The sequence below is a fragment of the Streptosporangium sp. NPDC049248 genome (assembly GCF_040678965.1).
Classification (GTDB): domain Bacteria; phylum Actinomycetota; class Actinomycetes; order Streptosporangiales; family Streptosporangiaceae; genus Streptosporangium; species Streptosporangium fukuiense.
Genome location: NZ_JBFAQY010000026.1, coordinates 60187 through 117703 on the forward strand (window position 1 = coordinate 60187; position 57517 = coordinate 117703).

51 protein-coding genes (1 of these 51 cut by a window edge) are annotated in these 57517 nt (G+C 70.8%); 27 read left to right on the plus strand and 24 right to left on the minus strand.

The window, feature by feature from the left end:
* The 7 genes from AB0K21_RS34170 to AB0K21_RS34200 form a co-directional block, all read right to left on the minus strand.
* Nucleotides 1–477, minus strand: the 5' portion of a protein-coding gene (locus tag AB0K21_RS34170) for a Gfo/Idh/MocA family oxidoreductase (protein ID WP_343971534.1). It extends 447 nt beyond the left edge of the window; 477 of the gene's 924 nt are visible here — the first part of the coding sequence; its start codon is at nt 475–477; the stop codon falls past the left edge of the window.
* Nucleotides 474–1622, minus strand: a complete 1149-nt coding sequence (locus AB0K21_RS34175) for an Ldh family oxidoreductase (RefSeq protein ID WP_364155800.1) — start codon at nt 1620–1622, stop codon at nt 474–476. The genes AB0K21_RS34170 and AB0K21_RS34175 overlap by 4 nt, the downstream gene beginning before the upstream one ends.
* On the minus strand, nt 1619–2932 hold the full coding sequence (locus AB0K21_RS34180; RefSeq protein ID WP_364155802.1) for a M20/M25/M40 family metallo-hydrolase: 1314 nt from the start codon (nt 2930–2932) through the stop codon (nt 1619–1621). Before AB0K21_RS34180 ends, AB0K21_RS34175 begins: the two co-directional genes overlap by 4 nt.
* Nucleotides 2929–3864: a TIM barrel protein gene (locus AB0K21_RS34185; protein WP_343971543.1), complete on the minus strand. Its 936-nt coding sequence runs from the start codon at nt 3862–3864 to the stop codon at nt 2929–2931. Before AB0K21_RS34185 ends, AB0K21_RS34180 begins: the two co-directional genes overlap by 4 nt.
* Nucleotides 3845–4855, minus strand: a complete 1011-nt coding sequence (locus AB0K21_RS34190; protein ID WP_343971546.1) for an oxidoreductase — start codon at nt 4853–4855, stop codon at nt 3845–3847. Before AB0K21_RS34190 ends, AB0K21_RS34185 begins: the two co-directional genes overlap by 20 nt.
* 634 nt (nt 4856–5489) lie before the next feature.
* Complete coding sequence (locus tag AB0K21_RS34195) at nt 5490–7781, minus strand: polysaccharide lyase 8 family protein (protein WP_364155805.1); 2292 nt, start codon at nt 7779–7781, stop codon at nt 5490–5492.
* A 408-nt stretch (nt 7782–8189) separates the two neighbouring features.
* Nucleotides 8190–8468 (minus strand): hypothetical protein, encoded by a 279-nt coding sequence (locus AB0K21_RS34200; protein WP_343971552.1) that lies wholly within the window; start codon nt 8466–8468, stop codon nt 8190–8192.
* Nucleotides 8469–8755: 287 nt separating this feature from the next.
* Between AB0K21_RS34200 and AB0K21_RS34205 the strand changes: the two genes are divergently transcribed.
* The 9 genes from AB0K21_RS34205 (at nt 8756) to AB0K21_RS34245 (ending at nt 19041) form a co-directional block, all read left to right on the plus strand.
* Nucleotides 8756–9001: a DUF6400 family protein gene (locus AB0K21_RS34205; protein WP_343971555.1), complete on the plus strand. Its 246-nt coding sequence runs from the start codon at nt 8756–8758 to the stop codon at nt 8999–9001.
* Nucleotides 8991–9221 carry a hypothetical protein gene (locus AB0K21_RS34210; RefSeq protein ID WP_343971558.1) on the plus strand — a complete coding sequence of 77 codons (231 nt, stop codon included), beginning with the start codon at nt 8991–8993 and terminating at the stop codon, nt 9219–9221. The genes AB0K21_RS34205 and AB0K21_RS34210 overlap by 11 nt, the downstream gene beginning before the upstream one ends.
* A gap of 1172 nt (nt 9222–10393) precedes the next feature.
* Nucleotides 10394–11167, plus strand: coding sequence for a hypothetical protein (locus AB0K21_RS34215; RefSeq protein WP_343971561.1), 774 nt, complete (start codon nt 10394–10396; stop codon nt 11165–11167).
* Nucleotides 11168–11197: 30 nt separating this feature from the next.
* Nucleotides 11198–13180 carry a hypothetical protein gene (locus tag AB0K21_RS34220; RefSeq protein WP_364155808.1) on the plus strand — a complete coding sequence of 661 codons (1983 nt, stop codon included), beginning with the start codon at nt 11198–11200 and terminating at the stop codon, nt 13178–13180.
* Entirely contained in the window at nt 13177–15027 is a 1851-nt protein-coding gene (locus AB0K21_RS34225) for a hypothetical protein (RefSeq protein WP_364155810.1), read from the plus strand. Before AB0K21_RS34220 ends, AB0K21_RS34225 begins: the two co-directional genes overlap by 4 nt.
* Nucleotides 15028–15077: 50 nt before the next feature.
* The gene (locus tag AB0K21_RS34230) at nt 15078–16070 is read left to right on the plus strand and encodes a MinD/ParA family protein (protein ID WP_343971570.1); all 993 of its coding nucleotides are present in this window, start codon (nt 15078–15080) and stop codon (nt 16068–16070) included.
* A complete protein-coding gene (locus tag AB0K21_RS34235) occupies nt 16070–16831 on the plus strand; it encodes a hypothetical protein (RefSeq protein WP_343971573.1) in 762 nt (253 codons plus the stop codon). Before AB0K21_RS34230 ends, AB0K21_RS34235 begins: the two co-directional genes overlap by 1 nt.
* A 138-nt stretch (nt 16832–16969) precedes the next feature.
* Nucleotides 16970–18256 carry a hypothetical protein gene (locus AB0K21_RS34240; RefSeq protein ID WP_364155813.1) on the plus strand — a complete coding sequence of 429 codons (1287 nt, stop codon included), beginning with the start codon at nt 16970–16972 and terminating at the stop codon, nt 18254–18256.
* A gap of 2 nt (nt 18257–18258) precedes the next feature.
* The gene (locus tag AB0K21_RS34245) at nt 18259–19041 is read left to right on the plus strand and encodes a glycoside hydrolase family 16 protein (RefSeq protein ID WP_364155815.1); all 783 of its coding nucleotides are present in this window, start codon (nt 18259–18261) and stop codon (nt 19039–19041) included.
* Nucleotides 19042–19156: 115 nt separating this feature from the next.
* Here the strand turns inward: AB0K21_RS34245 and AB0K21_RS34250 are convergent, their stop codons facing one another.
* Entirely contained in the window at nt 19157–20908 is a 1752-nt protein-coding gene (locus AB0K21_RS34250) for an ABC transporter ATP-binding protein (RefSeq protein ID WP_343971582.1), read from the minus strand.
* Between the two features lie 111 nt (nt 20909–21019).
* Entirely contained in the window at nt 21020–21532 is a 513-nt protein-coding gene (locus tag AB0K21_RS34255; protein WP_343971584.1) for a GNAT family N-acetyltransferase, read from the minus strand.
* A gap of 148 nt (nt 21533–21680) precedes the next feature.
* Between AB0K21_RS34255 and AB0K21_RS34260 the strand changes: the two genes are divergently transcribed.
* Together AB0K21_RS34260 and AB0K21_RS34265 are read left to right on the plus strand one after the other, a co-directional pair.
* Entirely contained in the window at nt 21681–23105 is a 1425-nt protein-coding gene (locus tag AB0K21_RS34260; RefSeq protein ID WP_364155817.1) for an LCP family protein, read from the plus strand.
* A 77-nt stretch (nt 23106–23182) separates the two neighbouring features.
* Nucleotides 23183–24178, plus strand: coding sequence for a helix-turn-helix domain-containing protein (locus AB0K21_RS34265; RefSeq protein WP_343971590.1), 996 nt, complete (start codon nt 23183–23185; stop codon nt 24176–24178).
* Here the strand turns inward: AB0K21_RS34265 and AB0K21_RS34270 are convergent.
* From AB0K21_RS34270 to AB0K21_RS34280, 3 genes are all read right to left on the minus strand, one after another.
* Nucleotides 24164–25525, minus strand: a complete 1362-nt coding sequence (locus AB0K21_RS34270; RefSeq protein WP_364155820.1) for an extracellular solute-binding protein — start codon at nt 25523–25525, stop codon at nt 24164–24166. The two genes, AB0K21_RS34265 and AB0K21_RS34270, sit on opposite strands and share 15 nt — an antisense overlap.
* Before the next feature lie 185 nt (nt 25526–25710).
* Nucleotides 25711–26091 carry a metalloregulator ArsR/SmtB family transcription factor gene (locus AB0K21_RS34275; RefSeq protein WP_343971596.1) on the minus strand — a complete coding sequence of 127 codons (381 nt, stop codon included), beginning with the start codon at nt 26089–26091 and terminating at the stop codon, nt 25711–25713.
* 89 nt (nt 26092–26180) lie between these two features.
* Nucleotides 26181–27596, minus strand: a complete 1416-nt coding sequence (locus tag AB0K21_RS34280; protein ID WP_343971599.1) for an MFS transporter — start codon at nt 27594–27596, stop codon at nt 26181–26183.
* Between the two features lie 180 nt (nt 27597–27776).
* On the opposite strand from AB0K21_RS34280, the gene AB0K21_RS34285 reads away from it, so the two are divergent.
* Genes AB0K21_RS34285 through AB0K21_RS34305 form a run of 5 tightly spaced genes read left to right on the plus strand, consistent with a single transcriptional unit; the run spans nt 27777 to nt 33060 of the window.
* Complete coding sequence (locus AB0K21_RS34285) at nt 27777–28736, plus strand: ketoacyl-ACP synthase III (protein WP_343971602.1); 960 nt, start codon at nt 27777–27779, stop codon at nt 28734–28736.
* On the plus strand, nt 28736–29467 hold the full coding sequence (locus tag AB0K21_RS34290; RefSeq protein ID WP_343971605.1) for a glycosyltransferase: 732 nt from the start codon (nt 28736–28738) through the stop codon (nt 29465–29467). Before AB0K21_RS34285 ends, AB0K21_RS34290 begins: the two co-directional genes overlap by 1 nt.
* A complete protein-coding gene (locus tag AB0K21_RS34295; protein ID WP_343971608.1) occupies nt 29464–30585 on the plus strand; it encodes a cytochrome P450 in 1122 nt (373 codons plus the stop codon). Before AB0K21_RS34290 ends, AB0K21_RS34295 begins: the two co-directional genes overlap by 4 nt.
* A complete protein-coding gene (locus AB0K21_RS34300; RefSeq protein WP_364155823.1) occupies nt 30582–32087 on the plus strand; it encodes a class I adenylate-forming enzyme family protein in 1506 nt (501 codons plus the stop codon). The genes AB0K21_RS34295 and AB0K21_RS34300 overlap by 4 nt, the downstream gene beginning before the upstream one ends.
* Nucleotides 32080–33060 carry an NAD(P)-dependent oxidoreductase gene (locus tag AB0K21_RS34305; protein ID WP_343971614.1) on the plus strand — a complete coding sequence of 327 codons (981 nt, stop codon included), beginning with the start codon at nt 32080–32082 and terminating at the stop codon, nt 33058–33060. The genes AB0K21_RS34300 and AB0K21_RS34305 overlap by 8 nt, the downstream gene beginning before the upstream one ends.
* Here AB0K21_RS34305 and AB0K21_RS34310 read toward each other — a convergent pair.
* Nucleotides 33015–33920 carry a hypothetical protein gene (locus tag AB0K21_RS34310; protein ID WP_343971617.1) on the minus strand — a complete coding sequence of 302 codons (906 nt, stop codon included), beginning with the start codon at nt 33918–33920 and terminating at the stop codon, nt 33015–33017. The genes AB0K21_RS34305 and AB0K21_RS34310 overlap by 46 nt on opposite strands.
* A 227-nt stretch (nt 33921–34147) precedes the next feature.
* Here AB0K21_RS34310 and AB0K21_RS34315 point away from each other — a divergent pair, with 227 nt between their 5' ends.
* Both AB0K21_RS34315 and AB0K21_RS34320 read left to right on the plus strand, forming a co-directional pair.
* Nucleotides 34148–35530, plus strand: coding sequence for an LCP family protein (locus AB0K21_RS34315; protein ID WP_343971620.1), 1383 nt, complete (start codon nt 34148–34150; stop codon nt 35528–35530).
* A 118-nt stretch (nt 35531–35648) separates the two neighbouring features.
* Nucleotides 35649–36212 carry a hypothetical protein gene (locus tag AB0K21_RS34320; protein WP_343971623.1) on the plus strand — a complete coding sequence of 188 codons (564 nt, stop codon included), beginning with the start codon at nt 35649–35651 and terminating at the stop codon, nt 36210–36212.
* Between the two features lie 114 nt (nt 36213–36326).
* Here the strand turns inward: AB0K21_RS34320 and AB0K21_RS34325 are convergent, their stop codons facing one another.
* Nucleotides 36327–37904 carry a hypothetical protein gene (locus AB0K21_RS34325; RefSeq protein ID WP_343971626.1) on the minus strand — a complete coding sequence of 526 codons (1578 nt, stop codon included), beginning with the start codon at nt 37902–37904 and terminating at the stop codon, nt 36327–36329.
* A 778-nt stretch (nt 37905–38682) separates the two neighbouring features.
* On the opposite strand from AB0K21_RS34325, the gene AB0K21_RS34330 reads away from it, so the two are divergent.
* Nucleotides 38683–39648 (plus strand): ATP-binding protein, encoded by a 966-nt coding sequence (locus tag AB0K21_RS34330; protein ID WP_343971629.1) that lies wholly within the window; start codon nt 38683–38685, stop codon nt 39646–39648.
* A gap of 63 nt (nt 39649–39711) precedes the next feature.
* Nucleotides 39712–40098, plus strand: a complete 387-nt coding sequence (locus AB0K21_RS34335) for an SCO5389 family protein (protein ID WP_343971632.1) — start codon at nt 39712–39714, stop codon at nt 40096–40098.
* A gap of 8 nt (nt 40099–40106) precedes the next feature.
* Here the strand turns inward: AB0K21_RS34335 and AB0K21_RS34340 are convergent, their stop codons facing one another.
* From AB0K21_RS34340 to AB0K21_RS34350, 3 genes are read right to left on the minus strand one after another with little or no spacing between them, the layout of a single operon-like run.
* A complete protein-coding gene (locus tag AB0K21_RS34340; protein WP_364155828.1) occupies nt 40107–41141 on the minus strand; it encodes an LLM class flavin-dependent oxidoreductase in 1035 nt (344 codons plus the stop codon).
* A gap of 26 nt (nt 41142–41167) precedes the next feature.
* Nucleotides 41168–41836 (minus strand): ribonuclease HII, encoded by a 669-nt coding sequence (locus AB0K21_RS34345; protein WP_343971638.1) that lies wholly within the window; start codon nt 41834–41836, stop codon nt 41168–41170.
* 54 nt (nt 41837–41890) lie between these two features.
* On the minus strand, nt 41891–42826 hold the full coding sequence (locus AB0K21_RS34350; RefSeq protein WP_364155830.1) for a LysR family transcriptional regulator: 936 nt from the start codon (nt 42824–42826) through the stop codon (nt 41891–41893).
* A 98-nt stretch (nt 42827–42924) separates the two neighbouring features.
* Here AB0K21_RS34350 and AB0K21_RS34355 point away from each other — a divergent pair, with 98 nt between their 5' ends.
* Both AB0K21_RS34355 and AB0K21_RS34360 read left to right on the plus strand, forming a co-directional pair.
* A complete protein-coding gene (locus AB0K21_RS34355) occupies nt 42925–44205 on the plus strand; it encodes a pyridoxal phosphate-dependent aminotransferase (RefSeq protein ID WP_343971644.1) in 1281 nt (426 codons plus the stop codon).
* 173 nt (nt 44206–44378) lie between these two features.
* Nucleotides 44379–45023: a GNAT family protein gene (locus tag AB0K21_RS34360; RefSeq protein ID WP_343971647.1), complete on the plus strand. Its 645-nt coding sequence runs from the start codon at nt 44379–44381 to the stop codon at nt 45021–45023.
* A 180-nt stretch (nt 45024–45203) separates the two neighbouring features.
* On the opposite strand, the gene AB0K21_RS34365 is transcribed toward AB0K21_RS34360, so the two are convergent.
* The gene (locus AB0K21_RS34365) at nt 45204–45689 is read right to left on the minus strand and encodes a hypothetical protein (RefSeq protein WP_343971650.1); all 486 of its coding nucleotides are present in this window, start codon (nt 45687–45689) and stop codon (nt 45204–45206) included.
* Nucleotides 45690–45992: 303 nt separating this feature from the next.
* Between AB0K21_RS34365 and AB0K21_RS34370 the strand changes: the two genes are divergently transcribed.
* The gene (locus AB0K21_RS34370) at nt 45993–49097 is read left to right on the plus strand and encodes a BTAD domain-containing putative transcriptional regulator (RefSeq protein WP_364155833.1); all 3105 of its coding nucleotides are present in this window, start codon (nt 45993–45995) and stop codon (nt 49095–49097) included.
* Nucleotides 49098–49409: 312 nt separating this feature from the next.
* On the opposite strand, the gene AB0K21_RS34375 is transcribed toward AB0K21_RS34370, so the two are convergent.
* Nucleotides 49410–50861, minus strand: a complete 1452-nt coding sequence (locus AB0K21_RS34375; RefSeq protein ID WP_343971656.1) for a methyltransferase — start codon at nt 50859–50861, stop codon at nt 49410–49412.
* Between the two features lie 269 nt (nt 50862–51130).
* Between AB0K21_RS34375 and AB0K21_RS34380 the strand changes: the two genes are divergently transcribed.
* On the plus strand, nt 51131–51313 hold the full coding sequence (locus AB0K21_RS34380) for a hypothetical protein (RefSeq protein ID WP_343971659.1): 183 nt from the start codon (nt 51131–51133) through the stop codon (nt 51311–51313).
* A 34-nt stretch (nt 51314–51347) separates the two neighbouring features.
* Here AB0K21_RS34380 and AB0K21_RS34385 read toward each other — a convergent pair whose 3' ends face one another.
* Complete coding sequence (locus tag AB0K21_RS34385; protein WP_343971662.1) at nt 51348–51944, minus strand: TetR/AcrR family transcriptional regulator; 597 nt, start codon at nt 51942–51944, stop codon at nt 51348–51350.
* 146 nt (nt 51945–52090) lie between these two features.
* Nucleotides 52091–52576, minus strand: a complete 486-nt coding sequence (locus tag AB0K21_RS34390; protein ID WP_343971665.1) for a GNAT family N-acetyltransferase — start codon at nt 52574–52576, stop codon at nt 52091–52093.
* Between the two features lie 142 nt (nt 52577–52718).
* On the opposite strand from AB0K21_RS34390, the gene AB0K21_RS34395 reads away from it, so the two are divergent.
* Nucleotides 52719–53243, plus strand: a complete 525-nt coding sequence (locus AB0K21_RS34395) for a helix-turn-helix domain-containing protein (protein WP_343971668.1) — start codon at nt 52719–52721, stop codon at nt 53241–53243.
* Here AB0K21_RS34395 and AB0K21_RS34400 read toward each other — a convergent pair.
* The gene (locus AB0K21_RS34400; protein WP_343971670.1) at nt 53191–53844 is read right to left on the minus strand and encodes a VC0807 family protein; all 654 of its coding nucleotides are present in this window, start codon (nt 53842–53844) and stop codon (nt 53191–53193) included. The two genes, AB0K21_RS34395 and AB0K21_RS34400, sit on opposite strands and share 53 nt — an antisense overlap.
* Before the next feature lie 206 nt (nt 53845–54050).
* On the opposite strand from AB0K21_RS34400, the gene AB0K21_RS34405 reads away from it, so the two are divergent.
* Nucleotides 54051–54908, plus strand: coding sequence for an SURF1 family protein (locus AB0K21_RS34405; protein WP_364155837.1), 858 nt, complete (start codon nt 54051–54053; stop codon nt 54906–54908).
* A gap of 105 nt (nt 54909–55013) precedes the next feature.
* Here the strand turns inward: AB0K21_RS34405 and AB0K21_RS34410 are convergent, their stop codons facing one another.
* The gene (locus tag AB0K21_RS34410) at nt 55014–55670 is read right to left on the minus strand and encodes a hypothetical protein (protein ID WP_364155839.1); all 657 of its coding nucleotides are present in this window, start codon (nt 55668–55670) and stop codon (nt 55014–55016) included.
* Nucleotides 55671–55860: 190 nt separating this feature from the next.
* Between AB0K21_RS34410 and AB0K21_RS34415 the strand changes: the two genes are divergently transcribed.
* Nucleotides 55861–57057: an amidohydrolase family protein gene (locus AB0K21_RS34415; RefSeq protein ID WP_343971677.1), complete on the plus strand. Its 1197-nt coding sequence runs from the start codon at nt 55861–55863 to the stop codon at nt 57055–57057.
* On the opposite strand, the gene AB0K21_RS34420 is transcribed toward AB0K21_RS34415, so the two are convergent.
* A complete protein-coding gene (locus tag AB0K21_RS34420) occupies nt 57038–57376 on the minus strand; it encodes a YkvA family protein (RefSeq protein WP_343971680.1) in 339 nt (112 codons plus the stop codon). The genes AB0K21_RS34415 and AB0K21_RS34420 overlap by 20 nt on opposite strands.
* Between the last annotated feature and the right edge of the window lie 141 nt (nt 57377–57517).

The following is a 57517-nucleotide window of genomic DNA, read 5'->3' on the forward strand; positions in this document are numbered from 1 at the left end:
GTCCGCCCCCGCGTGCTCCTCGATGCGTTCCAGGTAGCGCACCGTCAGCTTCTCGACCCGTGCCCCGGTGAGCCCGGCTCGCAACCGGCCGACCGCGTGGTTGTACCTGCGGTGGAAGGCGGTGAACAACGGAACGTCCCCACGCGCGGCCAGCCGCGCCAGCGAGACGCCCTGCTCCGTGTCCAACGCGAGCGGCTTCTCCACACACACGGCCACTCCACGCTCCAGCGCGTCCGCGCACACGCGCGCGTGCGCGTCGTTCGGCACGGTGACCACCACCGCGTCCGGACGTACCTCGTCCAGCAGCCGCAGATGGTCGGTGTAGACGGGCACCGAGCCGGTCCGCGCGGCCAGCACCGCCGGATCGCGGTCGCACACCGCGCTCAGCCGCAGCGTCGCAGAGCCGCGCAGCGCCGCGAGGTAGAAACGGGAGATCACACCGAGGCCGACGACCCCGATCCGCAACGGAACCGTCATCGCTCCGCCAGGACGTCCGGTACGGCAAGGCCGGCATCTGCCGCGACCTCCGCCAGTTCGGCGTACACCGTCGCGTCCAGCGGGACCCCCGTACTCATATGTTCCTCGGCACGCCGGTGTTCGTGCCAACCGGGGTAGCGCACCGGCTTCGCCCGGTCGACGGGCGGGCAGGCCAGCAACGTGCCGAACAGGACGTTCGCGTCGGCCTCGGCCCCCTCGCGCAACGCACCCGGCGCGACGGCCGCCACGAAGAAGCCGATGTCGTCGTCGCGCCCGCCCGGCCCGCCGTCGCCCACGAGTGCGTCGGGATGCGCGCCCAGCCCGGCACCTGGCACCAGCGCGGCCAGCACCTCCACCGCGATGCCCAGCCCGAACCCCTTGTACTGCCCGGCCTCGCCCCCCAGCCACATCAGGTGTGCCCGCCCGGCGTCGAAGGCGGCGGGGTCGGTGACGGAGACGCCCTCGTCGTCGCGGAGCAATCCTTCGGGGACGGGTCGCCCGGCGCGGGCGGCCTGACGGATACGGCCGGTGGGGGCCGCGGTGGTGCTCATGTCGAGCACGAACGGGGGATGGTCGCCCGCCGGGGCGGCGACGCTGAGCGGGTTGGTACCCAGCATCGTCACCGCACCGCCGGGTGGCCTGGCGATGCGCTGGCCACCACAGTTGCTGGCGACCAGTCCGATCATGCCGCGGGTGACCGCGCGCAGCGCGTGGTGCCCGGCGCAGCCCAGATGGGTGGCCCCGCGCACGGCCGCCACACCGATCCCGTACTCGGCGGCGCGTTCGGCCGCCGCGTCCATCGCGACCCCGGCCACCCACAGGCCGAGCGCCCGGTCGGCGTCGATGAGCACGGCCGCGCCGCGGTCGGCGACCGTACGGGGTTCGGCATGGGGGTCGACCCGCCCCTCGTCGAACAACGGCAGATAGAGCCGGGTCAGGTTGACCAGGCCGTGCGAGTTCAGGCCGGTGAGGTCGCCGTAGCAGAGCGCCCGCGCGGCCTCGTGCGCCCGCTCGGGTGCCAGACCTCGGGCGGCGAACACCGCCGAGGTGAAGCCGAGCAGGTCGGCGTGGCGCACCCGTACGGTCCTCGGCGCCGGCGACGCGGGCTCGGGGTGCGGCCGCGCGGCCGGCAGGGTCTGGTTCATGGTCGTCCGTTCGTGTCGTCGGTGAAGGCCAGCAGTAGTCGGGCCACCGCGGCGGCGAACTCCGCGAGCTCGTCGGCCCGCGCGAACTCACCATCGGCGTGGGCGTTGTTGACGGCGAGGTCACCGGGTCCCAGCACCACGGTGCAGGCCCCGGCTACCCCCGACATCCAGATGGCGTCGCAGGTGAAGGCGGGCTCGTCGGGCGGCCACGGCGCGATCCCGGCCGCGTCGCGCAGGAGCGCGTGCATTCGGTGGTCGCGATCGTCCAGGACGGGCAGGCCGCGTTTGAGCCACTCCAGCCGGGTGACGACGTGCGCCTCGGCGGCGGTTCTGGCGAACAGTGCCGTGCCGGCGAAGGCCGTGACGAACGCGTCGAGGCCGTCGGCCAGGGCGGCCCGCAGGTCCCGCTCCAGCCGCTGCCCGGCGGCCGCCGAGGCGTAGGCGAGGTTGAGCAGTAGCGACCCGCCGCCGTAGACCTTGTTGTGCAGGGTGCCCGTGTGCAGGCCCGCCACGCACACCGCGCCCTCGGCGGCGTGCCGGTCGAGCGCCCGGCCCAGGTACTGGGCGAGAAAGCCCAGCAGGACACTGGCGTTGTGCCCGTGGGCGGGGTGGTCGTCGACGGCGTCCAGCCCGTCGACGACCACCCGTGCGGTCATCGCCGCCGTACCGCGCGGCAGGAACCTCAGCCGGGTGGGCTCGCAGAAGACGTTCAGCCGCCCGGTGTGGCCGCGCTCCACCAACGGCCTGGTGCCGAAGACGCCCATGGCACCGCCCTCCTCCCCCGCCACGGCCTGGATCAGAATCCCGATGTCACGGCCGATGGCGGGGCGCAGCGCCCGCGCGACGCGCACCCCGGCGAGCAGCGCCACCGCGGGCCCCTTGGCGTCGATCGCGCCGCGACCGTAGAAGCACTCACCGTCGAAGCGGACGGGCTGCCATCCGGCGACGGTGTCCAGGTGCACGTTGAACATCACGGTGCGGGCGACCGGCAGGGCGGGCCCCAGCAGCAGCACCAGGCTGGGCTGGTGTTCGAGGAAAGCGGGGGTGTCCAGCGCCGCGCGCACGGGTGCCGGGACATCGGGGCGGTCGAGTTCGGCCCTCTCGGCGGGCGCGTGGCGTACGGCGCGAAAACCGATCGCGGCGGCGGCGCGGAGATAGTCGGCCTGCGCCTCGCGCAGCCTGGGCGCCGGCGCCTCCGGGCCGGTCTCCAGCGGACCGGCGGTGGGCAGCCGCAGCAGCCGCAGCAGCAGGTCGCGGTCGGCTGGGGTGAGCGGGATCGGGGGCACGGCGCGGGCGGGCGGAGCGGTCATCGGAGCTCTCCGGCCGTTGCCGCCACCTGGGCCACAAGCCGTTCCAGCGCACGCCCGTACGCCACGAATGCGGCGTGGTCGCCACGGCCGGGGTCACCGGGCACCGCGTCGGCGCTCGCCGCGGCGAGGTGCGGGCGCAGGTGCAGGTGCGGCTCGATGGAGAGCGCCCCGGTGTAGCCATGGGCGAGCAGCAGGCGAAGGCATTTCGCGACCTGGGCCTCACCGGTGCCCGGCGGGACGAAGCCGACCCTGCCCTCCGGACCGGTCACCGCGTCCTTGACGTGCACGTGCACCACGTGCTGGACGACGGCGGCCAGCATCGGTGCTGACGGGTATCCATACGCGACGCCGTTGCCGACGTCGAACAGCAGCCGCAGCGCCGGGCTGCCGACGCCGGTCACCAGGTCCAGCATTCGTTCGGCGCGATCGCCCGCCCAGCCCGCGCAGTTCTCGTGCGCCAGCAGCAGCCCGGCGTCCTCGGCGCGCCGCGCCAGCTCACGCAGCCGCCGACGGGCGCGACGGCCCCATTCGGCCTCGGGCAGACCACCCGAGGGGTAGGACATGACACGCACCAGGCGGGTTCCCAGAACGGCGCAGCGTCGGGCAAGGACATCCAGTTCGGCCAGGTCGAGGGCGAAGTCGCCGGTCACCGGTCGGGACCAGTCACCGATCTTGGAGGCGACGCAGACCACGGTGACACCGGCCGCCCGGATGCGCTCCGCCGAGTGGGCGAAAGTGGCCTCGTCCAGCCTCGCGATGGGGAGGCCGCCGATGGTGCGCAGCTCCAGGTGCCTCCAGCCCAAATCGTCCAGAGCGGCGAGCTGGCCGGGCAGGTCGGGGGCCGCCTCGTCGCCGATCCCCGCCGGCACGACTCCGCTCGGCGGTCGTCCGCCGGCTGGAACGGGCGTGTGCTCAGCGGACGCCGTGGACACGCCGGACCTCCTTGTGCTGGGCGGTGTCCGGCTCGTGCGCGGCGCACAGATCCTTGGCCTCGTTGAGCAGCCGGACGGCGTCGATCTGCACCGGCAGCGTCCCCGGCACGGAGGGAAACCGGGCGTAGCGCGTGTAGGCGCTGCGGACGAAGGCGGACAGGGCGTCGTCGGCGAACACCGAGCAGATCTGATCTCGGCCCTCGATCACCACCCGGAGCTGGGCGGTGTGGTCCGCGTCGCTGCACGGATAGTGACCGATGAGGGTCGCCCCCTCGAAGTCCAGAGTGATACGGCGCTCGCGCACGGGCGAGGTCAGGTCCGAGTCGATCTCGGTGTGCACGCCGGAATGGTGATCCAACCGGAGCCTGGCGCGGCCCAGGCGGGGCAACCTGAGTTGGTCGGTCACCATGTCCGTCCAGGAGGCACCGGCGATCCGGGCACCGCCGGCCAGGGTGAGCACCACGGCGAGCGCGTGCGGCATCTCGACGTCGAAGGCGGTGGGGTGGCCGGGGACCGCCGCGCTGCGGGTGAACCGGGGCTTGTTCTGCACCACACGGATGCCGCGCAGCCTGCCGAACTCCCCCGAGTCCACCGCCGCGCGCAGGCGGCGGGTCAGCGAGCTGTGCAGCCAGTGGGTGGCGACGGTGATGTCCAGACCCCAGCGTCGCCTCGTGCGCGCGATGGCCGCCAGGCCCATCAGGTCCAGGGCCAGCGGCTTCTCGATGATGATCTTGCGGTAGCCGAGCTCGGCCAGCCGCTCCAGCACCCCCGAGCGAATATGCGGCGGGGTGCACAGATGGACCACGGTGCGGTGGGGGGGAGTGTGCCCGGCCGCCTCCTCCAGGGTGCCGACCGCGACCACGCCGGCGACATCGGGGGGAGGCCGGAACGGGTCGTGGACGACGACCCGCCCGGGGGCGAGCAGGTCCGGGATCGCGGCGCGCACCCGGGACAGCGCCGGTAGATGCAGCCCTTCTCCAGCCCTGCCCATGCCAAGAATGAAAGTATGTAACATGCCGCATCAGCGCCTTTCCGGGGTGCCTGTCACATATCTCCGAAATATGCTTGCTCGGCCATCCAGATTCATGTCAGGCGTTCGGCGGAGTCCTCGGGCGAACGGTTTCGACGCCACCGAGAAAACCTCATCAACCCGTACCGCATCAGGCTTCGGACCACCGCCTTGCGAAGGCCGGCGATAAAAGAGTCAGGAGGATCGGCGGGAGTCGTCGGCGACTTCGTCGATTCCCTTCGAAACCGACGGCGAGAGAGAACGACTCCACTCCCCGGCGGTCCCATCCGGTCCCGCCCTGGTGAGAACGGCGGTCGCCGAGACCGGAACGGCACTGAACAGCTTCATTCACCCCTCATGGATTGCCTCAGAGCACATCCCGAAAGATCCTGGCGCCCCAGCGGAGTCCCTACGGCACCACCGACACCGGCCATCATCAGGTAATGGAAAGTGATGTGTCAATCACTCTTAGTAACAAAAACTTGTTTCGGCGATCCGGAAGGCGTCAAGCCGCGGGGCGGGCCGGTACCCGGCCCGCGCGGCCATCCGGTATCCCGACAAGGCGTCCGGTCCGCCGGCGGCAGAACGACTGCGTCATATGGCTCCGCGGGCTCGCTCAGGTACGCCCCGTGCCACCTGACCGGCCGAGTCGCACGGTGACCGTCTTCGAGCCGCCGCCCCGGTCCGCCAGCCGGCCGAAGGCGAGGGTGAGGCTCGCGCCGGTCGTGGCGCTCGTCAGGAGCGGGTGTTCGCCGAGCACCTCGGCCACCGGCCGGTCCCAGGTCACGATCAGTTCGTCCAGGTCGCGCCGGGGATCCGACACGGTCAGCGTGGCCGTACCGTCACCGCGCTCTCTGACCAGGACCGCGCATGGAGCGGAGGCGGTCAGGGCGCCGACGGCTCCGTCGTTCCAGAAGTTGACCGCGGTGATTCCGAGAGACGGGACCCGGACGCCCTGCTGCCTGGCGGTGTTGGCGAGCACCCGCGCCCAGCCGGGGTCGGCGGCCCGGGCCCGGCTCTCCGCCCGGCTCGCACCCGGCAGGAGAAGGTAGACGTAACCGGCCGAGTCCGGGTCGACGCCGTGGTCCAGCCAGAGCGTCACGTAGCTCCGGGTCACCTGGCCCGCGGTGCGTTCCTCGCGCAGCGTGCGCAGCCGGGTGGGACAGGGCAGGACGTAGCCACCGTGCCCGGCCAGATGCGCCCAGCCCTCCCGGTCGTCCACGGTGAGGGGCGCGCCGGTCCTGCGGTTGTCCACGACGGTCTCGACCGCCACGCCGTCCTCGCTGGTGATCCCGGCCCCCAGGCAGAGCACCGCGTCGTCGAGGAAGAACCACGACTTGAAAGCCTCCATCGTGCTCTCGAACCCGTTCAGGTGCTGGCCGACCGTCGCGTAGGTGCCGTCGGTGGCACCGCCCACCCAACGGGCAGGCGGGCAGGTGTCGCCCCAGGCATTACCGGCGCCGTCGGCCAGCCGCCTGGTGGAGACGGTCGTGCCCGGCAGGCGGTAGGGGTCGACGGTGGACCAGAACGAGTCCGAGTACTGGTCACCGTGCCCCTCGCCCCACCAGTAGAGCATCCCCGATCCGGTGTGCCAGCCGCGCCGGTTCTCGCCGTTGCCGTGCTCGTAGTGGCCGATCCGGTACGAGGCCATGCTGAGCCCCGCGCACCAGGTCGGCCTGCGGTGGACGGCGCGGGCACTCATCGCCGGCAGCCGGTGCCCGGGGGGTTCCTCGGCCGCCGGGATCGCGTCGTCGTCCAGGACCGCGGCGAGGCGGGCGTGGAACCCCAGGTCGCTCCGCTCTGCCGCGTCGAGCATGGGTCTGGAGGTGTCGCGCAGCGCCCATCCCTTGACCATGCCCTGCCAGCGGACCCGCTCGGCGGCGGAGGCCGCCTCCCCCAGCAGCAGGATCGCCGCGGCGATGTCGCGTCCCCTGCGGTGGTCGCCGTACGGTTCCCTGCCGATCCCCCGGCCGCTGACCAGGTCCATGCAGAAGCCGTCGTGGACGAACGGCGCGAACGACCTCTCGACACCGTCGAAGACGACCTGCCTGTTCGGATCGGTGATCTCCCATGGCGAGCCGCGCAGCACCGCGAACAGTGTGGCGAGCCCGGACAGCAGCACCACCCCGTACCCGCCCTGGTAGGGGACGGACGTGTGCTGGACGAACGAGCCGTCCCGATAGAGCCCGTCGCCCTCGAAGACGTAGCGGAAGACCGGGGAGAGAGCGGAGGCGGCCAGCGCGACCTTTCCGGAGTCGGAGCCGAGGATGGCGCGGAGCAGCATCACCGTGCACAGGTCCACCCGGTTGGCCCCGGTGCTGGTGCCCTCGTAGTCGTCCAGCCGGCACTCGGGGAGAAAGTGGTCCACCGCCTCCTGAAGCGCCCCGCTTCGTGGGTCTGTCAGGTGCGGACCGATCAGCACGGCCGCGTCGAGGAGCTTTCTGGGAACGCCGATCTGCCAGTTCCACCAGTTGCCCGCCGGGTCGGCGCCCGCGGCGTACACCCGCCGCCGGTAGTGGTCGATGCCTTCCGCGACGGCGACGGCCAGGTTCGCGTCGCCGGTCAGCCCGGTGCCCGGCAGCGCGTACCCGCGGGCCATGGTCCGCAGCCGCGCCGGAGTGTCGGTGAAGGAGGGGAACGCCAGCCCCGGCCAGAGCGAGGCGCCGGTGGGCACCATGGTGTCGCGGTACCCGGCGGCCGTCTTCCCCAGCCTCGCCAGCCGGGTTCGGTACGGCTCGGCCGCAGGGTCGAATCCCGACCCCGCCGACGCCTCCCGCCAGCGGCGGCGTAGCGGGGCGAAGTGGTCGTTCACCGGGTTCACCGTACGCCCGGTGTGCGCCGGGATCATCGCTCCGGCCACGGCGACCCCGCCGAGCTGGAGAAATAATCTCCTGGAATGTCCAGTCACATATGGATTGTCAGCCGGAAATCACCCCTGCCCTGGATGCCACGCCGCGCTGTCACCGCCTGCTCAGGTACTCTCCGATCACCGAACGAGAGACCAAGGACGCCCGGGTCCCGCCGGGTGGCCCTGCGGCGAGCGCCGCCTCGGACGGCTCACCGGGGCTCTTTCCCCGGTGCGGGACCGCGGGCACCGCTTTGGCCAGGTCGATGACCAGACCCCGCGCGCAACCGGATCCCCCGCCCGTCGCACCCGGGCATCGCGACTCCTCCCCGGGCTTCCCCGCCGGGCGCGGGACACCGGTGCCGCCCGGTGAAGCGCCGCGGGCCGCGCGGGGTCCGATTCCACCGGGCCGCCCGACCGTGATCGGGTACGACTCCCGGTGGCGCCCGGGGAGACATGATCCGACGGGGGTCAGAGGTCCACGTCGTGGGAGGCGATCACGTGGACCCCCTCGGGATGCCGGCCCGCGGGGGTGACCAGGACCCGCCTGCCCTGCTCCCGGTAACCGTGCTCGGTCAGCCACATCAGGGCGTACGGCCCGAGGTCGCTGAAATTGACCGGGCAGTCGGGCGAAAAGAGGTCCTGGCCCGACGGGAGACCGCCGGTGTCGCCTTCGACGATCGACAGGGTGTACGTGGTCATGGCAGCCCCCGAGCCGTAGTTGTTCTCGGCTGCTCCATACCCGGTCATCCGGATTCCGCCCTCGGCCCCCGGTCTCCTCGCCCCGGCCGCCCCCGGCCGCCGGGCATCAGGCGGCGCTCGCGGCCCGGCCGCCACGCGTCATTCGAAATATCATTAAAGGCGATATAAAGAACATATAGGTATATACTGGACAAGTATCTCTCCGGGAGGAGTCCCTCCCGCGGCACATGTGGCCGATCGCGAAGAGCGGCCCACCCAGGCCATGCCCCCGATGCCGGCCCCTCTTCCCCGACGGCTCCTCCGACACGTTCACCAGCAGACCCGGAAGCCATGTCATGAGTCAGGACAGCACCAGACCGTATGTCGACTTCGAGATCGACCTCACCCTTGAGGAGACTCGCCGCCGCGCCGCCGTCATGGCGGCGCTGGAGCCGGACTGGGACCCTCCGGGGGTGATGCGGGCCGAGGAGGAGGCGTACGACCTCCTCTACTCCGGCCTCGACAGCCGACAGCAGGAGATCTACGACATGCTCGTGGCCGCCGGTGTGCTTCCCCCGAGGGAGCCCGGCCATGCCGCTTGACCCGCACGCCGACTTCGGGCGCAGGGCGTGGCTGCCCTGCCCCGGCTGCCAGGACCACCTCGACTGCGACGACTGCCTCGGCGGCCGCAACTGCGGGGAGCACTGGCGCTACCTCATCGGCAACACCGGAAGCCTGCTGCACCTGCAGTGCCCGGCATGCACCCACCTGTGGAACCACGAGACGGGCTTCGGCTCGGGCGGCCGGACCACCCCCGGCTGACCTGGCCATTGAAGTAGACGACGCCCCCTGCCCGGACGGGGCGTTTCGCGTCGGCACCGGGCCCGTCCACCCGCGCTCGCCCCGGGCCGATCGCGTGCCCGGCGGGCCGTTCGGGGCGCCCATCCCGAGACGGAAGACCGTCGTCCCCGGCGGGCACGGAAAAGACGGAGCTCCAATTCCTGGAACGGGGTCCGAGGCCGAACAGTCGAACCCGGGAAACGCATTCATATCAAGTTGTTATGGAGATTGTACCAATCCGGAGTGTGAAAGGTTTTCGCGATCACTTGCCCCCCGCGGGACGTCGGACCGGAGACCGGAAAGCCCAACGGAAGGTGAACGACAGGTTTGCCCAGGGAAAAGGGCAGTTCACCAAGGGGCACGGAAGGTCACCCGAAACCCAGAGATGAGGGCACATCTCTAGAGAACTACTGGTACGGTCCATCGACAGGATGCCAGCAGGTGAGGGCGGTCCACGTTTCGGACAGCCCATATATCGACTTAAGTGTTATTTATAATCAAATAGCCATAAGTAGCAATTACTAAGCCCTTTACCTTCCCAATAGATCACGGTCAGTCTAATATTTGGACCTATGTCATGGCGTGCATCAGATTTCCCAGATGGACAGGCTGGGTCCTCTGGCCGTGGCAGTGCTTCCTCCAGGCATGATTCCGAACAGGGATCCGACTGGCATCCCGAACGCCTCCCGTCATTCGATTGGCGGAAGGTCATTCTGTTCACCGCGGTTTTAGCGATCATCGCCGCCTCCGCGTTCTGGCTCGCGACCCGAGAGCCCTCCGGTCCGTCCCTCGCGGCGAACCCCACTCCCGACTCCTCGGACGCCGGCTGGGAGAAGGCCGTTTCCTCGCCCTCGCCCTCACCGACGCCGTCCTCCTCATCTCCCACCCCCGGCTCGACCCCGAAACCCGCGAAGAGCGGCAGGTCCTCTCCTCGCCCCGAGGCGACCCGTACGGAGAAACCCCCCGCGGAGAAACCCCCTGCGGAGAAGTCCCGTACGGAGAAACCCCGGACCGAGACGGAAATCCCCCCGCCCGGCACCGACTCGCCGGCCGCGTCCCGTCCGCCCCAGCTCACCGTCAAGGAGGCGTACGGCATCCACGGTCGCTACCAGCGAGGGCTGTCGGCCGCCCAGAGCAGGAAGGACCAGGCCGCCATGGCGAAGCTGGAGCACGGGCTCGCGCTGGAGATGACGCGGGCCGGCTTCAAGACCGCCGAGATGGAGAAGAAGTCGCTGGCCTCGGGGATATGGCCCAACCCGCAGATGTGGATCCCGCGCCATGTGAACGGCACCGCCGACTGGTTCGTGGCGGTCTCGTACGAACCCGGTGTCGCCCGGGTCGTCGACGTGATGAGTTCGGCACCCGGTGGCTGGCGGCTCGTCGCCTCGGCCGCCGACACGCGTGCCACCCCGGCGCGGTTCCCCAAGATAGCGACCGACGCGGAAGGCTACGCGACGAGCCTGCCGGAGAACGCCACCGGACTGAGCGCGACCCCTCGCCAGATCGCCCGCGCACACCTGGCGAGCCTGGAGAACGCCGAGGTCGACGCACAGTTCGACGAGGGGCCGTGGACCAGCGAGGCCGCACTGTTCTGGCAGCAGGAGCGGGCGCAGCTGAGACAGGCCGACTGGAAGCTCACGCTGTCGTACCGGCTTGAGGGACCGGTACGCGCGCTCAGGACCAGTGACGGGGGCGCCCTGGTCTGGTACGGAGCCCGATCCACCGAGGTCCGCGAAGCGGAGCGGGAGGGCGCGACGGTCAGGCTGAAGGGCTCGGCCGCCGTCCGCACCCGCGGTAAGGCCTTCGCCCACTCGGTGAGCGCCACATACGGACGCATGTATGTGACATATGTCCCCCCCGCCGGCTCGAACGAGCCCGCTCGCGTGCTGGGCGAGTGGAGCGACGTCCTGGAAAGCCACGGCGACTGACGTTTCACCGGAAGAAAAGGAACATTCATAATGACACCCTCACGTAAGCCATCGCGCGCGACGGTGCTCACTGCGAGTGTCGCGATCGGCGTCTTCAGCGCCGGCGCCGGGCTGGGGACCGTCATCGCCGTCCGCTCCGACCCCGGTGGGGGGCAGGTGATGCGACTGGCCGCGGGCACGTATCTCCTCGATGACCAGGCCGACGCCTGGTCATCGAGTGCGTCTTCCGGCGGTGACCGACCGGTCCCGCTCTCCGGTGCCGACGCGGGCAGCACCATCGCGGGCGCTGCCCGCCGCGGCGACTCCGCGGACCCGCGGGTCTGCCTGACCACCACCACCGACGGGCACGCGGTCGAGGCATCGGGGGAAGGCTGCGTCGCCCTCCCGGTCCTGGCCCTGGCCGCCGCCGCGGCCCCGCTCGCACAGCGGCCCGGCAACCCCAAGAGCACGCCGACCCCGCCACCGCCCAAGACGACCACGGAGACGAAACCCTCGACTCCCAAGAAGAGCGCCCCGGCCCCCAAGGCCACCTCGGCGCCGGTGCAGCCCGCCCCCAACCCGGGGCCGGTGCAACCCCCGGCTCCACCACCGGTGGCGAACCCCCAGCCCGTCAAGCCCCCGGCCCCTCCGGCGCCGACGCCGACGGAGAGGATCAGCGGGAACATCTCGCAGAGCGAGAACGAGAGCGGCAGCGTCATCGAGCGCCCCGCGGAGAAGAAGATCGAGGTGGTCTCGCCGCCCAAGCCGACCCCTGAGGCAGGCAGGACGAAGTCCTCGGGACCCGCGCCGTCATCGCAGCCCCAGCCCCCCGGCGGCAACCGCACCTCCCAGCCACAGCCCACCGGCGACAACAAGTCACAACCCCAGCCCCCCAGCGGCAACCGCACCTCCCAGCCACAGCCCACCGGCGACAACAAGTCACAACCCCAGCCCCCCGGCGGCAACCGCACCTCCCAACCGCGGCCCACCGGCGACAACAAGTCACAACCCCAACCTCCCGGCGGCAACCGCACCTCCCAGCCCGGGGAGACGGCACCGCACGCCCGGCCGACGGGCACCCTGCGGCCGGCGATCCGGTCGGGCACGGGCCAGCCGATCGTGCCCTCCGGCGATGTCAGGCCCCCCACGGCACCCGTCGTCGTGCCACCCGCGACCAGACCGACGGACGACGCGGGTGCGCCTTCGCTGAGGACACAGCCCTCGATACCGCCGAGAGCGGCGACACCGACAGCACCCGGTGGCAGCCTGAAACCTGTCCAGCCGCAGCCGCAGCCGTCCGCCGGTCCCGGCGAGAACGCGTCGCAGGGTCCCGACGGAACCGTGCTCATGCCGGCCACGCCGCAACTCCCCGGCGGCCAGAACGGCGTCTCGCTGCCGGTCTTCGAGGACCCCGAGCTCCTGCGGCGAGCCTACGAGGCCCTCGGACTGGACAGGGGCATGCGCTACACGGACGAGAACGGCGTGTGGGATCTCAACATCGCCCCGCCGGGCACGCCGCCGTGCCGCAACTACACCACCGAGGAACTGCAGGCGCTGAGCACGTCCCAGGGCCCGAGCCCGACCCAGAGCGGCCAGACGATCCCCCGCGACTCGTGCCTGTGGCCCGCGTTCATCCGCTGGCTCTACGCGGAGCCCGCACCCGGTGAGGTCAGCAACTGGACCAAGTTCACCGGCCTGCCCCAGCGGAACCTGGAACTCGTGGTGACCGACCCCGCTCCCGTGCCGCTTCCCCAGCCGGTGCCCGGCCAGAGCCTTCCCGACCCAGGCCAGGTCCAGCCCGATCCCGGCCAGGTCCAGCCCGACCCAGGCCAGTCCCTTCCCGAGCAGGCCGACCAGGGCCGGCAGGTTCCCGCACAGCCCGATCCCGGCCGGTTGAGCCCGGCTCAGCCGGGAACGGGAGACGGCGCCCCCTCGCAGTGGGGTCGCGGCGAGAACGACCGGGACCGGACCTCCTCTTTCCAGCCCGACCAAGGCCCGGCCGAGCCGGACCCGGTCGAATACGACGGCCAATGAGCACACCCACCGGAACCGGGCGTTTCGCGCCCGGCCCCGGCCAGGGGGCGGCCTGGGTGCGCGAGCACGGCGCGCACCTGATGGACTACGCCGCCTCCCACCTCGAATCCGGCCGGGCACGCGCGGCGGTCGTCGCCGCGCTGGCGGCCGGCCGGACCGAGGCCGCCCCCGAAGGCGTCACGGTCCGGGGACGGTTGCTGGCCGCGGTACGACGTGACTGCCGCACCTCCACCGTCCACCGGGAGCGGTACGTGCCGGGTTCGGGACCCGGCATGCCCGACGCCCTGCTGATCGAACGGGTGTGGACGATCGTCGACCCTCTGGGCACGGAGACGCTCAGGTTGATGTACCGCCACGCGCTCGGCATGGAGGATCTCCCCCACGTGCTGGGGATGCCCGCCGACGAGATCGGCAGGCTCGCCACCCGTACCCAGGATCTGATCGAGACCCTGGTGAGCGGGCTGGACGCGCTCGCCAACGGGCGGCGTACCTGTCCGGAACTCGCCCCGCTGGTGGAGACGGTCTTTCCCGGCGTCTTCCCCACCGGCAGGCCCGGTGGGCAGGCGTCCTCCGCCATCGATCCCGACGACGCCCGGGCGGCCCTGCTCTCCCACATGATCAGGTGTTCCGTGTGTACGCGGCCGATCAACATCCGCTACACGGTCCCACAGATGATCTCTCACCCGCCGGTCGCGCCGCTCTCCGCCGAGGAACGACAGCGGCTCACGGACTCGCTGCCTCCGGAGCCGGTCCCACCCGCACCTCCCGCCAAGAGCCGGCCCTCCGTCCTCCCCGCTCCTCCGGCCGGGAGCGGCGTCCCCGCCGCTCCGGTACCGCCGGCCGTGGCACTGCCGGCGCCCAGGGTCGGCACGCCTCCCTATCCGCCGGTGGCCTCGAAGCCACCGGCGAAACCACCCGCCACGACGTCAACGGGCACAGGGTCGGCGAATGCGGCCCCGCCGGTCGCCCCACCGGCGGGCGGACCGGTGGCGGGCACCTCCGATCCCTCCGGCCTGCCCCCGCTGCCCGCCCTGCCGCCCCGCAGGACCCGGCCCGTCCGCCCACCGTCCGCACCCCCCGTACCCGGGCACGACACCCCGCTGTACGACGCCCTGCTCACCCAGGCATGGGCGCGCGAGGTCCTCGCCCAGAGCGAGGAGATCACTGGCACCATCCCCAGACAGGCGCCGCCCGCCGCTCAACCCGTCGCCAGAGCCGAGCCCGTCGTCATCGCGGGGCAGGCGTCCGTCGAGATGCGCGACGACGCCCAGGTTCCCGCACTGCGTTTCCACACCGAGCCCGACGACCGCCCCGGCGAGGAGCGGATCGAGATGGGGATCCGCGTGCTGGAGGCGCTCAGCTGGGCCGGTACCCGGATCAGGAACATGACGATCAAGATCGTCATCATCGTCGTGGCGGGCACGGCCGGCACCCTGACCGGAATGAACCTTCTCGGCCCCGCGATCGAGTCGAAGGAGCCGGCGAGGTCGCTGCAGGCGTCCACCAGCCAGAGCACCCAGACTCCCCCCACCGCGGGCGCGCCGGCGCGACGAGACGGACTCGCCTCCCGCCTGCGGGTCCCGCCCGTGGTGACGCTGGACGAGTTCGGCCAGGGAAGCATGCTCCTCACCCTCTCGGGAGAGCCGTTGAAGTGGCGGATATCGGCTCCCGGCCTGGCCGTGAGCCCTTCCGACGGCACGTTGCGGGAAGGGGTCACGCAGGTGATCAACCTGCGGGCCCACCGGATCCGCAACTGGTGTGGTGCCCCCGCCTCCGTCACCGCCCCGCTGACCGTTCACGGCCTCGACGACTCGATCACTACGACGGTGCGCTGGCGGACCTGCTGACAGCCCCGTATCCCTTCCCCACGATCGCTCTCTGCGAAAGGACCTTGGCAATGACGGATATCTCCCCCCACATCCAGGCATCGCCGCCCGCTCCAGCCGAGCAGTTCCACGAAACGGTCCCGCTCACCGCGGAACACCTGCTCACCAACCGCCGTCCTGAGCCCGCCGGAGGATGGCGCCGCCTCGTCTGGCAACTCTCCGGCAGGCGCTTCATCCCCGCGGAGTCGGCGGCGGAGTTGGAACGACGCACGCTGATGGCGTATGCACAGACCCCCGTCGCGAGCGGGCACCACCGGATCGCGGTCATGAGTCTCAAGGGCGGGGTGGGCAAGACCACGACGACCGTCGCCCTCGGCAACACCCTGGCCTCCCTGCGCGGCGACCGGGTGATCGCGATCGACGCCAACCCCGACCGCGGGACCCTGGGCCTCAAGGTCAAGTCCGAGACGGCCGCGACCATCCGCACCATGCTGGCCGAGGCCCCGCACATCCTGCGCTACGCCGACGCGCGCGCCTTCACCTCGCAGTCCCCCGCCCGGCTTGAGGTCCTCGCCTCCGACACCGATCCGGCCGTGAGCGAGGCCTTCAACGCCGAGGACTACCGCACCGTCGCCGGCCTCATCGAGCGTTACTACTCCATCTGCATCACCGACTGCGGTACCGGCCTGCTGCACGGGGCCATGGGCGCGACGCTGGAGCTGGCCGACCAGATCGTGCTGGTCAGCCTGGTCGCGGTGGACGGGGCGAGCTCCGCCGCCGCGACGCTGGACTGGCTGACCGCCCACGGCCACGCCGACCTGGTCAGGAACGCCATCGTCGTGCTGAACGCCGTGGAGGCCAAGTCCGACGTGGACCTGGAACTGCTGGAGCGCCACTTCACCTCCCGCTGCCGCGCGGTGATCCGCATCCCCTACGACCCGCACCTCAAGGAGGGTGCCGAGGTTGACCTGGTCCGCCTGCGGCCCACGACCCGAGGCGCCTACCTGCGCCTGGCCGCGGCGGCCGGGCAGACGTTCAACCAGCGCACCGATCGGAGCCACTAGTGCGCCCTGTCGCCGACGATCCCGCGCTGAACTGGGATCTGGGCCCGCCGCCGAGCGCCCGGCGCCGGATGGTCATCGTGGTCGTCTCGATCGTGGGGGCGATCCTGCTGGCGGTCGCGGCATGGCAGCTCCTACGCCCCGAGGCCGAGACCGTGAACGCCTCCGCGACCATCGGGAACGCCGGGGAGACCGTCGTGCTCGCCCCACCCTCCGGTTACGAGGGCGCGGCCGGCTACCCCGTCGGATTCCCCCACAACGAGGTGGGCGCGATCTCGGCCGCCGCCGCCGCGCTGGAGGCTGCGTGGACCCTGGACGCCGCACAGGCCGAGCAGGCGGCGCTGCTGTACGCGGCGCCCGAGCAGCACGACGCGGCACGGGCCGGCGCCCGCGAGGCCGTCGCCGGATGGCGCGAGATCCTCGGCCTTCCCAAGGACGGGGCGCTACCCGACGGCGCCGCCATGCGGACACGGACGGTCGGCGTCCAGTGGAAACCTCGCGGCCAGGATCAGATGCAGGTCTCGGTCCTGGTCCAGGTGACCGCCACCAGGGGCGTCGGGGACACCGAACCGACCTTCTCCAACTCGTACGCCATCAGCCTGCTCATGCACTGGCAGCCCGGCATGCGCGGCACGGACCAGGGCGACTGGGTCAACATCCCCGACCCACTGGCGACCTCCGTACCGCCGGTCGCACTGCCGGGCACCCCCGAATTCACCACCGCCGGCTGGAAGCCCATCTCCGGCCCGAAATCCACCCCATAGACCCAGGAAGAGCCATAAATGCCCCCACGTAGCTCGTCCCGGCGAGGCACCTTACTCTCCGGCCTCCTGTTAGCCGCGGTATCCGCGACGACAAGCGCGATCATCGCCCAGCCGTGGGCCGCCGCGGCGGATCCCGGCGTGAGCACCACCTCAGCCCCGATGCAGGAGGCGCTCCCCAGACAGGAGGCCGCCTCAGAGGTCGTGATCCCCTCCGCCCCGAGGGAGAGCTCCCCGCCCACCCAGACCAGGGAACCCCGGGTCACCCAGGAGAAGCCGACGGAAGAGCCCAGACGCTCCACCACCGAACCCCAGGAACCCAGACGCTCCACCGCCGAGCCCCAGGAACCCAGGCGCTCCACCGCCGAGCCCCAGGAACCCAGGCGCTCCACCGTCGAGACCGAGGAGTCCGCGCCGGCGACCCGCAACCGCCCCGGTACGCGGAACGCCGCGCCCGCCCCGCAGGAGGACGTCCCCACCGAGGAGTCCACGATGAGCCGCCAGTCCTCGGCGGCTCGGCAACCCACGCGGACCGGGACCACCGTAACGACGGAGCCGGCGCCCCCCAGGACGCGTCCGACCGAGGAACCACCCGCGAACACCACCAAGCGCACCACCGCGCCGACGACGACCCCGAAGCCCACCAACCCCCCCGGGAGCACCAAGCCGTCGGCCACCGCGCCGAACCCGCCGTCCGCGACGCCGGCCCCCTCCGGCACGGCCGGGACCCCCGCGCCGAAGCCGAGCGGGACGGCCACCAACCCGGCCGCGACCCCGCCGGCCAGCACCCCCAGTCCCACGAAGCCGACGCTCCCGAAGCCGACACTCCCCAAGCCGACGCTCCCGAAGCCGACACTCCCCAAGCCGACGCTCCCGAAGCCGACGCTCCCGAAGCCGACGCTCCCGAAGCCGACGCTCCCGAAGCCGACGTCGAACCCGCCGAAGCCCTCGGCGAGCCAGCCCGCCACCCCCATCCCCACCACCCCCGCCACGCCACCGCGCACCGGCACACCGAGTCAGCCGCCGCACACGCCACAGCCCGCCCCCACGCAGACCGGCCTCTACGAGCCCACCCTGCTGAGCGAGTGGGTCCGCGACAACCAGCCCCAGACGGAGACCTCCCCGCAGACCGCCGTGCCGCCGCCCTCGTTCAAGCGCTCCGCCTCGGAGGCGTGCGACCCCGCCGACATCGCCTCGTGCTGGAGCCTCGCGCCCTGGCGAAGCCGTACCGCGGAGTCCTCTGACGCCCTGCCGGCCTCGGAGCAGGGGTCGTCGGTGTCGAACGCGCCGCGCTGGGTGTTCGCACCGCCCGCCCGGTCCGCCCAGCCGCTGTTCAGCCCGATGAGGGTGGCGGCCCCCAGCCCAACGGCCGTCGGCTGCTGGAGCTTCAGTCCCTCCAAGCTCTGCGCCAGATCCTGGGAGGAGTAACCATGATCACCAGATCCCACGTGCGGGTGGCCGTACTCAGCATGGTGGCCGCGCTGGCAGTGAGCACCCTCAGCGCGGCCCAGGGAGAGGTGGTCTCCGCGGCGCCCTGCGCCTCCGCCACGACCGGCGAGGCCAGCGCCGCGCAAGCCCTCAACTGGGGGACGCCGTCCTGGTGCGCGGAGTTCGACGACTACCTCAACGAGTCCGACTGGGTGTTCTACGACTCGGCCGGGCACGCGGGTAACGGCCGCCGCTCTCCGCAGCAGCTCTACCTCGGCAACGGGGCGCTCTACCTGTACGGCCGTGAGGACGGGACCACGGCCGGGCTGGCCGCCCGTCACGCCCAGGCCTACGGGCGCTGGGAGACCCGCATCCGCCTGTATCCGGGCGCCGGGTCGTACCATCCCGTCGCCCTGCTGTGGCCGAAGGACGGCGGCGGCAACGTACAGAGCTCCACCGGCGAGGAGGTGGACTTCCTGGAGGTCATCGACGATCCGAACAGGCAGCGGCCGAACTTCTTCCTGCACACCCCGCAGGGACAGGAGCAGGCCCACGCCAACATCGACATGACCACCTGGCACACCTACGCCGTGGAGATCACCCCCAACAGCGTCGTCGGCTACATCGACGGGCAGGAGTGGTTCCGCTCCGGCAACGCCACCCGCAGTTCGATGTCGGTCTGCCTGCAGCTGGACTGGTTCCCGGGCCAGGGCAGCTCGGGAGAGGCGTGGATGGAGGTGGACTGGCTCCGCATCTACCCGTCCGGGACGGGTGCCGCGGGCTGACCCCACCTCGGTAGGGCAGGAGGGTGCGGGACATGAGTCCCGCACCCTCCTCATGTTCCCGGACGGACCGCTCCGGGACCGGCTGGTCCGTGGGAAACGGACGGCCGGAAGGCGCTCAGGCGAGCTGGGCGCCCTGCAGCCCGGCGTAGGCACCACGCAACCGCATCAGCTCGTCGTGGGTGCCCATCTCCTGGATCCCGCCTTCGCGCATGACCACGATGCGGTCGGCGCCGCGGATGGTCGACAGCCGGTGAGCGACGACAAGGACCGTGCGCCCGGCGACCAGGCGGGTCAGCGCCTCCTGGACGAGCGCCTCCGAGCGGGTGTCCAGGGCGGAGGTGGCCTCGTCCAGGATCAGCACGCGTGGGTCGCGGATCAGGGCTCGGGCGATGGCCAGACGCTGGCGCTGGCCGCCCGACAGACGGGCGCCCCGCTCTCCGACGACCGTGTCGAGGCCGGCGGGGAGCCGGTCGATGAACTCCAGCGCGTTGGCGTCCTGGAGCGCCCGCCGCACCCTGTCGGAGGGGACGCCGGCCATGCCGTAGGTGACGTTCTCCCTGATGCTGCCCTCGAACAGGATCGACTCCTGCGGTACGACGGACAGGAACCTGCGGTAGGTCCGCAGGTCCAGCGTCTCCATGTCACGCCCGTCCAGCAGGATCCGGCCGGAGGTGGGCCGCACGAAGCCGATGACGAGGTTGAGCACCGTCGACTTGCCCGCCCCCGACGGGCCGACCAGCGCGATCGTCTCTCCGGGGGCCACCGTGAGGTTGAAGCCGGTGACCGCGGCGTCCTCGCCGTAGGAGAACTCGACGTCACGGAACTCGATCTCGCCGCCGACGGAGACGACCTGCTCCTTGCCCGCGTTGTGCTCCAGGTCGGGCGCCTGGAGCACCTCGCCGATGGACCGTACGGATGCCAGTCCCTTGCTGATCACCGGGGTGAGGCTGAGCAGGGAGGTGACGGCGGAGGTGAGGGTGGCGAAGAAGGTGGTGAGCATGACCACGTCGCCCGCGGTGATGGGGATGACCTGGTAGTAGGCGACGAGCGCGGAGCCGGCGAGGAAGACGACACCGAGCGTGTTGAGCAGGATCCAGGCCAGCGCGCCGAAGCTGCCGTTGAGCAGGTCGAGCCGGAGCCCCTTGCGCAGCACCTTGGTCAGCGTGCCGTCGACGCGGTGCAGGGCGTCCTGTTCCAGACCGTGCGCGCGGGTGATCGGGATGAGCGTGGTCATCTCGCTGACCCGGGTGGACAGCTGCTCGACCTCGCGGCGGAAGCTCTCGTTGTCGTCGCGCAGCCGGGTGCGCATCCGCATCACGAGCAGCGCGGCGGCGGGTACGACCACCAGGAAGACCGGCATCGCGGCGGGCACCCGCACGGCGATCACCACCAGGCCCCCGGCCAGCATGGTGAGCGCGGACAGGCCCATGTCCGCCGCCTGCTGGCTGGTCTGCTCCACGCTCTCGACGTCCCGGATGACCTTGGTCTGGAGTACGGCGGCACTGACCCGCGAGTGGTAGCCGATGGAGAGCTGCTGCATGCGGCGGCAGAGCGCGGAACGCAGGTCCGTCCCCATCCGGCGGATGGCTCCGTGCAGGCAGCGGACGTAGAGCAGATGGAAGGGATAGTTGAGGAGCAGCAGGACGAGCAGCACGCCCGCGTTGACCCACAGGTGCGCGATCGGGCCGTGATCGACCACGATGTCGACGACATTGGCCGTGATCAGTGGCAGCAGCCAGGTGGGGCTGTGCTTGAGGAGGAAGGCGAAGACCGCCACGAGCAGCCTGAGGCGGTCCTCCCGGAAGAGATAGGCGAGCGTACGCGTTGGATGCTCACCGCGGTAGCGGTGATCGAGAGCGCCAACCACAAATCCCCCAAATAATGGTAGATCTCCGGTCAATCCTCTCGTACCGAAATTTCGCCCGCGTGACATGCCCGCGCGTACCGCCACCGGACCGCCCCGCCTGTCGCGGGCCGTTCAGCCCCTCGCGGAGGGGAGCCTCATCTCCAGGATCTGGCCGGGCCAGTCGCCGACCCTGAAACTCTCGGTCCTGGTGAAGCCCTGGCTCTCGTAGTACGCCACCAGGCGGCCGTCGTCGCCGCCGTAGCAGTCCACCCGCAGCAGCGCGACCTTTCGCTCGACGGCCTCGGCCCTGGCCCGCTCCAGCAGGGCCGAGCCGACCCCGCGGCCATGGAACCGCTGGTCGATGACCAGCCCCTGGACGTACAGCTCGGGCTCGGAGGCGGGGGTGACGTAAGGCATCGCGGAGCCCACGACCAGGCATCCCGCGGGCCGGCCGTCGAGTTCGGCGACGCGCATTCCGCCGGACGTCGCCCATGAGGTGACACTCTCCACGCGGGCCGCGTCAGTCGAGAACGGTTCGCTGCCCCACTGACCGGTGCGTCCCTGGGCGGTCAGCCAGGCCACCGCGCTGTCGAACATCGCCAGGACAGCCGGTACGTCGCCGAGATGCCCGTCACGGATAATCACCGGCGGATCGTAACAGGACATGCACCCCTATACGGGATATGCCGCGTAAAGGATCTCAACGCACCGGAAGATCAGTACACTCGGCGACGGCCGGAATACGGCTCCTCGGTCACGGGCGCACGCCGTGGCCCTTCCTCCCGGGAGTCACGTGAGCAACGAAGTGATCGGCGCGTTCCCCGAGCCGCCGGCGGTTCCACCTGGCCGGCGCTCGTTCCGCCCTGGCCGCAGGTGGCTGTGGTGGCTGGTGGCCGCCGTCACCGCCGTGCTGCTCGTGGCGGGCGGGACCGTGGCCGGCGCGTACGTCAAGCTGACCGGCAACGTCAAGCACGTCGAGGTCGCCGCGGAGGACCTCGGACGCCGACCGGCCAAGGTGGCGACCAGTGCGATGAACGTCCTGATCGTCGGCTCGGACCAGCGAAACGGCAAGAACGCGAGGTACGGCCGGGTGGCGGGCGAGCGGACCGACACCATCATGCTCGCGCACATCTCGCCGAAGCGGGACAACGCGATGGTCATCAGTTTCCCGCGCGACTCGATGGTCCAGCTCCCCGCCTGCCGGGCCAGGCAGGGACTGCCAGGGCAACAGCCGCACCTGGGAATGATCAACGAGTCGTTCAACTCCGGCGGCATCACCTGTACCTGGAAGACCGTCGAATCGCTCACCGGCATCCACATCGACCACTTCGTGAAGGTCGACTTCACCGGCTTCAAGGACATGGTCGACGCGGTCGGTGGCGTGGAGATCTGTGTACCCGAGGCGATCGACGACAAGAAGGCCCTGCTCCACCTGGCCGCCGGACGCCAGAACCTCGGAGGCGAGCAGGCCCTGGGCTACGTACGGGCCCGCTACAGCCTGGGCGACGGATCGGACATCGGACGCATCCAGCGCCAGCAGATGTTCATCGCCTCCATGGTCAAGAAGGTCATGAGCGGTGAGACGCTCACCGACCCGGCCCGGCTGTTCGGCTTCCTGGACGCGGCGACGAAGTCGGTCACCACCGACCCCGGCCTCACCCCCGGCGTCATGAAGGACCTGGCCACCAGCGCCGAGGGGCTCGCCGCCGGACAGATCCACTTCATCACCACCCCGTGGCGCTACTCGCTGGTCCATCCGGGCCGGGTGGAGTGGGTCGAGCCACAGAGCGGCAAGCTGTTCCGTATCGTCGCGACGGATCGGGCGATCACCGGCTCCGGAGTCAGGGGCGGTCAGTCCAGGGTGCCCCGATCGAAGATCCAGGTAGAGGTGCGCAACGGAACCATGCGGTCCGGGCTGGCCACCGGAGTGGCGGTCCAGCTGGAGGAACGGGGCTACCACGTCGCCAGGATCGGCGACGCTCCGCACAAGCCGTACCCGGCGACCACGATCGCCTACTCGCCGAACGGCACCGCCAAGGCGCCCACCCTCAGCCGCGACCTGAACGTCTCCACCCCCAGGCCCGTCTCCTGGGCGACCACGGGAAGGCTCATCCTGACGATCGGTGACGACTGGAAGGGCCTGAAGCCGCTTCCCCGCAACGACAACGAGAGCCTGAAGGGGTTCGACGCGACCCACGACTCGTGCACCGGCGCCTGACGCGCCGTGAACCCCGCCACCGGTTACCGCGGTCCCGGTGAGGATGGCCCGCATCCGCCATATGTGAGAATCAGGCCATGCACAGGGTCGTCGTGTTCGCCTTGGACGGTGTGATCCCCTTCGAGCTGGGCATCCCACCGCGCATCTTCGGTATCGCCAGGAGCCCCGAGGGCGAGCGGCTCTACGAGGTGCTCACCTGCACCGTCGACGGCGCCCCGGTGCGCACCGACGCCGACTTCTCGATCACGGTGGACCACGGGGCCGAGGTCCTGGCCGACGCGGACACCGTGGTGATCCCCGCCACCCACGCGCTCGGCTCCGCCTCCACCGAGGGACGGCTCACCGGGCCCGTGGCCGACGCGATCGCGCTCGTCCGGCCGGGCACCCGCCTGGTCTCGATCTGCACCGCCGCCTACGTGCTCGCGGCGGCCGGACTGCTCGACGACCGTCCCGCGACCACCCACTGGAGCCACACCGAGCACTTCCAGAAGCTGTTCCCCCGGGTCAGGGTCAACCCGGACGTACTGTTCGTGGACGACGGGGATGTGCTCACCTCCGCCGGAGTGGCCGCGGGGATAGACCTCTGCCTGCACATCGTCCGGCGCGACCACGGCACCGAGGTGGCCAACCGGGTGGCCAGGCGATGCGTCGTGCCGCCGTGGCGCGACGGCGGCCAGGCCCAGTTCATCGAGCGCCCGCTTCCCGCGCCGACCGCCACGACGACCGCGGCGACCAGGGCCTGGGCGCTGGACCGGCTGCACAAACCGCTCCCTCTCAGCGAGCTTGCCGCCCACGCCCGGATGAGCCGCCGTACCTTCACCCGGCGCTTCCGCGACGAGGTGGGCCTCAGCCCCGGGCAGTGGCTCATCCTGCAGCGGGTGGAGCTGGCCCGCCGGCTCCTGGAGAGCAGCGACCTGCCGGTGGAAGGCATCGCCCTGCGGGCCGGGTTCGGCACCGCGGCCTCGCTCCGCCAGCACCTGCAGGTGGTCGTCGGCGTCTCGCCGTTGGCCTACCGCCGCACGTTCCGGCCCGTGGAGGCCGCACCGGACCCGGAGCCGTCACCGGCTGCGTGACCACTCCTCCTGCAGGCGGTCCGCCGCCTTCTCCGGGGTGAGCCTGCCGCGGGCGACGTCGAGGATCACATCGCCCTCCGCGCGCTCCAGGAACACCTCGTCGGGGACGTTCAGCGAGCCGCCACCCCGGATGAGTTCCTGGAGCGCGGCGTAGCCGTCCTTACCCTCCTGGGTGGCGAAGACCGACGACTCCACCTTGAAGTCCGCAGCCGCGGGGGCCATCGTCAGATCCCCGGCCCAGCTGGAGACGCCGTCGCCCACGGTCAGGAATTCGATCAGCGTGGCCGCCTCGGCCACGTACCTGGAATTCCTGGGGACGGCCAGGCCCACCTCGGCCGTACTGCGGGCGGCCGGCCTGGCGTTCGGCAGGACAGTGGGGAAGGGGCCGGCTCCGATCCTCTTGACGGAGACCCTGCCGGTCTTGCGATAGGACGTGGACAGCATCGAGCTCTGAGCTGAGCCGTCCACCAGGAACAGCGCCTTGCCGGAGCGGAAGAGTTCGGCCGGGCCGTCGCCCCTGAGGGCCAGCATGGACCTCGCCAGCACGCCCCTGTCGAACATCGACTCATAGGCGGTCAGGGCCGAGACCATCTCGGCGCTCTTCCATGACTTCCGGCCGGCCAGCAGGTCGTCGGAGAGGGTCGGGTGGGTCTGGCCCGCGATGGTGAACAGCAGTTCCTCCTGCGGGCGCGGCTCGCCGGAGAAGACGATCGGCTGGAGGTCGGGGATCTCCTTCCTGACCCGCATGACGATGGATTCGAGATCGGCGATCGTCGTGGGGAACGACTCCCCGAGCTCGGACAGGAGAGCCGCGTCGTAGTACATGACCGCACCGGCGGTGGATCCCATCGGGACCGAGTAGAGCCTGCCGTCCTTGGCGGCCTGTTCCGTCTGCTTGACCACGGCCGGGTCGAGTTCCCCGAGCAGGTCGCCGCCGACCTTGTCCTTCCAGTCCGCGACCGGGCGGAGCCGGTCCTTGACCGCGCCGGTCATGGTCGGGATGTGGATGCCGACGACGTCGAGTGCCCTGTCCGCCCGGTCGTCGTCGAGTGCCTTGGACAGCCGCTTGTGGTAGCCGACCTCGTCGAAGGTGCGCAGTTCGACCTTGATGCCGGGATTCGCCTCCTCGAAGGCGGCGAGCGCCGCCTTCAGCCCGGCCTCGGGCGGGGAGAAGGTCCAGTACTTCAGGGTGACGGGCCCCGCGGGCTTCTCGGCCGGTTTCTCCGTGGGTTTGGAAACGGACTGCTCGACCGGTTTCCCGCCTTCGGCCGCCCCGCCGACGCCGCAGGCGGTCAGCCCCAGGGCGAGGGCGGCGGTCAGGGCGAACACGCGACTTGTACCACGCATGCATACCTCCAAAAGGATCACGGTGCGGGTGACGGTGTTCAGCCCGGCGAGCCTGATCACAGTAGATCGTGAAAAAAGATCTTATGTGCTCCTCTGCCGCGACGACGGGCCCTGAAACCCGCTGCGCCCCGCGCCCCTGCCGCGAACCGCGCGGCGAACCCCGGTGACAACCGGACGGGCCGCTCTCAGCCCTCGACGATCTCGTGACGGAGGTGCTCGCGACTGAGGTCGAGGAGCATCCTGACATGGGCGTCGGCGAGACGGTAGTAGATCATCCGACCGGACCGGCGGCCGGCCACGATGCCCGCCGTCCGCAGCAGCCTCAGGGCGTGCGACACGGCGGTGTCGCTGACCTCGACGGTCTCGGCGAGGTCGCAGACGCACAGCTCACCCGCCTCGAGCAGCGCGTACAGCAGCTGCGCGCGGGTCTGGTCGCCCAGCAGCCTGAACAGGTCGGCGAGCCGGGCCGCCTCGCTCGGGGTGACAAGACGATCCCGTGTCGCCGCCACCCTGGCCTCGTCGGGCTCCACGGTCACGCACGTGTCCAGACCGGCGACGACTTCCATGGGCGAACTCCTGAACAGATACTCAAATGATAACGACTATCGTACCAAGTCGCCCGGACGGCGGCGGGGCCGCGAGCCCGGCTGGACGGTCAGCCCTGTTTGGCGCTCAACGGCTGGGCGATGTCCTCCAGCCCCCTGCCTTCGGCCTTGACCCCGAGGAACAGCTCCACCAGCCCTGCGATGATCATGAGAGTCGCGCCGATACAGAAGGCCAGCGCCGTGTCACCGGGTCTGCCGCTCTTGACCAGGTTGGCGAAGACCAGCGGCCCGGACACGCCGCCGGCGAAGGTGCCGATCGCGTAGAAGAACGCGATCGCCATGGCCCGGGTCTCCATCGGGAAGATCTCGCTGACCGTCAGGTAGGCCGCGCTCGCCCCGGCGGAGGCGAAGAAGAGCACGACGCACCAGCAGGCGGTGAGCGTGACCGCGGTCAGCACCCCCTGGTCGAACAGCCAGGCCGTGCCGAGAAGGAGCACCCCGGATCCGATGTAGGTGCCGGAGATCATGGGGATGCGGCCGACCGTGTCGAACAACCGCCCGAGCAGGAGCGGGCCGAGGAAGTTGCCGACCGCGATGACCGCGAAGTAGTAGCCGGTATGGGTGACGATGCCGAAGAAGGTCGACAGGATCTGCGCGTACCCGAAGGTGACGGCGTTGTAGAGGAACGCCTGGCCGATGAAGAGCGCCAGACCGAGGACCGTGCGCTTGGGGTAGCGGGCGACCATGGTGTGCGCGATCCGCCCGAAGCCGATCGACTTGCGCTGGTGGATGGTCATCGACCGCGAGGGCTCGTCGAGCGGGATACCCTCCTCGCGCTCGATCCGCTCCTCCACCTCGTCGACCAGCCTCTCGGCCTCCCGGTCGCGGCCGTGGATGAACAGCCAGCGGGGACTCTCCGGCACGTGTCTGCGGACCAGCAGGATGGCCAGGCCGAGCACCACTCCCAGGCCGAAGGCGACGCGCCAGCCGATGTTCAGCGGGAGGTTGTCGAGCAGCGGCACGGTCAGCAGCGCGCCTCCGGCGGCGCCGAGCCAGTAGCTGCCGTTGATGATGATGTCGATCCTGCCGCGATGGCGGCTCGGGATGAGCTCGTCGATGGCCGAGTTGATGGCCGCGTACTCGCCACCGATGCCGAAACCGGTCAGGAACCGGAACAGGAAGAACCACCAGGCGGAGAAGGAGAACGCCGTCGCGGCGGTGGCGACCAGGTAGACGGCCATCGTGATCATGAACATCTTCTTCCGGCCGAACCTGTCGGTGAGCCAGCCGAAGAACAGCGCCCCGAGACACGCCCCCGCCACGTAGAGGGCCGCGGCCGTGCCCGCGACCTGGGCCTGGGTGATCGCCAGGCCGCTGCCCTCCTTGGCCAGCTGGGCGGAGAGGTTCCCGATGATCGTCACTTCGAGGCCGTCGAGGATCCAGACGGTGCCGAGGCCGACGACGATCATCCAGTGCCATCGCGACCACGGCAGCCGGTCCAACCTCGCGGGGACCTTCGTGGTCACGGTCCCTGTCTGAACGTCGCTCACGACAGGATCGGCTACCCCTGCATGACCGGCTTATGCCGGTGTGAGACGCGCCGTTTCACCGGTCCCCAGCTGCACGATCAGGACAAATCTGCACCTTTTCGATACATTGCGCGAGCATGGGGACATAGGGAGACTAAATCCTGTATAGGGAGATCAATGAAAGCCCGGATCACGGGCGTCGCGACGTATCTGCCGGAACGGACCATGTCCAGCGCGGATGTGGAGCGGCGGATCGAGGGCTACGTGCCCTACGGAGGCGTCGTCGAGAGGCTGACGGGAGTCCGACGGCGCCATGTGGCCCGCGATGACCAGCAGGCCTCGGACCTGGCCGCCGAGGCGGCGCGCGGCCTCGACCACTCAGGCGTCGACCTGCTCGTCTTCGCGTCGGCCTCGCAGGACATGGTCGAGCCCGCCACCGCGCACATCGTGGCGGCCAAGCTGGGGCTCTCCTGCCCGGTGTTCGACATCAAGAACGCCTGCAACAGCATGATCAACGGGATCCAGATCGCCGAGGCACTGATCCTGTCCGGGGCGTACCGCAAGGTACTGGTCTGCTCGGGCGAGATCCCCTCACGGGCGATCCGCTGGCGGGTCAGGGACCGAGCGCAGTTCGTCGACTCCTTCGCGGGCTACACGATGTCGGACACCGGAGCCGCGGTCACGGTCGCCGCCGATATGGAACGCGGCATTTTCTACCGCGACTTCGCGGCCGACTCCACGGCGTGGGCGGTCGGCACCCTGCCGGGAGGCGGTTCGGCGCATCCCCGCGACCCCGAATACTCCTACTTCCGAGGCGACGGGCGCAGGTTGAAGGAGGCGTTCGAGATGATCGGCCCGGACATCTTCCTCAACGCGCTCAAGCGCACCGGCCTGACCTGGGACGACTTCGCCATCGTGGCGGTGCACCAGGTGGCGCTGCCCTACCTGCGCTTCCTGGCCCAGGTGCTCGGCATCCCCGCCGACAGGCTCGTGGTCAGCCTGCCCGAGCACGGCAACTGCGCCTCGACCACGCTGCCGCTCCAGCTCGCACTGGGCGGCTGGCGGCCCGGCGACCGGGTGGCGCTGCTCGGCCTGGGCGGCGGGATCAGCACCGGTGTGATCCTGGCGGAGATGTGATGAACCTCTGGGTGATCATCCCTGCCTACAACGAGGCCCCCGGCATCGAGGCGACGCTGAGCGCGCTGGCCGAGCAGGACGATCGGGACTTCACGCTGCTCGTGGTGGACAACGCGAGCACCGACGGCACCGCCGAGATCGTCCGGCGGCACGGTGTCCAGGTGATCGTCGAGACCCGGAAGGGCACGGGCGCCGCCTCCGACACCGGCATGCGCCACGCCATCGCGCACGGGGCGACCCATCTGGCCAGGACCGACGCCGACTGCCTGCCCCGCCCCGACTGGGTGCGCAACATCCGGCGGGCCTTCGATGACGGTCTGGAGATGGTCGGCGGCCAGCTGCGCCCCCGGACCGACGAATTCCGGCTGAAGTTCTGGGAGCGGCGCCTCATCCCGTTCGTGGTGGAGGTGGCGGCCACCTTCGGGCGCTTTCGGCCCGGCAACAGGGACCCGCGCTACCTGGGGCCGTACGTGATGATGCCCGGCGCCACCCTGGCCATCACCGCGGACCTCTACGACCGCGCGGGCGGCTTCCCCAGGACCGCGATCGAGGAGGTCCACGAGGACCGCGCCCTGGTCAACCGGGTGCGCATGCTCACCGCCGCGTACGGCTCACGCCGCGACGTGGTGGTCTTCGGCTCCGTGCGCAGGCTCAGGGCGTACGGTCTCGTGGGCACCCTCGCCTGGTACGCCGACCACCACTACCGCCCAGAAGTGATCGACGTCCGGTGAACCACGAGACACGGCTCTACCTGGCCGCGCATCCCTTCGCCTACCCGCTCCTGCGGCTGCTGGCCAGACTCGGGCCCGTGGTGCGGGTTCCCGGGCTGGGCGTCGTGGTCAACGACGCCACCGTGGCACGGGCCGTGCTGATGGACGAGCGGTTCCGCAAGGACGGCCCCGGATCACCCGGCGACCTGTGGACGCCCGTGCTCGGCCCCTCCGTACTGCTCAACATGGAGGGAGCGGGCCACCTTGCGCTGCGCAGGAAGCTGATGCCGCTGTTCACCCCCGCGTACGTCTCGGCGCTGGTGGACGATGTGCTCCGCGGGCCGCTCGACGACCTCTCGGCGCGTCTGGGACGCGGCGAGGCGGTCGACCTGGTGGACGCCATGCGGCTGATGGCCGGAGCGGTGATCTGCCGGGTGATCGGGCTGGGCGAGGTCTCCGAGGCTCGGGCCAGGGAGCTGTTCGCGGAAGGGGAACGGGTCGTCTCGATGGTCTCGCTCCGCTCGCGGCGGCTGTCGGATCGGCAGGTGGCGGCCGCCCGGCAGGTGCTGGACCGGATCGGGGACATCGCGCAGGCCGCCTACGAGGCCGCCGACGAGTCCACGGTGATGGGCCGGATGCGGGCACAGGGGCTCTCGCCCACCGAGGCCAGGGGAGCGGCCGGGGCGTTCTTCCTGACCGGTACCGAGACGGTCGCCACGTTCGTCCCCCGGCTCTTCGCCCTCCTGCACGACCACCGGACCCCGGTGGACGACCTGGACCGGGTCATCGAGGAGGCCATGCGGGTCACCACGCCGACCCCGCTGATGCTCCGCTCGGTGTCCGCCGCCGCGCGCGTCGGCAGGGCCGCGGTGCGCCCCGGCGACAGGGTGCTGATCGTCACTCACAACTGCGCCAGGGCGTACGGCCCGTTCGATCCCTCCCGCCCCCACCCGCCCGAGCTGCGCAGGCTCTGGTTCGGCGCGGGCCCGCACTTCTGCATCGGCTACCCGCTGGCCCTGGCGGAGATCCGGGCGGTGGCCTCCGTACTGCTCTCCCACCGGGTGCGCGTCCTGCGACGGCGCGCGGCCAGAGGGGTCCTCATTCCCACCTACGAGCACCTGTGGGTCAGCGCCACGTGAACGACATCATCAACGGGATCATGACCGTCGCCGGGCGGGAGCCGGGACGGACCGCCATCGTCGACGGCCGGGGCCGCGAGATCACCTACGGTGAGCTCGCCCGCCGGGTGTCGGCGGTCCGCGACGCGATGGGCGGACCGCCGGCCGAGGAGGGGATGCGGCCCGGGGACGGGGTGCTGTTCGCGGTGCGGCCCGGGGTGGACGCGGTGGCGCTGGCGCTGGGGGCGGTCGCGGCGGGCGGGACGCTCGTCCTCGCGGATCCCGGGCTGGCGCCCGACGTGCTCGCGGCCCGCATGGCCGCGACCCGGCCCGCGTGGGTGATCAGCGAGTCCCTGCTCTACACACTGAGCGGCCCGCTCAGGAGCCTGGCCCGCCGCCGCGGCCTGCTCCTGCCGAACCTCGCCGATCCGCTTCCCGGCCGGCCCGTCCGCCACCTGTACACCGGCCCTTGGCTGCCGGGGGTTCCCCGGGGGGCGCTGCGGCTGCCCGGGATCCTCCGATCGCCGTCCGGCCCGTCCGGGCGGCGGGCGGACGAGTCCGACCCGGACCAACCGGCGGCGGTGATCTTCACCTCCGGGACCACGGCGCGTCCGCGAGGGGTGGTGCACACCCGAAGGTCGCTCGCGACCGGGTTGGAGATGTTCAGGAGCGTGTTCCCGCTCGGCCCCGGCGACATCGTGCACACCGACCAGCTGATGCTCGGCCTTCCCGCCCTGCTGGCCGGGGCGACCTGGTCACTGCCCGGGGGCGGGGACCTCGCCGCCGAGCTGGCCGCGAGACGGGCCACCCACACCTTCGCCGTGCCGGTGCACCTGGACAGGCTGCTGCGCCGGACCCCCAGGCTTCCCGGAACCCTCCGCTACCTCCTGCTCGGCGCCGCCCCCGCCCCGCCGGGCGTGCTCCGGCGCGCGATCGAGGCCGGCCCCGAGGTGCTGTCCGTCTACGCGATGACCGAGGCGCTCCCCATCGCCATCGCGTCGGCGCGGGAGAAGCTGGCCCAGGCCGAGGGAGACCTGCTCGGGGCACCGCTGCCCGGCGTCGGCGTCCGGATCGCCGAGGACGGCGAACTGTTCGTCTCGGGGCCCCACCTCGCGCGGTGCTACCTCGGCGAGGAGCCGTTGCGCGAGATCGCCACCGGTGACCTGGTCCGGCTCGACGCCGGCCGGCTGGTCCTGCTCGGCCGGAAGAAGGACATGATCCTCCGCGACGGCGTCAACATCTATCCGGGCCTGTACGAGTCCGGCATCGCGGCGCTGCCCGGGGTGGCCGAGGCCGCGATCGTCGGACTCGCCGACCCGGAAACCGGGGACGAGGAGGTCGTGCTGGCCGTCGTGCCCACCGGCGGCTACGACGAGAGCCTGCTGCGCGGGGCACTTCCCGAAATCGTGGACTCGGCGGCCCTGCCCGACCGGATCGAGCCGCTCGACGCCTTCCCCCGCTCGGGGCGGGCCGACAAGCTCGACCGGGCCGCCCTGCGGGATCTGGTCGCCCGCCGTGGCTGAGCGTCGAAACCCCTCGCGTCGGGCCGGCACCGCCTCCAGGCCGGGCGGCGGGGCCTTGCGGGTCGCGGTGACGGGGGCCTCGGGGTTCGTGGGAGGCGCGGTCTGCCGGGCGGCCGTGGCGGAGGGCTGGACGGTGTTCGCCTTCGGCAGGCGGCCCGGAGTGGACGGCGGGCACGTCGGCCAGGCGCCGTACACATCGTGGGACCTCCTCGGCGAGCGGCCGGAGCCGCCGGAGGTGGACGCGGTGATCCACTGTGCCGGGAGCGTCACGGACTGGGGGCCGGCCCGCGGCATCTGGGCGGCCAATGTCGACGGCACCCGCAACGCGGCCGCGGCCTTCCCCGGCGCCAGGTTCGTACACGTCAGCACGGCGAGCGTCTACGACCCGTTCCTGCCGACCGTGATGGCCACCGAGGACGCCGCCCCGGTCGGGCGGTACGTGGGCGCCTACGGTGCCTCGAAGGCCGCCGCGGAGAGGTGCCTGGAGCGGGCGGTCATCCTACGGCCGCACGCGGTCTACGGCAGGGGGGACACCACGCTGCTTCCCCGAGTCCTCGGCGCGGTCAGGGGAGGCCGGCTGCTCGCGGTGGGCGACGGACGCCAGCGGATCAGCCTGACCTCGGTGGACAACCTGGTCCTGGCCTGCCTGCTCGCCGCCGCGGGGCCCGTCGACCACGGCGTCTTCAACGTGACCGACGCCGAGCCCGTCGTGCTCGACGACGCCCTGCGCGCGATCCTCGCGGAGCGCGGCATCGACGCCGAACCGTACTATCTGCCCCTGAAGCTGGTCGACCCCGTCGCGGCCGTCGCCGAGGCCGCCTTCCGGCTGCTCCGGCGCCCGCACCCGCCCCGGCTGACGCGTTACGCCGCGGGCCACCTGGCCGTCGAGCGGACCCTGGACATCACCGCGGCGCGCACCCGCCTCGGCTACCGGCCGTCGGCGACGTCGTTCGCCGGCTCCTCCGACTGGTGAGCGCGGGATTCGAACATGGCGAGGGCCCGGTACCGGATGAGCCCGTTCCTGGCGACGAAGACCGCCCCCGCCATGAGCAGGCCGAGCACGAAGAGCACGCGCAGGCCGTTCCTCAGGAAGGCGGTCAGCGCGTCGAATATCACGAGCACGGCGGCGACCGGCAGGCCTCCTGGGCCGGTGGCCTGCGGCAGGTAGACGTTACGTAGCGCGGACATGGCGATCGCCAGTGTGAACATGCCCCCGGCCACGCCGACACCGGCACCGATCAGTGCGGCGCACCGGTCGCGTGCCAGGAGGATGCCGGAGGCGATCAGAGCCGGTGACATACCCGCCAGGGCCCACCTCAGTGAGATCAGCTCGTCATGGATGTGGTCGATCTTGGACACGCCGGAGGCGGGGAGCACCTGGACGACGAGAGGTGTCCTGGGCAGGAGGGCGGCGGCTTTCAGACCGTCGCTCCGCAGCCGGTGCTTGACCAGTTCGTACATGGGAGCGAGGTCGTAGCCGATGCCGCGTGGTATGTCGGATTCCGCGCTCAGGGCCGCGACGAACCGGCGGTGCGCCAGCCTGTTGGTCTCCACCCAGGCGGTGACGAAGTCATCGTCGACCTGATCACCCACCACGTTGTGGACGAGCCCCTCCTCGGTCGCGACGCCCCTCTCGCGCAGCCTCAGGGTGATCTCGTCGGCGACGCGGCCGGTGACCGCGTCCCGCACGTCCGGGTGGCGGGCCAGCGGTGCCATGTTCCTGAGGTAGCCGCCGGGGTCCGCCACCTCGTTCGCCGCCCAGAAGGCGACGAGGGTAAGGGGCGCAAGAAGGCAGCCGAGCGCGATCAAAATCGAGCTGATCATTTTACGCACGGGACCTCCTAACCGCTTTACCTGGAAATCCCCGCGTTTGCCAGCCAAAATCGATTACGTGTCCTTTTTGACGATAATTTGGAGGTCAGCGTCATCCCGACGGCGTGATCTGGTTTACAAACCTTGACCGACCGCCCTCAGCGCGTCGAACAACCACATAGCCCATTCAACTGGAAACCGTTACTAACCTGCGACGTATTGGGGTGACGGACAGGAGATGTAGGGCTATGGCCGATAACACGGGGCGGACAGGCGTCGGATCGAGTCTGGCACTGACACTGGGCTCGGCCGTTCTGTGGGGCCTGGCCCACGTCTGGGCGGGCCGCCGCCTGACGGGCGCCTTTCTGATGGGCGTCGAGCTGACCCTCGCCGGAGCCGCCGCGATCGCCATACTGACCGCGGGACCCGCCCTGCTCGCCCTCGCCGTACAACCCGTCTGGCTCTGGGCCTTCGCGCTCGCCGTGATGTTGCTGGCCGCCGTGGCGGTGGCCGTGGTCATACACTCCTACCTGCTGGTGCGGCCGGAGTCGTCGTCTCCCTCGGCCCGGTACCTCTCAGCCGCGCTCGTCGGCCTGCTGTGCGTGCTGGTGACCGCTCCGATGATCTACGTGGCTCGGCTGGCCTACGTATCCCAGAGCGTGGTGACCTCGGTGTTCGCGGAAAGCGTCACGCCGATGCCGACGGACCCGTGGAAGGGCATGGAGCGGATCAACATCCTGCTCATCGGCGCGGACGCGGCGGCCAACCGGGTCGGCGTGCGCACCGACAGCATGACCGTGGCCAGCGTCGACACCCGGACCGGCGAAACCGTGCTTTTCGGCCTGCCAAGGAACCTGGAGAAAGTCCCGATGCCGCCGGGCCCGGCCCGCGAGCGATTTCCCTTCGGTTTCGAAGGCGAGCCGCCCTACACACCGGGCATGCTCAACGAGGTCTACCAGTACGCCGAGGACTACCCGGAGATGGCGCCGAAGCTGGGTAAGAGGCACCGTGGCCCCTCGCTGCTGAAAAGGACGATCGGCGGCATCCTCGGGCTCGACATCTCCTACTACGCGATGGTCGACATGAGGGGGTTCGTGGAAATCGTCGATGCGATGGGCGGCGTGCGGATCCGAATCAAGGACCCCATCGTGTACGGCAGGCAGAACGAGGGCCGGATCGAGGCGGGCCGGCGGAAACTCTCGGGCGAGGAGGCGCTCTGGTACGGCAGGTCCCGCACCTTCAGCGACGACTACGTACGGATGAGCCGCCAGAAATGCCTGCTGAACGCCGTCGCCAAGCAGGCCGACCCCGTGACGGTGTTCAAGAGCTTCGAGAGACTGGCCACCGCCACCGTCGACGCGATCTCCACCGACATACCGCGGCAGCTACTGCCCGACCTGGTCGAGCTTTCGGAGAAGGTGAAGAACTCCAGGATCAGGAGCCTCCAGTTCGTGCCCCCGCTGATCTATTCGGGTGCGCCCGACTACCACCTGATCAGGCGCGAGGTCACCGCCACCCTGGCGGCCCCGCCCGCCGGGGCCGACGCCGCCGTACCCGCCGTGCCGACGGGGAACCGCGGCAGGGAGCGCGCGGGAGCGAACGCCGTCGTCCTCGACTCCGCCTGCGGCTGACGGACGGCGGATCGGCGGGCAACGCTGATGAGCGACACACCCGGCGCGTTGAGAGCGCCCACGAGGGCCGGAATGCTGTTATGGAGTGATTACTTAGAGTCACTACGGAGGTAAGAGGATGAAACGCCGCCTGGCCAGCCTGAGCCTGCTCACCGCGGTCGCCGTACCCGCTGTCGGATGGCAGCCGGCCTGGGGTGATCCGGTCCCCTCACTCTCCATCTCCATCGACGACGGAATGAGGGACACCGCTCCCGGCGCGGAGAGCACGTACACGCTCCGCATCAGCAACCAGGGAACCACCCGGTTGAGGCGCATCCTCCTGGTGCAGTCCCTGCCGCCGTCGATGACCTTCGTGAAGGCCGACGCCGGAGGCCGCGTGGAGCGGGACAAGGTGGCGTGGACCGTGAACGTCCTGCCCAGGAAGGAGACCGTCGTCCACCTGAGCGCCCGGGTCGGCGCGGTCGCCGGGGCAGCGGAGGCGCGGAACCTGGCGACGACCGCCTGCGCCCGCAGGAGCGCGGCCGGCCCCGTGCTGGTCTGCGCCACGGACGTCAACACCGTGGCCTCGCCGGAGACGACCGACTGGGTCCTGCCGATCTCACTGGCCTCCGCCGCCGCGGCCGGGCTGGCCACCACCGCGTTCCTGCTCCGTCGCCGTCGCCGCCGGTCCCAGCCGGCCTGACCCGCGGGAGACTCCCGGTGCGGTGTCCCTCACCGGACACCGGGCACGGGAGACCGTCCTGACGGCTTCAGCCTCCCGGCCGCGCGTTCACGGCCTCCGTTGAGGAACGGAACATCAGGACGTCCCGCGCCGGTGGCACAGCCGCGGGGCCAGGCCGAGCCCGAGGAGCAGGAACCCCGCCAGGACCGGTCCGAGCGGCAGGCCCGTGAACGGCAGGGCGGGGCGGCCCGGTCCCGCGCAGGGCCCGCCGACGGGACAGGGGATCGGCAGGGGCCGTTCCCAGCCCGGCCCGTACGGCGGCGCGGGAGACCGCCCGGTCACCCGCGTGGGCGAAGGGATCGGCCCCGGATCGGAAACGGGTGGCGACACCGGTTCCCGGCCGGGGATCGGCGCCGACTCCGGCACAGGATCGGTGGCGGCCCCCGGTTCCCGGTCGGGGCCGGCCCCCGATGCCGAGGCCGGCGTCGGGGCTATCCCCACCGGCTCCGTCCCGCAGTCGGGATCGGTCGACCCCGCGGAGCAGTTGGACTCGGGCTCCACGCCCACCACCTCGTCGCGCAGCGCGGAGTCGCCCGGAGGAGGGTCGCCCACCGTGACGCGGTAGGTGATCGTCACCGTGGACTCCGCCGGAATGTCACCCCGCCAGTCGAGCACCGGCTCGGCGTAGCTGACGGTGCCCGAGGATGCCTCCACATCGCCGAACACCGCGTCGTCGAGCACCCCCGACAGATCGTCCGTGAGGCGGGCTCCGGGGTACGCGATCCGCCCCGGGTTGGTGACCGTGATCGTGTAGGTCACGGTGTCACCCGCCTCGGGCTCCTCCGGCGCTAGCGTCCTGCTGATCGTCACACCCTCCACCGCGACCCGCTGCGCACAGCCGAGGCCCGTCACGGGAAGGGGCTCGCCGGGCCTGGCCGGTCCCGGTGCCGGGCCGGGGCAGTTCGTCCCGCCCCCGCGAGCCTGGACGGCGCTGTCCAGCACCCGGTCCCCGGTGTCGGGGGTGTTCACGGTCGCGCTGTAGGTGATGGTGACCGTCTCGCCCGCCGGGATGTCACCGGTCCAGGCCAGCTTCGACGCGCCGTACGAGACGGTTCCGCCCGTGGCCCGCGCGTCGCCGTTGTAGATCGCGTCGTCGAGCACCCCGGAGAGTTCCCCGGTGAGCGCGGCACCCGGATAGGCGGCGGTGCCGACATTGCCGACGGTGACCGTGTACGCGACCACCTGGCCGGGATCGACAGTCTCCCGGTCCGCCGTCATGAGGACGTACAGCAGCGGCAGGCCGGGCGCGTCGAGGTTGCCGCAGGCGGGATCGGTGGAACCGGCCTCGCAGTTGGAGCCCTCGCCACCGACCAGTTCGCCGGAGAGCCGCATGTCCCCCGCCGGAGGGTCGTTCACCGTGACTCCGTAGGTGATCGTCACCGTCTGGCCTATGGCCACGTCACCCGACCAGGTGAGCCTGGACTCGGTGAAGGAGACCGTGCCCGAGGTGGCCGACGCGTCGTGGTCGAAGTCCGCGTCGTCGAGCACGCCCGACAGGTCGTCGGTGAAGCCGAAGTCCGGCCGGTCGGCGTCACCGGTGTTGCGCAGTTCGACGGTGTAGGTGATCTTCTGCCCGGGCTTGGCGAGAGCGGGCGAGGCCGTCTTGGTGATCTCGACCCTCGCCTCCGCCTCCGCGTCCGCTGGAGCGGGCAAGGACCTCCTTCCACCGGACCTGGCAAGGACAGGCGAGGCCGTCTCGGTGGCCCCGGCCCCGGCCTCCGCCTCCGCCTCCGCCTCCGCTGGAGCGGGCAAAGACCTCCGCCCGGCAGGAACGGGCGAGACCGTCTCGGTGGCCCCGGCCCCCGCCTCCGCCACCTCCGTCATCTCGGTCACCTCCGCCGGAGCGGACGGGGCTCTCTCGCCGGCCTCCGATCGCTGCGAAGACGTCACGGTGGCCGGGTGGGACGGTGCTGTCTCCGTCCCGGCCCGGGGCGGGGCGGAGACGACCAACGGCGTCGCGAGCATCGCGAGCGCGACCCCCCACGCGGCGAACCCGTCGGCTCGCCGCTCGGAAACGCGACGTGACCAGGTATCGGTACCTACCACCAAAGCCCCTTGCTGACTTCTCGTCCACGATCCCGCCGGGGGGCTCAAGATCAACCGACTCGGGGTGGGATACCCGGGCGACCGGGATCTCACCGGAGTCGATGGCAAACATCTGCCCTACCCGCCCCCAAGGCCGTCGCCGAGTCCATACAGGAAGGAGCGAAGCAGTAACGGCGGACCTTCAGCACCGGTCATGACATGGCAGGTGTTTTCCCTCAGGACCCACATCCGTACTTGTCATGAGAGACCACTTTCATCCGCGTACGCAGCGAGGGCGCCCTCCCACTCCGCTCGGTGATACACGCCACGCGCCCTCGCCCCCCGTGGCATGATGGTCCCCTCGCAAGAGTTGCAATGATTTTCATAACCAGATTGGATCGTCGTCGTGAGGGTGGCATTCGTCGGCAAGGGCGGCAGCGGCAAGACGACTCTGTCGGCGCTGTTCTCCAGATACACAGCAGGCCGGGGCGGTCCCGTCGTGGCCGTCGACGCCGACATCAACCAGCACCTGGGCATGGCGCTGGGGGTGGCCGACGGCGCGCTGCCGAGACCGATGGGCTCACACCTGGCCGAGATCAAGGAATACCTGCGAGGCGACAACCCTCGCATCTCCTCGGCCTCGGCGATGGTCAAGACCACCCCGCCGGGGCGCGGCTCGCGTCTGCTCCGCCTCGACGAGCGGAACGACCCGATCCACGCCGGATTCGCCGTCGCCGCACCCGAGGGGCCCCTGTTGATGGTCACCGGGCCGTTCAGCGAGGACGACCTGGGGGTGGCGTGTTACCACTCCAAGGTCGGCGCCGTGGAGCTGTATCTCAACCATCTGCTCGACGGCGCGGGTGAGTACGTCGTGGTCGACATGACGGCCGGAGCCGACTCCTTCGCCTCGGGGCTGTTCACCCGCTTCGACATGACCTTCCTGGTGGTCGAGCCGACCCGCCAGGGAGTGAGCGTCTACCGGCAGTACCGTGACTACGCCGCCGACTACGGCGTGCCGATCGCGGTGGTGGGCAACAAGATCCACGGCCCCGGGGACGTGTCGTTCCTGCGCGAGCAGGTCGGCGCCGACCTGCTCGTCTGCCTGGAGCACTCCGCGGCGATCCGCGCGATGGAGCAGGGCCGCCCCTTCACCCTCTCCGACCTCGAGGTGGCCAACTCCCGGGCCCTGGGCACGCTCCTCGACCATCTCGACGCCCAGGAGAAGGACTGGGACCGCTTCGGCCGCCAGGCCGTGCGGTTCCACCTCCGCAATGCCGAGGCCTGGGCCAACAGGGCAACGGGCGAGGATCTGGCGGCTCAGATCGACCCCGACTTCGTCTTCGGGCCCACGCGAGTGTCGCTCTCCCGCTAGATGGAGCGATCACTACGCCCGACCTAGTGTCTGATTGATCCCCTTCCGAGAGGAGAACGCAGTATGTCACTGACCGTTTCGAACGATCTTCTCGACCAGGCCAGGACCGGTGAGGTGGACGACGCGGCTTTTGTCACCTGCGTCAGAGACTCACTGCCCTACGCCTGGTCACTGATCAGCGACCTGGTCAAACAGCGTGAACATACCGGTGCCGAATTCGCCGACAACACCGTGCCACCGCCGGACGAGGCCGCCCGCGGCCAGCTCCTGCGCGCGCTCGCCAGCGACGCCATGCGTGGCGCCCTGGAACGGCACTTCGGGGTGCGGCTGGCCTTCCAGAACTGCCACCGGGTCGCGGTCTTCGACCCGGCCGCCACCGGGGCCCACGCGGAGTTCATCACCGCCAGGTCTCAGATCCTCAACCAGACGCCCGAGCTCGTCGACTGCTGACGGCGGCCTCATCCCGAGGCCGTTCCTCCCCGTGCCCGCCGTACCCGGCGGGCACGGCCGGAGAGCCTGGGCAGCACCTCGGCTCCCAGCCGTCTGATGTTCTCAAGGGTGCGGGCGCGATCGCCCGCCCCCTCCACCATGAGAATCAAATGCCGCAGGCCGGTGACCTCGGCGGTCCGCTCGATCCTCGTCACGCAGAGGTCGGGTGAGCCGACCGGATGCGTCCCGCAGAGGAAGTCCACGTACTCCCCGATGTCGCGCACCGGCCGCGCCCGCCCGTCCACCGGTACGTATCCCGCGAGACCCGGCTCCAGCCAGCGCGGCATGGCCTTCCGCATCTCCCGCACAGCCTGCTCCGTCGTGTCGGCCACGTACCCCACGGCCGCCGCGACATGACCGGGCGGTGACAGCGGGCCGGCCACCAGCGCGCCGTAGTCACGGAGCATGGCCGCCTTCTCCCGGTCCCCGACATGCATGCCCAGCAGCATCGGCAGCCCGCGTTCGGCGGCGATCCGCACGGTCGCGGGCGAGGTGCACGCGACAACCGGCCTGAGCCGGGCCGCCGGCACCATCGGCACCTGCCTGAAGGCGAAGAACTCCCCGCTCGCGGAGAGCGTGTCACGCGAGAGCGCCTCGCACAGCAGGTCGAGTGACTCGCGGAAGCCGCGCTCGAACCTCGCCAGGCCCGTGCCGAACACCTCCAGGTCCACCCACGGCCCACCCCTGCCCACCCCCAGGGAGAACCGGCCCCCGGAGACCTGGTCGAGGATCGCCGCCTGCTCGGCCAGATCCACCGGATGCCGGGTGGACAGGACGCTCACCGCCGTCCCGACCCTGATCCTGGCGGTGCGTCCCAGCGCCACACCGGCCAGCGTCGCCGCCGACGGGCAGACGCCGTACGACATGAAGTGGTGCTCGGCGATCCACGCGTCATCGAATCCCGCCTCCTCCGCGGCCACGACCGCGTCCACGGTGTCGCGCAGCACCTCTCCCGGTTGCCGGCCGGGAAATCCCGCCGCGACCAGGAAGACTCCGATTCGCACTCTTCGATGATGTCCGATGTCCGCCGCTAGCCGAAGAGGTCGAGCTGGCCCTCACCGGCCAATGGGTTGCGGTGCCTCTTGAGGTGGCGCCAGCGGGGCAGATCGTCCAGGTACGACCAGGACAGGCGGTGGTGCTCCGTCGGGCCGAGCTCGGCCAGGGCCGCCTGGTGGACCGGGGAGGGGTAACCCGCGTTCTCGGCGAACCCGTACTCGGAGAAGCCCAGCGAGGCCATGTAGGTGTCCCGGCGAACCTTCGCGATCACCGAGGCCGCGGCCACCGAGACACAGGACAGGTCACCCTTGACCTCGCACCGGACCGGCCAGGGCGCACCCAGATAGTCGTGCTTGCCGTCCAGCACGACCACGTCGGGCCGGACGGGAAGCCCGGCCAGCGCCCTCCTGGCCGCCCTGCGCAGGGCCTCGGTCATCCCGAGCGTGTCGATCTCCTCGTGGGACGCCTCGCCGTACCCGATACCGGCCGCCCAGGCGGTGATCTCGGCGACCATGGCGGCGCGGCGGGCGGGGGTGAGCAGTTTGGAATCGGTGAGGCCGGCGGGCGGTTCCGACAGGTCGGTGACCACGGCGCAGACCGCCACCGGGCCCGCCCAGGCTCCCCGCCCGACCTCGTCCACCCCGGCGACCAGCTTGGCACCGCCGTCGTTCAGCAATCGCTCGAGCGCGTAGGAGGGAGGCATGCGCCGACGTTACCGGCAGGGGAGCGCGACCGTCTCCCGGTGTACCCGAGGGCGTCATCTGGGCACGGGCTCGACCGCCTCCAGGTCGGCGGCGAGGAGCCTGGCGGCGACGTGGACGGCCCTGAGGGTGACGGAGACGGCAGGGCGGTGCACGCTGGAGGATCGGGCGACGGCGTGGACGGTCCGGCCGACCGGCGGGCCGGGCAGTGGGCGGACGACGATGCCCCGGACACCCGCGGCCAGCGCCAGGGCGGGAACGGCCGCGATGCCGATGCCCTTGGCGACCAGACCGATGATCGTGCTCAGTCCCTCGAACTCCCAGGGCACCGGCCGGTGGCCGCCGACGTCGGCCATCAGCCGGTCCACCGCCAGCCGGGAGGGCTCGCCGTCCGGGGTGGCCATCCAGGACTCCTCCCTCAGCTCGCGCAGGTCGACGGGGACGTCGGGGGAGGCGAGCCGGTGCGTGCGCGGCACCACGAGCACCAGCGGATCGCGCAGCAGCGGGAAGACCCGCATGGTGTCCGGTTCGCGTATGCCGCCGTACCAGTCGTCGATCAGAGCGATGTCCACCTCGCCTGACTGCACCTCGCGCATCCCGCGCCCCGAGCGCCCCTGCCCCATCCGCAGGGTGATCCCGCCGTGTCGGCGGAGCGTCCTGGTCAGCGCGGGCGCGAAGGCGACCGCGGCGGTGGGGAAGGCGGTCACCGTGACCCGTCCCGCCGGGGTGACGGCCTGGGCCGACAGATCGGACTCGGCACTCTCCACCATGGCCAGGATGCGCTCGGCGTGCTCGACCAGGCGGCGCCCCGCGTCGGTCAGCTCCGCGCTCCTGGCGGTCCTGTCGATCAACGCGGTCCCGGCCTGGCGCTCCAGCGCGGCCAGCTGCTGGGAGACCGCCGAGGGACTGTAACCCAGGGATGCCGCGGTGGCGGCGATGCTGCCCCGGCGGGCGAATTCGCAGATCAGCGCGAGTCTCCGCAAATCAAGCATCAGCTTTCCTTATGCCCACCCGCGAGAACCGAAGCTTGTCCTTACGCCCCTACCTCATCAGGGTTGGGAACGTTCCGCAACGAGGGAGGGACCTCACGATGAACGTCACCCTTTCCGCCACCCTGGCGGCCAACGAGGACATCGAGCGAAGACGGCTCGCCGGGGAGCGCGTGCTGCACCTGGCCTTCGGAGAGGCGGGGCTGCCCGTTCATCCGGCTCTGCGCGAGCGGCTGGCCGCGGCGTCCGGGCACAACGGGTACGGACCTGTCGCCGGCGCGCCGGCGCTGCGCGAGGCTGCCTCCGGCTACTGGTCGCGGCGGGGTCTGCCCACCGACCCGGAACTGGTGGTCTGCGGCCCCGGGAGCAAACCCCTGCTGTACGGCCTGCTGCTGGCGGTCGGCGGCGACATCGTGCTGCCGATGCCGAGCTGGGTCAGCTACGCCGCCCAGGCCGACCTGGTCGGGGCGCGTTCCCTGCTCGTTCCCGCGCCCGATGGCGAGGGCGGGGTGCCCGACCCCGAGCGCGTGGCGGCGGCGGTCACGCACGCCCGCGCCCAGGGACGCGACGTGCGTTCGCTGCTGGTCACACTGCCCGACAACCCCAGCGGCACGCTGGCCGGGGCGTCCACGATCCGGCGGATCGCCGAGGTCGCCCGCGAGCTCGACCTCACCATCATTTCCGACGAGATCTACCGCGACCTGGTCCACTCCCCGGCCACCGGCTTTCTCAGCCCCGCCGACGTGGCCCCCGAACGGACCGTGATCACCAGCGGGCTCAGCAAGAGCCTCGCCCTGGGCGGCTGGCGGATCGGTGTGGCCCGGCTCCCGTCCGCGGGGCTGCGTGACCGGTTGCTGGCGGTCGCAAGCGAGATCTGGTCCAGCCCGGCCGCACCCGTCCAGCAGGCGGCGGCGTACGCGTACACCGAACCGCCGGAGCTCGTCGAGCGGATCGGCGAGAGCCGCAGGCTGCACGGCACGGTGGCGCGGGCGGTGCACGAGCGGCTCGTCCGCGCGGGCGTGCGGGTGGACGCGCCGCAGGGCGGCTTCTACCTCTACCCCGACTTCACCGGGTTGGACTTCGCGTCCTCCGCCGACCTGTCGGCGTATCTGCTCGACCGGCACGGCGTCGGAGTGCTCCCCGGCCACGCCTTCGGCGACGACCCGGCGGCCCTGCGGACGCGGGTGGCGACCAGCCTCCTGTACGGCGAGACGACGCGGCGTCGGCTGGCCGCGCTCGGTGCCTCCGACCCCCTGGAACTGCCCTGGATCTCGGCCTCGCTGGACCATCTGAGCGAGGCTCTGGCCGACCTGCGCACCACCCGGCGGCCACCTCGCCCGCAGGTACGCGCCCCGCTCGTCGCGGCCCCCACGACGGGGTGAGATCGCATCGCGGCCCCCGCGTCGGCGACGCGCGTTCCCAGGGCGGATTCAGCGGGTCTGACCTGCTCTTTCTCACTGTGGAGAGTCCTGCGGCCGGTGCTTCTCATGATGCTCGCCAAGATGTCTCGTGTCGTTTGGCATCGAGCAGGGGAAAGAGCCCTCATTATGTGCTCATGCCCGCTTCTGTCACCCTGTCCGGGCGCCTCGTGCGCCTGGAACCGTTCAGCCTCGCGGTCGTCGACGACCTCGTCGCCGCGGCGAGTGAAGACCGTTCCACCTATACCTTCACTCGTGTCCCCAATGGCCGGGACGAGATGGTCTCCTATGTGGAGGCCGCTCTGGCTGAGCAGGCGGAGGGCCGCACGATGCCCTTCGCCATCCGGTGGCTTCACACCGACCGCGTGGTCGGTGCCACCCGTCTCATGAACCTGGAGTACTGGCAGGGCCCCATGCCCTGGCCGCCGGGTACTCGTGGGGCGGTGGGCGATGTCCCGTCCGTGGCGGACATCGGTTACACCTGGCTCTCCGCCTCCGCGCAGGGAACCGGTATCAACCGCGAGAGCAAGTACCTGATGCTCTCCCTCGCCTTCGAGACCTGGCAGGTCCACCGCATAACCCTCAAGGCCGACATACGGAACGTACGATCCCGGGCCGCCATCGAAGCCCTCGGCGCGCACCTCGACGGTGTGCGGCGGGCGGAGAGCCGAGGCGCCGACGACACGGTCCGAGATACCGCGTACTACTCGATCCTGAGCGACGAATGGCCGATCGTCCGAGAACGGCTGCGTGCGCGGATGGGCCTGTTCGAGGCCGCGTGAGACGCCCCCGGACGAGGGGTGAGGCAAGGAGAATCAAATAAACCGACAAAAGCCACATAACGGTAAAAGCTCGCTTTAACTACTTAATTGAACAAAAGGCCCGCCCGGGTCTCGGGCGGGCCTGGTATTCGTCTGATGGCGTACGCGGGTCATGGAGGGGATCCGCCGGACGAGGTGGGGTCACTCCTCGCCATCGACCTCGTAGATGTAGCGCCACTTGCCGCACAGCGCCCTCTTGGCGTCGTGCTTGTCCCAGTAGCAGACCCTGACCTGCAGGTTTTCAACCTCTTCCCGGACGAAGTGGAAGGGGGTGTAGCCCTGGGAGCCGCACTTGCGCGCCCAGTAGTAGCTCTCCTCGCCCTCGTGGTCCTCGACCTTGAACTGGACGTAGCCGCAGAGCCAGCTCGGCGAGTACTTGTCGTAGAGCCTGCCCTGGACGTGGACGCTGTCGTCGTCCTCGGTCCAGACGCGGCCCTTGGCGCTGGCGCGGGAGCCGTTGTAGTACTTGGAGTAGTAGGAGCCCCAGAACTCGTCGTAGTCGCTGGAGGCGGCCGAACCGGCGGCGGGGGTGGCGGCCGAGGCCGGGGAGGCGAGGGCCGGAACACCGATCGCGATGACGGCGGTGGCGGCGGCGAGACCGAGGAGTTTGCTGATCGAGCGGCGCATGATGGTTCTCTCCTTGAGGGGGCGGCTCCCGACTTCCTCTAGGAGCCATGGCTCATTGATAGGCCCGCCCGCCTTCATCACGCTTACAGCACCTTTATTCATACCTGCAATCCACCGACATGTCGGGCATGGCCGCCCCCGTATGGGGCCATGCCCGACAGCCACAGCATTGTGGACATGACTCAACAGCCGATTAACGTGCGATCAACGGCTCGGCGAACGGACAACCCTCTACTTACTGAGTCAGCAGGGGAGGATCTATCATTTGGCCATAAACCTTCCCATCGGGCGGAGATTCAAGAAATGGCTGTTCAGGGCAGCGGAGACGGATTACGGTTCGCCGTACTCGGTCCTGTCCAGGCCTGGCGTGACGGATCCGAGCTTGACCTGGGCACCCCACTGCAACGTTCCATCCTGGCGATGCTCCTGCTGAGGGAGAACCGGGCGGTGACGCCGACCGAGATGATCGACGCGATCTGGGGGGACGACGCCCCGCCCCGCGCGCTCGGCGCCCTGCGCACCTACGTCTCCCGGCTGCGAGCGGTGCTGGAGCCGGACAGGTCCCCGCGCACCCGCCCCGAACTGCTCACCTCCGTCGGCAGGGGGTACGCGCTCCGGCTGAACGGGGTCGTCCTTGACCTGGTTCTCTTCGAGCGTGGCATCGCCGAGGCCGAGGTCGCGCGCCGCGCGGGCGAGCCGGCGAAAGCCGCGGAGAGCCTGCGTGCGAGCCTGGCGCTGTGCACCGGCGAGCCGCTGGCCGGAGCCGTCGGCCCCTATGCCGAACACCAGCGCGACCGGCTCACCGAGCGCCGGATGAGCGTGCTGGAAGTCCTGATGGACCTGGACCTGGAGCTGGGCAGGCACGCCGACGTGCTGTCCGAGCTGATCGCGCTGACCGCCGACCATCCGCTGCGCGAGCGACTCCGCGCCCAGCTGATGCTGGCCTACTACCGCTGCGGGCGCAGGGCGGAGGCACTCGCCGCCTTCGCCGACACCCGCGCCACGCTGATCGAGGAACTGGGCATCGAGCCCGGCCCCGACCTGACGAGCATGCACCAGCGCATTCTCACCGACGACCCGGCCCTCGCGCTCGGCGGCCGCCCCGCACGGCTCGCGCCCGCCGAGGCCGCACCGGGCGCCCCGGACCGGAGCCCGAAGCCGGAGCCGGAGCCGGAGCCGATGAGAACGTCGGGGAGGCGGGGAACACCGGTGGTCCCGGAGCTGCCGCGCCCCGCGCAGCTTCCCGCCGCCGTGAACGACTTCACCGGGCGCCGTCAGATCATCGCGCGGCTGCGCACGCTGCTGTCGGCCCAGGAGGGCTCCGAGGGCGTGCCCGTGGCGGCCATCTCCGGCATCGGCGGCGTGGGCAAGACGGCTCTGGCGGTGCACGTCGCCCATGCCATGCACGATCTGTTCCCCGATGGCCAGCTCTACGCCGACCTGCGCGGGTACGGCGTGGAGCCGACCGCGCCCGAGTCCGTGCTGGCCGCGTTCCTGCGCGGGCTCGGCCTGCCCTCCGACGCCATCCCCGACGGCCTGGCCGAGCGTTCCGCGCTGTTCCGGTCGCTCCTGGCCGACCGGCGGATGCTCGTGCTGCTGGACAATGCCCGCGACGCCGCGCAGGTGAGCCAGCTGCTCCCCGGTTCGGCAGGGTGCGCGGCGATCGTGACCAGTCGCGGCAAACTCGCCGACCTGGCCTCGGCCCGGCTGATCGACCTGGACGTCATGGAGCCGGAGGAGGCCCTCGCGCTGTTCGGCACCGTCGCAGGCACCGAGAGGGTGGAGGCGGAACGCGCCGCCGCCATGGACGTGGTCGCCGCCTGTGGTTTCCTGCCGCTCGCGGTGCGAATCGTGGCGGCGCGCCTGGCCGCCCGGCCGTCCTGGACCGTCGCCTCCCTGGTTCCCCGGCTGGCCGACGAGCGCCGCCGCCTGGACGAGATGCGCGTGGGAGACCTCGCGGTGGAGGCTACCTTCGCCCTCGGGTACGGCCAGCTCAGTCCGGCTCAGGCCCGCGCGTTCCGGCTGCTCTCCCTGCCCGGTGGCCCGGACATCTCGATCGGGGCCGCCTCCGGGCTGCTCGCGCTGGAGGCGATGGACACCGAGGACGTCCTGGAGTCCCTGGTGGACGCCAGCCTGCTTGAGGCTCCGGCCCCCGGCCGTTACCGCTTCCACGACCTGCTCAAGCTCTTCGCCCGCCGGATCGCGGAACGGGCCGAGAGCACGGCGGGGGGAGACGACGGTCAGGACGGCGAAGAGTGGCGCGGGTCCGGGGTGAGTGTGGCCATCGGCGGGGAGGGCGCGGCGGCGCTGGCCCGGCTGCTCGACTTCTACCTGGCGTCCGCGCGCTCGGCGCACCGCCTCGCCTACGAGGGCAGCACGATCGCCGACCAGCTGGGGGTCACCGGTACCGGCCACGCCTTCGTCTCCGCCGACGAGGCTGTGGCCTGGTTGTCGGTGGAGGCGGAGTCGCTGTTCGCGTCGATCACCCAGGTGGCCCGCGCGAACCGGGCCGAGGCACTGCTGCCGGGGGCCGACCTGCTGCTCGCCATGGAGCCGCTGCTGGAGTCGGGAAGCCACGGCCGCGAATTCGAGAGCCGGACGCGGGAGATGCTGGCCGTGGCGCGACGGCTCGGTGCCGTCTCCAGCGAGCTGCGCTGCCGCTACGTGCTGGGCCGTGTGCTGTTCGGCACCAACCGGCTGGCCGAGGCCGAGGAGGAGTTCCGCGCCTCCCTGGAGCTGTCGGCCGGGGGCGACCGCATCGTTGTCGGCGAGGTGCTGAACGCGTTGGCCGTCGTGGCCGGGCGCCGACGTCGCCACGTGGAGGCCCTGGCCTGGTTCAGCTCGGCGCGCGAGGCGTTCAGGGAGGTCGGAGCGCGGGGCGGGGAGGCGCTGACGCTCAGCTACTCCGCCCGCGACCACCTGTTCCTGGAGCAGCCGCAGGAGGCGATCGCCGCCGCCGAGCAGGGGCTGGCCCTGTTCATCGAGATGGGCTCCAGCGCCGGCACCGCCAGGGCCCGCTACCACCTGGGGATGATCCTGTCGCGGGTCGGCCGGTTGACCGAGGCGGTCCACCACCATGCCGAGTGCCTCGCCTTCTTCCGGGCCAGCAGGCAACGGGTCTGGGAGCAGCGGGTCTGTTCCCGGCTGGCCGAGACCTTCATCCACGCGGGCCGCTTCACGGACGCGACCCGTCACGCGGAGCAGGCGCTTACCGTGAGCCGGGAGATCAGCCACCCGTACGGTGAGGCGCAGGCTCTGTGGGTGCTAGGCAAGGCGCTCAACGGCCTCGGCAGCACCGGCCGCGGTCGCGACTGCCTCGAACGCGCCCACGACCTGTTCAGCAGGCTCGGGGCGCCCGAGGCCGAGGATCTGCGCCTGCTGCTGGAGCGCGACCAGGTCGACAGCTGATCCAAGATCATCATAAAGATCATCGTCAAGTCGCGTCATCCAGATGTGGTTGATCACTGGCATACCCCTCGAAGTCGGTCCGCGGTCCGGAATGGACGTGGCAGCCCGGCCGGCCGCCTGGCCCCGGGCGACGTGTAGGGGGCCCGGTCATCCGGTACGTCACCCGCGGGCCGGCCGCCTCACTGTGGCGGCCGGCCGGACTTTGCACGGACCCTTCACCCCCCGGATCCGTGCCCACGCCCAGAGCTTCCCCCGCCGGGTTTGACATCCGATTGACAGGCGATAGCGGCGATATCCACAGCCTGTGGAGAATCACCCTGTGGATATGTGGAAAAACCCTTCGGCAATCAGCGGGCGGAGCACGGCAGGAGCCTTGGCCCGCAGGTCGTCGGGGTCCTCGCCGATGAGTTCCGCGATCGCGTCGAGCAGCGGGGCCAGTGGATAGTCGCCGTCGCAGACCCCCGCGAGGGCGGCCTCCACGGTCCCGACCCGCGTGCTGCGGCGCAGCCCCCCGGTCTGCCGCAGCACGATCCGCGCCGGGTCCTCGGCGCCGGGCGGTCCGGTCCGCTCCTCCAGCACCCCCTCGGCGACCGCCAGTCTGGCGCCCAGCAGCTGGGCGTCGGTCAGCCGGTGTGCCGTGGTGATCGCGCCGAGCACCTCGTCCACGTATCCGCCGACCGGCAACTCCACCGGCAGGCCGTACTCCTCCACCCGCACGACCGGGTCAAGACTCCCTGAGTCGTGCAGTGTGATCCAGCCGAAGCCGATCCCGGTGACGTTCTCGGACTCGAACCAGCCGAGCCAGTCGTCGTAGAGCTCGCGGTAGCGCGGGGTGCCCTGCTCGGCGGCGTCCCTCAGCCACAGCTCGACGTACTCGGCGGGATCCTGCACGTCGCGCTGGACCGCCCAGCCGTCACAGCCGGTCCCGGCGAGCCAGCCGCCCACCCGGTCACGCCAGTCCTCGCCGTCGACGTGCAGCCAGTTGGCCAGCAGGTGGCAGGTGCCGCCGGGTGCGAGGTGGCCCGGCGCCCGCCGTACGAGGTCGCGGCAGAAGTCGTCGGCGGACAAGCCCGACTCCCGGTAGGTGAACCGGCCGGCCGGGGAGATCACGAACGGCGGGTTGGAGACGACCAGGTCGAAGCGCTCGCCCTCGACGGGATCGAACATGGAACCCCGCCGCGCCTCGACCCCGGTGATCCCGGACAGTGCCCAGCTCAACCGGGCCAGCTCCAGCGCGCGCGGGTTGACGTCGGTGGCCGTGATCTCCTCGGCGCGGCCGTTCAGATGGAGCACCTGGACCCCGCACCCGGTACCGAGATCCAGAGCACGCCCGACCGGGCGACGTGAGGCCAGCTGGGCGAGGTTCGCCGAGGCTCCCCCCGCGCCGACGACGTGGTCCGGGCGCAGGGCGGGGTCGCCCGGCCTGACCTTGCGGTCGGAGACCAGGTAACCACCGGTCTCCCAGGGCTGCAGGTGAACCGTGGAGGCGACCCGCCCGCCCTCGACGGTCACCAGTCCCGCGGCGGCCAGTTCCTCCAGCGGGAGCCCCGCCGGTGCCCCTCGCGCCTCCACGGGGGCGCCGAGCCACCACAGCCGGATCAGGGTGCCGAGCGGGTCGCCCTGACCGGTGGCGCGCAGGGCGGGCACCGTCTCCTCGCGAGAGAGCGCGGTGGCGGCGACGTCCCCGAGTCGCTCGCGGACGCCGTCGATGGTGTAGCCGGTGTCGAGCAGAAGCTCTCTGAGCCGGTCCAGCAGATCGTTCACCGGGCAATCCTCGCACCGGGCACGTCCGGCTGCCCCGAGTGATGAGACTGTTACACACCGGGGTAAGCATTCTGCAAGCGGGCTTCAACCGGGAGGCGGTACTTCTTGGTAACTGCGCCATCCGTTTCAAAGGATCCGTGATGCTGATCCCCTGCTTCGCCTGCGAGTCCCGTTTTCGCCCTGATGAGTATTTTCGCGCCTGCCACGACTATTGCCGAGGCAAGGATCTGGTCGCCTGGACCTGTCCGCGATGTGGCAATCAGGATGAGTTGCGAGTCCTCCCCGGAGAGCTGGGGTTCGGCTACGCCAGGCGCGGCAGGTTCGACGTCTCCGACCGGGTGCGCGTGCCCGGCCTGCGGCGCCGGCGCCAGGACCTGCGACTGGACATCTCGCTCGACGAGGACGTCTGGCGGGTGTCGACGCGGATGCGCCAGTTGGCGGGCACCCGCTGAGCCCGCTCCGGCCGGGCGGGAACGGTGACGACGGTCAGGAACCCGGCTGCCGCAGACTCTGCCAGGCCGCCTCACAGAGGCCGCCGATCTCCTCGGAGGTGGGCTGGTGTGCCCCGGCGAACCACAGGCGGCACATCTCGTTGGCCGGTCCGAGCCAGAGCACATAGCACATCGTCGGGTGGACGGGCTGGAGCAGCCCGTTCTTCATGTGCGGGCGCCACCAGTCGGAGACCGTTCTGAAGAACGCCCTGCGCGACTCCGACACCTCGGTGCCACCCGGCTCCTCGCGCCTGGGCGGCCGCTCGCTGATCAGCAGGTGGGCGCGCTCGCGATGCTCGCCACACCAGGACATGTGCAGTGCGACGATGGCCTCGATGCCCTCCCGCGCCCCCTCGTGGCGATGGAGTTCGGCGAGGAACGCGTCCTGGTACATGCGCAGGGTCTCGGCGTACAGGACGCCGAAGACATGTTCCTTGCTGGCGAAATGGTGATAGAAGCTGCCGACGCTGACGCCGCTCTCCTCACGGAGGCTGGCCAGCGTGGTGGCCGAGACACCATCTTGGCTGAATCGTCGTAGGGCGCCCTCGACGATCCTGGTGCGGCCGTCGCGTCCGTTCTTGGCAGTCTTCACGATTCCAATGGTGAGGCACCAGAACCTTATTCCGCAAACTGTGCGGGAAACGGCTTGGGCCACGCCGATCCTACCGCCTTGATCTCGATACCGCGCCACACCCCCGAGGCCCAGCCCACACGCCCGCGCCCCGGCGCGGAGCTCGCTCAGCGCAGGATTCTCGCGGTCACCTCCACCGCGCCGCAGGAGGCGCGCATGGTCGCCTCGGGCCACATCTTGCGGATCATCGCCAGTACCGTGCGGTTGTCTCCGAGCACGTCCATCCCCACCGTCCCGGCTCCCCGGGCCGCCGCGCGGCGCATCAGCGTGCGGACGAGCCGGGAGCCGAGCCCCACTCCCTGCCACTCGTCGCCCACCACCACGGCGATCTCGATGTCGACCGCCTCCCCCTCTCTCCGGTGGCTCATCGCGTGCCCGACGACGAGGCCCTCGTGGACCGCGAGCAGCGCGTCGCACCGTTCGTCCACCGCGAGGAGCGCCCTGACGAAGCCCGCGCCGGGACGGCTCACCCCGCTGAAGAACCGCCGTGTCCGCGTCCGGGACGACAGCCCCCCGAGGAAGCGACGGACCTGCTCCTCGTCATCCGGCCGCGCGGGCCGGATCTCGATCGCCTCCCCGGGCACGACGCCCATGGGCACGGGTGACGCCGGGGCCGGGCACGGCGGCGCAAGCTGAGTTCGCATCATGGACTCAGATTCTCGCGAGAGGGCTGAGTATGTCAAGTAGACTTAGGCGAACGTTGGAGGTGGCGTCATGGCGACTTACGATTCGCACATGAGTGAGGCGGCTCCCGGCAACCTGCCCCTGCGGCTGGAGAACTGTTCCATCGAGCGCGCCCTCGGCGTCGTCGGCGAGAAGTGGACGTTCCTGGTGCTGCGCGAGGCGTTCAGCGGGGTACGGCGTTTCGCCGACATGCAGGCCGCCACGGGAGCCCCCAGGCAGGTGCTCAGCGCCAGGCTGGCCCGTCTCGTGGAGGAGGGACTGCTGCGCAAGGTGCCCTACCGCGAACCCGGGCAGCGGCAGCGCGACGAATACCGGCTGACCCAGATGGGCCTCGACCTCTATCCGACCCTGGTGGCCCTGATGCAGTGGGGCGACAGGTATCTCAGCGACCACGAGGGGCCGCCGACACTCCTCACCCACCGCGGCTGCGGCGCTCCGATCGAGCAGCACTTCCGCTGCGCCGAGGGGCACGAGGTGTCCGGCCCGAGAGAGGTCACCGCGCTTCCCGGACCCGGCATGCGCCTCAGCCCTCCGGCCCTCGCGTCTCCAGGCCCCGCAGGCAGTGCCGGAGGCTGAGCACCGAGATCAGTGCCACACCGCCGAGCAGCACCGCCACCGCCGAGGTGCGCACCAGAAGGTAGGTCTCCAGAGTCTGGCTGAGCAGCAGCCACAGGCTCAGCGCCGCGTTCAGCAGTTGCGCGCAACCCCACAGCACCGACTGCGACACGAAGAACCGGCGCATCCGCGGGTGCTCGGTCACCTGGTCGGGCAACGGCACGAGATCGGCCACCACCCGCCGGATCAGCGGCCGCCGCAACGGCGCGGTGAGCAGGAAACCCATGCTCACGCAGAACACCCCGAGGCAGGGCTGGAGGAAGAACACGATGGGGTTGCCCGTCGCCACGGTCAGCACCACCCTGACGGTGATCGTGCCCGCCGCCAGCATGAGCGTGCCGGGTGCCTCGCTCCGCCTGACCAGCCGCCAGGCGACCCCGCCGTAGACCCAGAGCGCCGCCACCGCGAGCGCGACGTGCGAGTTGGTGAAGATCAGCGCGACGTAGAAGACGAGAACGGGAAGCATCATGCTCTCGAACACCCTGGGGGCGGCATGCCGCAGCAGAGCGCCGAGACGGGGGAGTGCGATCGGAGCCGTGGGAGCGGGCATGAGCACAGTCATCAGGAGCAGGCTCCGAGGGTGGTGGAACGTCCCGGGGGGATATTTCAGCCGACCATATGCGATGTCCGGAGTGTCCATGGAATTTTCCATGACATCCGACGATCGCGCGGTTCCGGGCACCTTACTACGCCCGCGGGCACCCTCCGCCACTCCCAAAAGCGCACTCGGAGGACGGGGCGACGCTCCCGATGCCTACTCTTGAGAGCGTGTACCGGTTTCTGCTGACTCCCCGATGGCTGGCCCTGCACGTGGTGGTGTTGCTGGTCATCCCCGCTTTCGTGCTGCTGGGCCAGTGGCAGTTCGGGCGTTTCACGGAAAGATCCACCAGCAGCGACCAGATCACGCGCAACCTCGCCGCCACCCCCGTCGCCGTGGAAGAGCTGACCTCGCCCGGCGGCACCGTCTCCGTGCAGGACAAATACCGCCCCGTCACGGTCCGCGGCAGGTACGACGCGGATGCCCAGCTCCTGGTCAGGCGCCGCGTCCAGAACAAGGTGGTCGGCTTCTACGTGCTGACCCCGTTGATCTCCCCGAAGGGCACCGGCGTGCTGGTGAACCGGGGCTGGGTCAAGGCGGGTGCCACGGCCGACGCCCTCCCCGAGGTCCCCGCCCCGTCCTCAGGTGAGGTAACTGTCACCGGCAGGCTACGGCCCACCGAGACCGAGGAGACCTCGGGCATCCGGGACCGAGCGGGCCTGCCCACGGGCCAGGTCCTGCTGATCAACACCGAGGCGATCGGCGGCCGCCTGCCGTACCGGCTTCTCGGCGGGTACGTCGAGTTGACCGAGCAGTCGCCCGCGGCCGCCGCCGCGCCGGATCCCGTCCCGGCACCGGACGTCGGCGGGGGAGGCGGGCTCAACCTGGCGTACGGCGTGCAGTGGTGGCTGTTCATCGGGGTCGCGATCGGCGGCTGGGTGCTGCTGATCCGCAGGGAGGCCGCCGACCTCAGGGCCGCGGCCGCGACCGGCGGTCCGGAGTCCGGCGAACCCGACGAACTCCCGGACGGTCCCGGGCGGCCCGCACCGGCGGAACAGACCGCGCCGGCGGAGCGGGCCGGCACCTGAGATCAGGACGAGCAGGAGCGCCGTCCGGATGATCGGCCCGAGGATCCGCCGGCCACGACGGACTTCGCCCCCCTTCGGGAACCATGCCCCATCACTACCTCATGGTCATGCGTTGACCATGGCCATGCCGAAAAGGAGCGCCACCGCGATCGCGAACCCCCGCGTGCCGTCGATTCTGGCCGGTGCGGGCAGCACTTCGTACGGTCCGCGCCATAGTGGGCGGGGCTCCAGCAGTACGTAGAACAGCGAGCCGCCGGTGAGGAACATCCAGAACCACGCCCAGCGGCTGGCGTAGCGGGGGTTCGGCCGGGTCAGCATGAGCAGCCAGGCCAGCACCTCCGCCACCACCGCCACCGGGCCGAAGGGTGCCCACCAGCGCCCGTAGGCGGGCGAGCCCACCGAGCCGCCGATCGGGCCGCCGAAGCCCTCGGTGCGCACGATCTCCACGCCGGGGTCGGCCGCGGCGCGTACCTGGGCCAGGAAGGCCCCCTGGCGCCGCTCAAGAGCCTCGGGGACCAGCCGGGTGGTCTCCGGGTCCCAGACGTCGTCGGGCTGGTCGAAGCGGGCCTGGTTCCAGGAGAGCGGCCCGTGCGACCACGTCAGCGTGCCGTAGGCGGGCCAGTTGCGGTCGTAGACGACCTTGGTCACCCCGCCGGCCCGCAGGTCCGAGATGAGCTCCGCGGCGGGCCGCAGAGGTGGCGCCTGGTTGAAATGGACGACCACCGTGGAGATCGCGAGCACGAACAGCAGCGCCAGACGCACGACATACGGTATGTCGCCCCGCGCCGGAACCACCACTCGCATCTCTGCCCCCGTCACGCGAGATCCACCGCCAGACAGGCTAGCCGGTGGCCCCGTAGGGCGCCTGTAAGAGACGTCCTGGGAGACAGAGATACCAACCGGAGACCTTGCGGCTTGAACAGTGTTATTCCAGCGTCATACGGTTGACCGTGTGACTACGCCGCTGCTCCCCGACCCCGAGCCCAGGCGGCGGGACTATGTGATCATTTCAGCCGACGACCACCTGATCGAGCCGCCCGACATGTTCGACGACCGGCTGCCGGAGAAGTACGCCGAGCTGGCTCCAAAGGTGGTCGAGACCGATTCGGGTCACCAGGTCTGGCGCTACGGCGGTGCCACCTACCCCTGCGCCGGGCTCGACGTGGGCGCCGGTCTGCCCCGCGAGCAGTGGACGCTCGACCCGGTGCGGTTCGAGCACATGCGTCCCGGCTGCCACGACATCGAGGCCCGGATCGAGGACATGGACCGCGCCGGCGTCTGGGCCGCGCTCTGCTTCCCCGGCATGCTGGCCGGGCAGTCGGGCATGGTCTTCGCCAAGACCCGCGACCAGGAGCTCGGTCTGGCGATCCTGCGCGCGTGGAACGACTGGCACGTGGACGTCTGGGCGGGCACCTATCCGGAGCGGATCATCGCCCTGCAGCTGCCCTGGCTGACCGACCCCGAGATCGCCGCCAAGGAGATCCGCGACAACGCGGCGCGCGGCTTCAAGGCGGTGCTCTTTCCCGAGTTCCCCACCCGGCTACGTCTGCCGTCCATCCACAGCGACCACTGGGACCCGTTCTTCCAGGCGTGCGAGGAGACGGGCACGGTCGTCTGCCTGAACGCCGGCGCCGGTTCCTGGGCCCCCGTCCCCTCACCGGACACCCCGATCGAGGCGATCACCACGCTGATGCCGACGAGCGCCATGTTCGCCTGTGCCGACTGGCTCTGGTCGGGCATCCCGCTGCGCTTCCCCGCGCTGCGGATCCTCATCGTGGAGGGGGGCGTGGGCTGGCTGCCGATGCTCGCCGAGCGGGCCGACTACGCGCTCGACCACCCGGTGGCCGGCGAGGCCTCCTGGGAGGGCGGCCTGAAGCCCAGCGAGGTCCTGCGCAGAAACTTCTTCTTCGGCACGCTCAACGACCACGCCCTGTCCGGGGTGCGGCTCGCCGTCGGGCTGGAGCACGTGCTGCTGGAGAGCGGCTACCCCCACTCCGACTCCACCTGGCCCGACACCCAGCAGGCCATCGCGACGAACCTGGGCAGCCTGCCGCCCGCCGACATCGCCCGGGTGGCCTACGGCAACGCCGCCCGCCTGTTCGGCCACCCGCTGCCCTCCCGCGCCTGGCTCAGGATGGAACAGCTCTGACCCGGTCACGCTCCCAGTCGACGTAGCGTCCGCCCTCACCGAGCAGGGAGCTCATCAGCCACAGGAAGACCCCGAAGTCGTCGGCCACCCCGATGAGAACCAGGAAGTCGGGGACGATGTCGACCGGCGAGATGATGTAGAGCACGCCAAGGCCCATCATGGCCAGCTTGCCCTTGCTCATACCGGGGTACTGCCCGCGCATGACCGCGCCGATCATCCTGGGAAGAGCGCGCAGGCGAGCGCCGAGACCGGGCGAGCCCGGCTTCGACACACTCCGGTACGTCTTCCACGCCTGTGCCGCGCGCGCCGCCTTCGCCATGGGGATTCCTCTCGGAAGCACGTTCGCCTGGTGGCGTACTACCCCGCCACTTCACGATATAACGCGTGATTTTCCGATACGGTTCCCGAACGCCGACCGCGACCGGGACGATCATGCCCCGCCGCCGCTCCCGTCCGTCCT

Excerpts from the sequence above, each read along its gene's own strand:
- AB0K21_RS34230 (WP_343971570.1), top strand. The coding sequence starts at position 15,078 with ATGACGGATATCTCCCCCCACATCCAGGCATCGCCGCCCGCTCCAGCC.
- AB0K21_RS34315 (WP_343971620.1), top strand. The coding sequence starts at position 34,148 with ATGGCCGATAACACGGGGCGGACAGGCGTCGGATCGAGTCTGGCACTG.
- AB0K21_RS34275 (WP_343971596.1), bottom strand. The coding sequence starts at position 26,091 with ATGGAAGTCGTCGCCGGTCTGGACACGTGCGTGACCGTGGAGCCCGAC.
- AB0K21_RS34290 (WP_343971605.1), top strand. The coding sequence starts at position 28,736 with ATGAACCTCTGGGTGATCATCCCTGCCTACAACGAGGCCCCCGGCATC.
- AB0K21_RS34190 (WP_343971546.1), bottom strand. The coding sequence starts at position 4,855 with ATGGGCAGGGCTGGAGAAGGGCTGCATCTACCGGCGCTGTCCCGGGTG.
- AB0K21_RS34320 (WP_343971623.1), top strand. The coding sequence starts at position 35,649 with ATGAAACGCCGCCTGGCCAGCCTGAGCCTGCTCACCGCGGTCGCCGTA.
- AB0K21_RS34360 (WP_343971647.1), top strand. The coding sequence starts at position 44,379 with ATGCCCGCTTCTGTCACCCTGTCCGGGCGCCTCGTGCGCCTGGAACCG.
- AB0K21_RS34395 (WP_343971668.1), top strand. The coding sequence starts at position 52,719 with ATGAGTGAGGCGGCTCCCGGCAACCTGCCCCTGCGGCTGGAGAACTGT.
- AB0K21_RS34390 (WP_343971665.1), bottom strand. The coding sequence starts at position 52,576 with ATGGGCGTCGTGCCCGGGGAGGCGATCGAGATCCGGCCCGCGCGGCCG.
- AB0K21_RS34210 (WP_343971558.1), top strand. The coding sequence starts at position 8,991 with ATGCCGCTTGACCCGCACGCCGACTTCGGGCGCAGGGCGTGGCTGCCC.
- AB0K21_RS34180 (WP_364155802.1), bottom strand. The coding sequence starts at position 2,932 with ATGACCGCTCCGCCCGCCCGCGCCGTGCCCCCGATCCCGCTCACCCCA.
- AB0K21_RS34285 (WP_343971602.1), top strand. The coding sequence starts at position 27,777 with ATGAAAGCCCGGATCACGGGCGTCGCGACGTATCTGCCGGAACGGACC.
- AB0K21_RS34220 (WP_364155808.1), top strand. The coding sequence starts at position 11,198 with ATGACACCCTCACGTAAGCCATCGCGCGCGACGGTGCTCACTGCGAGT.
- AB0K21_RS34365 (WP_343971650.1), bottom strand. The coding sequence starts at position 45,689 with ATGCGCCGCTCGATCAGCAAACTCCTCGGTCTCGCCGCCGCCACCGCC.
- AB0K21_RS34350 (WP_364155830.1), bottom strand. The coding sequence starts at position 42,826 with ATGCTTGATTTGCGGAGACTCGCGCTGATCTGCGAATTCGCCCGCCGG.
- AB0K21_RS34245 (WP_364155815.1), top strand. The coding sequence starts at position 18,259 with ATGATCACCAGATCCCACGTGCGGGTGGCCGTACTCAGCATGGTGGCC.
- AB0K21_RS34225 (WP_364155810.1), top strand. The coding sequence starts at position 13,177 with ATGAGCACACCCACCGGAACCGGGCGTTTCGCGCCCGGCCCCGGCCAG.
- AB0K21_RS34370 (WP_364155833.1), top strand. The coding sequence starts at position 45,993 with ATGGCTGTTCAGGGCAGCGGAGACGGATTACGGTTCGCCGTACTCGGT.
- AB0K21_RS34355 (WP_343971644.1), top strand. The coding sequence starts at position 42,925 with ATGAACGTCACCCTTTCCGCCACCCTGGCGGCCAACGAGGACATCGAG.
- AB0K21_RS34215 (WP_343971561.1), top strand. The coding sequence starts at position 10,394 with ATGGCGAAGCTGGAGCACGGGCTCGCGCTGGAGATGACGCGGGCCGGC.
- AB0K21_RS34270 (WP_364155820.1), bottom strand. The coding sequence starts at position 25,525 with ATGCGTGGTACAAGTCGCGTGTTCGCCCTGACCGCCGCCCTCGCCCTG.
- AB0K21_RS34205 (WP_343971555.1), top strand. The coding sequence starts at position 8,756 with ATGAGTCAGGACAGCACCAGACCGTATGTCGACTTCGAGATCGACCTC.
- AB0K21_RS34200 (WP_343971552.1), bottom strand. The coding sequence starts at position 8,468 with ATGACCGGGTATGGAGCAGCCGAGAACAACTACGGCTCGGGGGCTGCC.
- AB0K21_RS34335 (WP_343971632.1), top strand. The coding sequence starts at position 39,712 with ATGTCACTGACCGTTTCGAACGATCTTCTCGACCAGGCCAGGACCGGT.
- AB0K21_RS34420 (WP_343971680.1), bottom strand. The coding sequence starts at position 57,376 with ATGGCGAAGGCGGCGCGCGCGGCACAGGCGTGGAAGACGTACCGGAGT.
- AB0K21_RS34400 (WP_343971670.1), bottom strand. The coding sequence starts at position 53,844 with ATGACTGTGCTCATGCCCGCTCCCACGGCTCCGATCGCACTCCCCCGT.
- AB0K21_RS34345 (WP_343971638.1), bottom strand. The coding sequence starts at position 41,836 with ATGCCTCCCTCCTACGCGCTCGAGCGATTGCTGAACGACGGCGGTGCC.
- AB0K21_RS34175 (WP_364155800.1), bottom strand. The coding sequence starts at position 1,622 with ATGAACCAGACCCTGCCGGCCGCGCGGCCGCACCCCGAGCCCGCGTCG.
- AB0K21_RS34265 (WP_343971590.1), top strand. The coding sequence starts at position 23,183 with ATGCACAGGGTCGTCGTGTTCGCCTTGGACGGTGTGATCCCCTTCGAG.